This is a genomic window from Corallococcus sp. bb12-1, from assembly GCF_026626765.1.
Taxonomy (GTDB): domain Bacteria; phylum Myxococcota; class Myxococcia; order Myxococcales; family Myxococcaceae; genus Corallococcus; species Corallococcus terminator.
In genome coordinates this window covers 56,958-114,628 of record NZ_JAPNJZ010000022.1, presented here as the reverse complement: position 1 = coordinate 114,628, position 57,671 = coordinate 56,958, and the positions used below count along the sequence as shown (strand labels likewise).

General features: G+C 70.0%; 35 protein-coding genes (2 of these 35 cut by a window edge). 9 read left to right on the top strand and 26 right to left on the bottom strand.

Annotation, left to right across the window (positions count from 1 at the left end; genetic code table 11):
* The 5 genes from OV208_RS27570 to OV208_RS27550 form a co-directional block, all read right to left on the bottom strand.
* Nucleotides 1–4,923, bottom strand: the 5' portion of a protein-coding gene (locus OV208_RS27570) for an SDR family NAD(P)-dependent oxidoreductase (protein ID WP_267576901.1). The gene continues 771 nt to the left of window position 1, outside the view; 4,923 of the gene's 5,694 nt are visible here — the first part of the coding sequence; the start codon lies at nucleotides 4,921–4,923; its stop codon lies beyond the left edge, outside the window.
* Nucleotides 4,920–8,948, bottom strand: coding sequence for an amino acid adenylation domain-containing protein (locus tag OV208_RS27565; RefSeq protein ID WP_267576900.1), 4,029 nt, complete (start codon nucleotides 8,946–8,948; stop codon nucleotides 4,920–4,922). Before OV208_RS27565 ends, OV208_RS27570 begins: the two co-directional genes overlap by 4 nt.
* Nucleotides 8,949–9,009: 61 nt before the next feature.
* Nucleotides 9,010–10,056, bottom strand: a complete 1,047-nt coding sequence (locus OV208_RS27560; RefSeq protein WP_267576899.1) for a TauD/TfdA family dioxygenase — start codon at nucleotides 10,054–10,056, stop codon at nucleotides 9,010–9,012.
* Between the two features lie 24 nt (nucleotides 10,057–10,080).
* Complete coding sequence (locus OV208_RS27555; protein WP_267576898.1) at nucleotides 10,081–11,133, bottom strand: TauD/TfdA family dioxygenase; 1,053 nt, start codon at nucleotides 11,131–11,133, stop codon at nucleotides 10,081–10,083.
* Nucleotides 11,130–14,594, bottom strand: a complete 3,465-nt coding sequence (locus OV208_RS27550) for a condensation domain-containing protein (protein ID WP_267576897.1) — start codon at nucleotides 14,592–14,594, stop codon at nucleotides 11,130–11,132. Before OV208_RS27550 ends, OV208_RS27555 begins: the two co-directional genes overlap by 4 nt.
* A gap of 177 nt (nucleotides 14,595–14,771) precedes the next feature.
* On the opposite strand from OV208_RS27550, the gene OV208_RS27545 reads away from it, so the two are divergent.
* The 3 genes from OV208_RS27545 to OV208_RS27535 all read left to right on the top strand — a co-directional run bounded on the left by OV208_RS27545 (nucleotide 14,772) and on the right by OV208_RS27535 (nucleotide 20,085).
* Nucleotides 14,772–15,131, top strand: coding sequence for a YciI family protein (locus OV208_RS27545; protein ID WP_267576896.1), 360 nt, complete (start codon nucleotides 14,772–14,774; stop codon nucleotides 15,129–15,131).
* A gap of 171 nt (nucleotides 15,132–15,302) precedes the next feature.
* Nucleotides 15,303–17,339 carry a membrane dipeptidase gene (locus OV208_RS27540; protein ID WP_267576895.1) on the top strand — a complete coding sequence of 679 codons (2,037 nt, stop codon included), beginning with the start codon at nucleotides 15,303–15,305 and terminating at the stop codon, nucleotides 17,337–17,339.
* 298 nt (nucleotides 17,340–17,637) lie between these two features.
* Nucleotides 17,638–20,085, top strand: a complete 2,448-nt coding sequence (locus tag OV208_RS27535; RefSeq protein WP_267576894.1) for a PAS domain-containing sensor histidine kinase — start codon at nucleotides 17,638–17,640, stop codon at nucleotides 20,083–20,085.
* 75 nt (nucleotides 20,086–20,160) lie between these two features.
* Here OV208_RS27535 and OV208_RS27530 read toward each other — a convergent pair whose 3' ends face one another.
* From OV208_RS27530 to mxcK, 10 genes are all read right to left on the bottom strand, one after another.
* Nucleotides 20,161–21,432 carry a hypothetical protein gene (locus OV208_RS27530; protein WP_267576893.1) on the bottom strand — a complete coding sequence of 424 codons (1,272 nt, stop codon included), beginning with the start codon at nucleotides 21,430–21,432 and terminating at the stop codon, nucleotides 20,161–20,163.
* A 54-nt stretch (nucleotides 21,433–21,486) separates the two neighbouring features.
* Nucleotides 21,487–23,964: a TonB-dependent siderophore myxochelin receptor MxcH gene (mxcH, locus tag OV208_RS27525; RefSeq protein ID WP_267576892.1), complete on the bottom strand. Its 2,478-nt coding sequence runs from the start codon at nucleotides 23,962–23,964 to the stop codon at nucleotides 21,487–21,489.
* A 160-nt stretch (nucleotides 23,965–24,124) separates the two neighbouring features.
* A complete protein-coding gene (locus OV208_RS27520; RefSeq protein ID WP_267576891.1) occupies nucleotides 24,125–25,402 on the bottom strand; it encodes a 3-deoxy-7-phosphoheptulonate synthase class II in 1,278 nt (425 codons plus the stop codon).
* Nucleotides 25,399–29,748, bottom strand: a complete 4,350-nt coding sequence (gene mxcG / locus OV208_RS27515) for a myxochelin non-ribosomal peptide synthetase MxcG (RefSeq protein WP_267576890.1) — start codon at nucleotides 29,746–29,748, stop codon at nucleotides 25,399–25,401. The genes OV208_RS27520 and mxcG overlap by 4 nt, the downstream gene beginning before the upstream one ends.
* 37 nt (nucleotides 29,749–29,785) lie before the next feature.
* Nucleotides 29,786–30,691 (bottom strand): isochorismatase family protein, encoded by a 906-nt coding sequence (locus tag OV208_RS27510; RefSeq protein WP_267576889.1) that lies wholly within the window; start codon nucleotides 30,689–30,691, stop codon nucleotides 29,786–29,788.
* 14 nt (nucleotides 30,692–30,705) lie between these two features.
* Nucleotides 30,706–32,340, bottom strand: a complete 1,635-nt coding sequence (locus tag OV208_RS27505) for a (2,3-dihydroxybenzoyl)adenylate synthase (protein ID WP_267576888.1) — start codon at nucleotides 32,338–32,340, stop codon at nucleotides 30,706–30,708.
* Nucleotides 32,337–33,587 carry an isochorismate synthase DhbC gene (gene dhbC, locus OV208_RS27500; RefSeq protein WP_267576907.1) on the bottom strand — a complete coding sequence of 417 codons (1,251 nt, stop codon included), beginning with the start codon at nucleotides 33,585–33,587 and terminating at the stop codon, nucleotides 32,337–32,339. Before dhbC ends, OV208_RS27505 begins: the two co-directional genes overlap by 4 nt.
* Nucleotides 33,588–33,731: 144 nt before the next feature.
* Nucleotides 33,732–34,505 carry a 2,3-dihydro-2,3-dihydroxybenzoate dehydrogenase gene (locus tag OV208_RS27495; protein ID WP_267576906.1) on the bottom strand — a complete coding sequence of 258 codons (774 nt, stop codon included), beginning with the start codon at nucleotides 34,503–34,505 and terminating at the stop codon, nucleotides 33,732–33,734.
* A gap of 159 nt (nucleotides 34,506–34,664) precedes the next feature.
* Entirely contained in the window at nucleotides 34,665–35,948 is a 1,284-nt protein-coding gene (gene mxcL, locus OV208_RS27490) for a myxochelin B biosynthesis transaminase MxcL (RefSeq protein ID WP_267576887.1), read from the bottom strand.
* 37 nt (nucleotides 35,949–35,985) lie between these two features.
* Entirely contained in the window at nucleotides 35,986–37,215 is a 1,230-nt protein-coding gene (gene mxcK / locus OV208_RS27485) for a myxochelin export MFS transporter MxcK (RefSeq protein ID WP_267576886.1), read from the bottom strand.
* Nucleotides 37,216–37,503: 288 nt separating this feature from the next.
* On the opposite strand from mxcK, the gene dhaL reads away from it, so the two are divergent.
* Complete coding sequence (gene dhaL, locus OV208_RS27480; protein ID WP_267576885.1) at nucleotides 37,504–39,189, top strand: dihydroxyacetone kinase subunit DhaL; 1,686 nt, start codon at nucleotides 37,504–37,506, stop codon at nucleotides 39,187–39,189.
* A gap of 177 nt (nucleotides 39,190–39,366) precedes the next feature.
* Entirely contained in the window at nucleotides 39,367–40,539 is a 1,173-nt protein-coding gene (locus tag OV208_RS27475) for a serine/threonine-protein kinase (RefSeq protein ID WP_267576884.1), read from the top strand.
* Between the two features lie 4 nt (nucleotides 40,540–40,543).
* On the opposite strand, the gene OV208_RS27470 is transcribed toward OV208_RS27475, so the two are convergent.
* Nucleotides 40,544–40,903 (bottom strand): helix-turn-helix transcriptional regulator, encoded by a 360-nt coding sequence (locus OV208_RS27470; protein WP_267576883.1) that lies wholly within the window; start codon nucleotides 40,901–40,903, stop codon nucleotides 40,544–40,546.
* A 176-nt stretch (nucleotides 40,904–41,079) separates the two neighbouring features.
* Between OV208_RS27470 and OV208_RS27465 the strand changes: the two genes are divergently transcribed.
* Both OV208_RS27465 and OV208_RS27460 read left to right on the top strand, forming a co-directional pair.
* Entirely contained in the window at nucleotides 41,080–42,912 is a 1,833-nt protein-coding gene (locus tag OV208_RS27465; RefSeq protein ID WP_267576882.1) for a serine/threonine protein kinase, read from the top strand.
* A gap of 67 nt (nucleotides 42,913–42,979) precedes the next feature.
* Nucleotides 42,980–43,891: a DUF2381 family protein gene (locus tag OV208_RS27460; RefSeq protein ID WP_267576881.1), complete on the top strand. Its 912-nt coding sequence runs from the start codon at nucleotides 42,980–42,982 to the stop codon at nucleotides 43,889–43,891.
* 45 nt (nucleotides 43,892–43,936) lie between these two features.
* On the opposite strand, the gene OV208_RS27455 is transcribed toward OV208_RS27460, so the two are convergent.
* The 10 genes from OV208_RS27455 to OV208_RS27410 all read right to left on the bottom strand — a co-directional run bounded on the left by OV208_RS27455 (nucleotide 43,937) and on the right by OV208_RS27410 (nucleotide 55,404).
* Complete coding sequence (locus tag OV208_RS27455) at nucleotides 43,937–45,586, bottom strand: mechanosensitive ion channel family protein (RefSeq protein ID WP_267576880.1); 1,650 nt, start codon at nucleotides 45,584–45,586, stop codon at nucleotides 43,937–43,939.
* A gap of 236 nt (nucleotides 45,587–45,822) precedes the next feature.
* Complete coding sequence (locus OV208_RS27450) at nucleotides 45,823–47,388, bottom strand: PH domain-containing protein (protein WP_267576879.1); 1,566 nt, start codon at nucleotides 47,386–47,388, stop codon at nucleotides 45,823–45,825.
* A complete protein-coding gene (locus OV208_RS27445) occupies nucleotides 47,378–47,863 on the bottom strand; it encodes a PH domain-containing protein (protein ID WP_267576878.1) in 486 nt (161 codons plus the stop codon). Before OV208_RS27445 ends, OV208_RS27450 begins: the two co-directional genes overlap by 11 nt.
* A 158-nt stretch (nucleotides 47,864–48,021) precedes the next feature.
* On the bottom strand, nucleotides 48,022–48,324 hold the full coding sequence (locus tag OV208_RS27440) for a PRC-barrel domain-containing protein (protein WP_267576877.1): 303 nt from the start codon (nucleotides 48,322–48,324) through the stop codon (nucleotides 48,022–48,024).
* A 19-nt stretch (nucleotides 48,325–48,343) separates the two neighbouring features.
* Nucleotides 48,344–49,150, bottom strand: coding sequence for an acyl-CoA desaturase (locus OV208_RS27435; protein ID WP_267576876.1), 807 nt, complete (start codon nucleotides 49,148–49,150; stop codon nucleotides 48,344–48,346).
* 95 nt (nucleotides 49,151–49,245) lie between these two features.
* On the bottom strand, nucleotides 49,246–50,901 hold the full coding sequence (locus OV208_RS27430; RefSeq protein ID WP_267576875.1) for an ATP-binding protein: 1,656 nt from the start codon (nucleotides 50,899–50,901) through the stop codon (nucleotides 49,246–49,248).
* Between the two features lie 197 nt (nucleotides 50,902–51,098).
* A complete protein-coding gene (locus OV208_RS27425; protein ID WP_267576874.1) occupies nucleotides 51,099–52,559 on the bottom strand; it encodes a multicopper oxidase family protein in 1,461 nt (486 codons plus the stop codon).
* A complete protein-coding gene (locus OV208_RS27420; protein ID WP_267576873.1) occupies nucleotides 52,540–53,967 on the bottom strand; it encodes a TolC family protein in 1,428 nt (475 codons plus the stop codon). Before OV208_RS27420 ends, OV208_RS27425 begins: the two co-directional genes overlap by 20 nt.
* A 160-nt stretch (nucleotides 53,968–54,127) precedes the next feature.
* A complete protein-coding gene (locus tag OV208_RS27415; protein WP_267576872.1) occupies nucleotides 54,128–54,772 on the bottom strand; it encodes a methyltransferase family protein in 645 nt (214 codons plus the stop codon).
* An 86-nt stretch (nucleotides 54,773–54,858) separates the two neighbouring features.
* On the bottom strand, nucleotides 54,859–55,404 hold the full coding sequence (locus OV208_RS27410) for an RNA polymerase sigma factor (protein WP_267576871.1): 546 nt from the start codon (nucleotides 55,402–55,404) through the stop codon (nucleotides 54,859–54,861).
* Between the two features lie 133 nt (nucleotides 55,405–55,537).
* On the opposite strand from OV208_RS27410, the gene OV208_RS41275 reads away from it, so the two are divergent.
* Together OV208_RS41275 and OV208_RS27395 are read left to right on the top strand one after the other, a co-directional pair.
* Complete coding sequence (locus OV208_RS41275) at nucleotides 55,538–57,166, top strand: Tox-REase-5 domain-containing protein (protein WP_324291418.1); 1,629 nt, start codon at nucleotides 55,538–55,540, stop codon at nucleotides 57,164–57,166.
* Between the two features lie 13 nt (nucleotides 57,167–57,179).
* A protein-coding gene (locus tag OV208_RS27395; protein WP_267576870.1) for an immunity 52 family protein crosses the window boundary here: on the top strand, nucleotides 57,180–57,671 show its 5' portion. The gene runs 225 nt beyond the window's last position; the window shows 492 of its 717 coding nt (coding positions 1–492); the start codon lies at nucleotides 57,180–57,182; its stop codon lies beyond the right edge, outside the window.

Sequence of the window (57,671 nt, the reverse complement as noted above, 5' to 3'; positions counted from 1 at the left end):
GATCCGCAGATCGAAGGCCGGGGTCTCGCTGCGGTTGGAGCCCTCGCCGTGCGAGCGCGTGTGCACGTGGATGCGGCGCGTGAAGGGGTGCCGGAAGACGAGGCGCTGGTACGAGTACGGCATGTACGGCACCGCGCCCAGGATGAAGTCGCGCCCGGTGCCAATGGACTTGTCCAGCAGCGACGGGTGCAGCTTCATCACGTCCAGGTCGGAGGCGAACTCGGCCGGAAGCTCCAGGGTGGCCAGCACCTGCTGTTCGCCCCAGCGCACCTGCCGCACGCACTGCCACCGGGGGCCGTGGTCCTCGTCGTGCGAGTCGTCGTCGGTGAAGACCTTCACCGTGGGGCAGCCCGCCGTGAGCGCCGCCAGGTCGTGCTGGGGCGCCGGGGTGGAGGCCATCACCCGCGCCCGTCCCATGACGTGACGGATGAGGTCCGCGCCCTCCGCGCTCCGGCTGCTGACGTGGAAGCTGAAGCCCTCCGCGCCCTCGTCGGTCAGCTCCAGTCGCGCCACGCGCTGGTCGCCTACGCGCACCGACAGCGGGGTGAGGAAGTAGACGTCGGAGATCTCCAGGTCCTGGCGCTCCGAGCGCTGCGCGAACGCGGCGCGCACCATCTCCAGGTACGTCGTACCCGCGATGACCGGGTTGCCCAGGATGCGGTGATCGTCGAGCACCCAGTGCGTGTCCACGCGGAGCACCGTCTCGTACACCTCCGTGCCGGGGGCGGAGGGCATCCGCCGCGAAAGCAGGGGGTGTCCCAGCTCCACGGGCGCGCCGCTGACGGCCGGTGCGGGGGCTCGGATCGGCAATGCGGCCTTCGCTCCGGCGGCGTTGGCGAGCATCCCGACGTCGCGCCACGAACACCAGTCCACGGCGACGGTGAAGGTGGAGGACGTGAGGGACTTGTGGTGCGCCCAGGCGTCCAGGAAGGCATTGGCCGCGACGTAGTCCGCCTGTCCGAAGCCGCCCAGCACGGAGGTGCGGGACGCGCAGTGGATGACGAAGTCGAGCGGCTGGCCCTCCAGCAGCGCGTCCAGCACGAGCGTGCCCCGCACCTTGGGGGCGAACACGCGCTGTGCAATCTCATCCGTCTTGAGCTGGAGCGCGCCGCCCGCCGGCACGCCCGCCGCGTGGATGAGGCCGTGCACGGCGCCGAAGCGCGCGCGCACGTCGGCCAGGACCTCGGCCATGCGCGCCCGGTCCGTCACGTCCGCGGCGACGGTCATCACCTCGGAGCCGCCGCGCTCCAGGTCGCGGATGGCGCGGATGATGCTCGCGTGGGGTGACTGCGGTTGCGACTCCAGCAGGGCGCTCCAGGTCGCGCGGTCCGGCAGTGGCTGACGGCCCAGCAGCACCAGCCGGCCGCCCCCCGCCATCCTCGCCACGTCCTGTGCGAGCACCAGGCCGATGCCGCCCAGGCCGCCGGTGATCAGGTACACGCCCCCCGGACGCAGCCGGGGCACGCGGCCCTCCGGTGCCTCCAGGCGCACGGACTCGTGCGTGCGCACCCAGCGGTGTCGCCCACGCCACGCGGTGACGGCGTCCACCGCGTGCGACTCCACCTCCGCGAGCAGGTGCCCGACGAGCCCCGCCTCCCCGGTGCTGCCGGGGGTGGGCAGGGGCACGTCGATGAGCCGGCACCGCACGTTCGGGTACTCCTGTCCGATGACGAGACAGGGCCCCAGCAGGGTGGCCTTCTCAGGACAGATCGTCTCCTCACCCGACACGGAGAAGAGCTGGCTTGCGAGCACCTGCAGCTCAACGGGCGTGGTGGCGTACACGGCGCCCACCGCCTGGGCCAGGTACATCAAGCTGCGGAAGCCCGCCTCCTCCACGCGGGGCAGCACGTCCAGGCGCGAGCCCGAGGATCGCTGCGGATCCACGCTCCACAGGTGCACGATGCGCGCGGGCGAACGGCCCTGATCCTTGAGCTCCTGCAACAACCGCCGGTAGTCACCGGGCGAGCGGGGATCCAGCGTGTAGCGGCCAGCGGCCGGCGCGGAGGCCCCGGAGGCTCCGGAGATGCCCCGCTCCACGCGCAGCACGGTGTGGCCGCGCTGCTCCAGGCGGGAGGCCAGCAGCTCCCCCAGGCCGAAGGCGTCCACGAAGAGCAGAACGCGCTCTGGCTCGCGCGAGGCCGGCACCGGCGGCGCGGTCCGCTTCCACGAGGGGACGAAGAACCAGTCGGCGGGATCCACCCGGCGCGGGGGCAGCGGCTCCTCCGTCACGGTGCGCGCGGGGGTGCGCGGCGTCGGGTCCAGCCACAGCCGCTGCCGCTCGAAGGGGTACTGCGGCAGCGGGACGCGACGTCGCGACGCCCCGGCATGCACGCCCTCCCAGTCCAAAGGCGCGCCGGACACCCACAGACGCGCGAGCGCGGCCAGCATCGCCTTGGGCTCCGAGGCCTCCTTCACGTCCTGCGCGAGCGAGCCCAGCACCGTCTGCCGGGGGGACTTCGCGGGGTGCAGCCGGGCGATGTTGAGCCAGGTCCGCCCCGGGCCGACCTCCAGGAGCAACCGGTCCGGCTCCTGGAACAGCGCTTCGATTCCCGGCGACAGTCGCAGCGTGCGCCGCAACTGCGACGCCCACCACGACGCGTCCGCCACCTCCGTCCCCGTGACCCAGCCGGCGTGGACGCCGGAGAAGAAGGGGACGGTGGGGGGCTGGAAGGAGACGCGTCGCACGGCGGTGCCCAGCTCCGCGCTGATGCCATCCACGTCCGGTGACTGGAGCGCCCGGTCTCCCAGCAGACGCCGGAAGGCGACGCCCCGCTGCCGCAGCCCCGCCTCCAGCGCCTCGATGCCGGCCTTCGGGCCGGACACCGTGCCCACCGAGGGCCGCCCCACCCAGGCCAGGGACAGGCCGTGCAGGGGCAGCAGCGCCGCAAGCTCCTGCTCGGGAAGCATGACCAGCGTCATGGCGCCCTCGGGCAGGCGCTTCACCAACCGACTGCGCAGCGCCACCAGGGTGACGGCGTCCGCGAAGGACACCACTCCCGCGACACACGCGGCGGTGTACTCGCCAATGCCCTCGCCCAGCACCGCGCGCGGCTGGACGCCCCAGGCCTTCCACGTCGCCGCCAGCGCGTACTCCACCGCGAAGAGCGCGGGCTCGGCCACGTGCGTATGGGACAGGGCCTCCGCGGCCGCGGCTTCGGCGCCAGGACGGGGGAAGAGCAGGGGACGCAGGTCCATGCCCAGCGCCGCGTCCAGCGCGGAGAGGCACGTGTCCAGGTGCTCGCGGAAGACGGGCAGCGCTTCGGCCAGCTCGCGCGCCATGCCCGGGTGCTGACTGCCCACGCCGGGAAAGAGGAACGCGACGGAGCGGGCATGGCCCTCCACCTTGCCCGTCCACGTGCGCTCCGGGGGCAGGCGCTCCAGGGTCTCCACCGCGTCCGTCAGCGAGCGGCAGGTGAGGGCGCGCCGCACGTCGAATGGCCTGCGCCCCTGCTGGAGCGTGAAGGCCACGTCCGCCAGGTCCAGCTCCGGGTGCGCTTGCAGGTGCCGCCGCAGCTCCTCCGTCCGGGCCTCCAGCGCGCTCGCGGTGCGCGCCGACAGCACCAGCGTGTGCCAGCCGTCGGACGCACGCGCGGCCTGCACGGGCGGCGCTTCCTCCAGCACCAGGTGCACGTTGGTGCCGCCAATGCCGAACGAGCTCACGCCCGCGCGCCGGGGATGCGTGGCCGTCCGGGCCCAGTCGCTCAGGCGCGCGTTGACATAGAAGGGGCTCTTCTGGAGGTCGATGGCCGGGTTGGGCGACTCGAAGTGCAGGGTGGCCGGAAGCTGCTGGTGCTTCAGGCAGAGCACCGTCTTGATGAGCCCCGCGATGCCCGCCGCCGTGTCCAGGTGGCCGATGTTGCTCTTCACCGACCCGAGCGCGCAGAACTGCCGCCGCTGCGTCTTCGCACCGAAGGCCTGGGTGAGGGCCTCCACCTCTATCGGGTCCCCCAGCACGGTGCCGGTGCCGTGACACTCCACGTACCCCACGGTCTCCGGGGACACGCCCGCCACCGCCAGGGCCATGCTGATGGCGCGGCGCTGGCCTTCGGGGGAGGGCGCCGTGTAGCCGATCTTCGACGCGCCGTCGTTGTTGGCCGCCGAGCCCCGGATGACGGCGTGGATGGTGTCGCCCGCGGCGATGGCGTCCTCCAGACGCTTGAGGACGACGGCGCCGGCGCCGCTGCCGAAGACGGTGCCCTTCGCCTGGGCATCGAAGGGGCGGCAGTGTCCGTCCGGAGAGGCCACGCCCCCTTCCTGGAACAGGTAGCCCATGGTCTGCGGCACGCGCACCGCGACGCCGCCCGCCAGGGCCATGTCCGTCTGGTACGAGAGCAGCGCCTGACACGCCAGGTGCACCGCGGACAGGGCGGTGGAACAGGTGCTCTGCACGGTGAAGGCGGGACCGCGCAGGTTGAGCTTGTAGGCCGTCAGCGTGGCCAGGTGATCGCCCCGGTTGGCGATGGCCGCCTGGAGCAGGCCGTGGGATTCGATGAGCTGCCGGTTGCCGGCCAGGTTCTCCAGCAGGTACGTGTTGATGCTGAGTCCGCCGAAGACGCCGATGTCACCAGAGAACCGCTCCGAGTCGTAGCCCGCGTGCTCCAGGGCGTGCCACGCCACCTCCAGGAACACGCGCTGCTGCGGGTCGGTGATCTGCGCCACGCCGGGGTTCATCCCGAAGAACCCGGCGTCGAACAGCTCCACGCCCTCCAGGGCCGCGTTGGCCCGCACGTAGGCGGGGTCCGCCAGCAGCTCCGGGGACACGCCCGCGTCCAGCAGCTCCGCCTCGGAATAGAAGCGGATGGACTCCACGCCCTCGCGGAGGTTCTTCCAGAACGCGTCCACGTCCGCGGCGCCGGGAAAACGGCCCGCCATGCCGACGACGGCGATGCCCTCCAGCCCTTCCTGTCCACCGGTGCCGCTCATGTGTCACCCCTGCCCTTGCTGCGGTCCTTCTGACGCTTCATGGCTTCCACCCGGCGCCGGGCGGCTTCGTCCACGTCCTCGGTCGTCTCGCGCGCGGGCGTCTGGCCCACCTCCAGGAACGCGACGAGCGAGGCCACCGTGGGATGGCGGAAGAGATCCAGCATGGACAGGGGCGTCTGCAGCACCTTGCCCAGCCGGTTGTGCGCCTGCACGAGCAGCAGCGAGTGCCCACCCAGGTCGAAGAAGGCGTCGTGGATGCCCACCTTCTCCAGCTTCAACACGTCCGCGAACACGGCCGCGATGCGGCGCTCCAGTTCGTTGCGCGGCTCCACGTACGCAGCGCGCGCGCTGGACGCCACCGCCTCCGGCGCGGGCAGGGCCTTGCGGTCCACCTTGCCGGTGAGGGTGAGCGGCAGCGCATCCAGGAACACCACATGGCGCGGCAGCATGAACTCCGGCAGCACCTGCCGCAGGTGCGTGCGCACCGCGTCGTCGGTGAGTGGGGTCGCCACCGTCCTCGCGTCCAGCGCGGCGGAGGCCGGGGCCGCCACCACCGGCCCGCCCTCGCGCCAGGCATAGAGGTTGTGACGGTCCGTGCCTTCCAGGAGCGGATCCTGATCCACCCGCACGCGGAAGCCCTTCGACTCCAGCAGCCCGGTGATGTGCTGGGCCCGGCCCTCGCTCGCGTGGCCCCGGGCGTCGTGCACCTCCATCACCACCTGCTGGATGCCCGGCCAGTGCTCCGCGTCGATGCCCTCCAGCACGTCCAGCTCCGCGCGCTGCACGTCCACCTTCAACAGGTCGACGTGGTGGATGCCCTCCTCGCGCATCACATCGGACAGGCGGCGCAGCCGTGCCGTGTGGCGCTCCTCGGCGAAGCGGCCCTCCAGCAGCTCGTCCGCGTTGGTCAGCAGCGTGTCCGCGGCCGAGTCCCCCGCGGTGCGCTGGTTGCGAAGGAACGTCTTGATGACGCTCACCTCGTCCCCGGCGTTCGCGTACTCGCTCTGTCCGGACATCATCGTGTAGCGGCTGTAGTAGGTGAACGTCGCGGAGTGCTCGTGGTTGGACAGCCCCACCGGGAACACCTTCACCCGGGGGCCGTACAGCTCGCAGTTCGCGGCGGCCGTCTCGTACAGGGGCGCGAGCGGCTCGAAGGCATACACCTGGCACTCCGGCGCGTTCAGGCTGGCGAACAGCGAGAACATGCCGATGTTCGCCCCGACATCCAGGATGACGCCCCGTGCCGGGAGCTGGACGCCGTGGCGGATGTACAGCCGCTCGTGGAACAGCTCGCGGTAGAGGTAGTCCGTCTCGTTCTTGTTCTGGTGGAGGACCGCCATGCCGTTGGGCAGCGCGTACCGGGCGCGCGAGTCCAGCCGGGTGCCATGGCGGCGCTTGGGGACCACATAGGCCACGAGCTGCTGCTCACCCTGCGCATCGGTTCGGGCGACGACGGCGGCGTGCTTCACCGACGCGTGGCTTCCCAGGGCCTGTTCAATCTCCTCCAGCTCGATGCGGAAGCCGCGCACCTTCACCTGGAAGTCGGCGCGGCCCATGAAGACAAGTTGCCCCTGCGCGTTGAAGCGCATCACGTCCCCGCTGCGGTACATCCGCGCGCCGGGGACGCCGCTGAACGGGTCGGGCACGAAGCGCTCCGCGGTCAGGTCCGGCCGGCCGTGGTAGCCCCGCGCCACGCCGTCCCCGCCGATGAACAACTCACCGGGGACGCCCACGGGTACGGGCCGCCCGTCCGCGTCCAGCAGATACACGCGCACGTTGGCCAGCGCTCCACCGATGGTGGGCTCGGGCGCCTGGGCCGTGACGGCCACCGCCGTGGTGTCCACCGTGCACTCGGTGGGGCCGTAGAGGTTGAAGGCACCGCGCCCCTCCAGGGCGAGGCGCTTCCAGAGGTCCGGAGTGATGGCCTCGCCCCCCAGCAGCAGCACCGGCAGCGTGGCCAGGCTCACGCCGTCCTCGTTCTCCAGCAGCAGCCGCAACTGCGTGGGCGTGAGATCCAACACGTCCAGTGGGTGTTCGCGCAGCGAGGCCGCCAGCGCCTTGCCGTCCAGCCGGATGCGGTCGGTGAGCACGTGGAGCGTGTGGCCCTGGCACACCTGGATGAGCTGCTTCACGGAGGCGTCGAAGGCCAGGGACGCGTTGAGGCCCACCGCGAGCCGGGGGCCGCGTCCGCGATAGATGGCCTGTTCGAGCGCCGCGCCCAGGTTGGTGAGCCCCCGGTGGCGCACCATCACGCCCTTGGGCTGGCCGCTGGAGCCGGACGTGTAGAGCACGTAGGCCACGTGCTCCGGATCCAGGGGCAGCGAAGGATCCGCGTCGCTTCGCGAGGTGAGGTCCGCGGCGTCCGCGTCCAGGCGCACCCGGGTGCCGGTGAAGCCCTCCAGGCGCCCCTCCAGCTCCGCGGTGGTGACGGCGACGGACGCGCGCGTGTTCTCCAAGATGAAGACGAGCCGCTTCGCCGGCAGCTCCGGATCGAGCGGCACGTAGGCCGCGCCCGCCTTGAGGATGCCCAGCAGGGCGACGATGGCGTCCACCGACCGGGGCATGCACAGGCCCACGGCGTCCCCCGTCGCGACACCGATGGCGCGCAGGTGCGCGGCAATCTGGTTGGCGCGCCGGTTGGCCTCGCGGAACGTCAACCGCACGCCCTCGCAGACCAGGGCGATGGCGTCCGGCTGGGAGGCCGCCACGGTGGCGAAGTGTTCGTGGACGCAGCCGCCTTCCACGCTCAGCGCGGTGGCGTTCCAGGTGTGCACCACGCGGCGCTCTTCCTCCGCGTCCAGCAGGCGCAGCGTCCCCAGGCGGGCTTCGGGGTGCGCGACCAGCTCGTCCAGCAAGACGCGGTAGGTCTGGAGCAGGCGCCGCATGTCCGCTTCCTCGAAGCGGCCCGCGTCGTACTCCAGGCGCAGCGCGAGGCGATGGCCGTCGTCGGTGACGGCGAGCATCAGGCCCGCCACGTCCTCGTGTGCCTCCAATCGCTCCAGATGGAAGCGCGTGCCCGCGTGCTCCTCGTCGGGCCAGGAGACGAAGCGGAACGCGCACGGGGCCTGCGCGGCGGACGGCACCAGCGAGGGGTAGGCGTCCGCGTCGAAGGCGATGGCGTGCTTGCGGTGGGCCGCGTGCGTCTGGCGCAGCCGCTCCAGCAGATCCACCAGCCGGTAGTCGGTAGGGATCGTCGTCACCACCGGCAGCGAACGGGCGAAGGTGCCCAGCGCGCCTTCAAGCTGTTCGTACGCACGGCCATCCACCCGGAGCGTGGACACCACGGGCCCGCGCCCCGTCAGCCGCCACAGGAGTGCCTGGAACGCGGCGTGCGTGAGCGTGTCCAGCTCCACGCTGAAGCGGCCCGCCAGCGCGCGCAGCGGCCCGGTGTCCGCCACCTCCGCCTCCAGCACCTGGAAGGACGTTGGCGCCCGGGCGCCTTCCTTGCGCTCGTAGGGCAGGGTCGTGGGCGCGGGGAGGGACTCCGCCAGTTGGCGCCAGTACGCGGCGGCCTCGGCCTTGTCCTCGCCCGCGAGGAATTCGCGCTGCCAGTCCGCGTAGTCGATGTACTGGAGCGGTTCGTCCGGACCCTGCTCGCCCGCGTAGGCGCGGCCCAGCGCGGTCGTCAGGTCGCGCAGCGCGAACGGATCCATGCACAGCGCCGGCAGCTCCAGCCAGAGCCGGTGATGCTGGGCGTCCTCCGAGTGCACCGTGCAGCGCAGCGGGCCCTCCTCCGGAGTCTGGGTGACGGGCTCCGGCGGAGGAACACCCCGGTGGAGTCCGACGGACAGCTCCGCCACGGCCTGCAGCGGCGTGCTCATGCCGGCCAGCCGCGACAGGTGCGTGCGGAGGACCTCATAGCGCTGGCCCGTTTCGGCCAGGGCCCGCTCGAGTGCGTCCAAGCGCAGGGGGCCCGTGAGGCGGAGCTCCGCGCGCACCCGCTGCGTGCCGGACGGGCCGCCGGTGGCCCAGAGGCGCCGCTGCTCGGCGGAGAGGGGATAGCCCTCGATCTCGTCGATGCTCATCGTCGTGTTGCTCCTGCGTGCGGAAGGAAGAAGGGGAGGGGAGGACGGGGCGGCATGCTGCTCAGGCCGGGCCCGGGCTCACGTACAGCTCGGCCATGGCGACCAGGATGGAGCGCTCGCCCTCGAAGGGGTCGCGTCCGTGGACCGCGAGGAAGTTGTCCACCATGAGGACGTCGCCCTTCTGCCAGGGGAAGCGCACGGTGGCGTCGGCGTAGACGCCGCGGATGCGCTCCAGGAGCTCGGGCTCCAGCGGGCTGCCGTCGCCATAGAAGGCGTTGCGCGGCATCTCGTCCGGACGGAACTGGGCCCGCAGCGCTTCGCGCACGGAAGGGGACAGGTTCGTCTCATGGAAGATGGGCGCGTGGTTGAACCACAGCGCTTCGCCGGTGCGCGGGTGGGTGGCCATCACCTGTCGCACCGCGCGCGTGCGCAGCCGGTCGCCGTCGCGCCACTCGCAGGTCATGCCGCAGCTCTGACAGTAGCGCTCCACCTCCGCGCGATCCTGCGTCTGGAACGCCTCCTGCCAGGACAGGTCCACGCCCTCGCCGTAGTTGCGGACGTACATGACCTTCTTCTCAAGGAAGCGCCGCCGGATGTCCTCCGGGATGCGCGCCGTGACGAGTCGCTCCGGCGCGAGCGGTGTGGCACCTCCTACCGGCGAGGGCACGTCGCAGAAGAACCACAGCCGGGAGGGCCAGTTGTGGGAGTAGGACATCTCGTGGTGCAGCGGAATGGATTGATCCGCGGCGAACTCGGTGGAGGTGTAGACGTTGGGCGCCACCTGCGTGCGAGGCGCCGCGCGCTCCACGTAGTCCAGCAGCTCGCTGCTGAGCGCTCCCACGAAGGCGCGGAAGGCGAAGGCATCCGGCACGCGGAAGCCGCGGAACAGCAGGGCGCCGGACTCCTGCAGCTTCGCGTCGATCCACTCGCGATGGGTCGCGGCCCAGTCCACCGGGTCCAGGTCCTCCAGCGTGGGCTCCACGACGAGCGGGAAGCCCTCGGCGCCAGGGAGGCTGCCCACCTTCACCAGCGACGTGGTGGACAGCTTCATGGGCGCGCGGCGGCGCGAAGGGATGCCGGGGCCTGTGATGTCGGGTTTGCGCGTCATGTGTTCTCTCGTGTGCGCGGGGCGTCAGGCGGGCAGCGGCCCGTCGAAGACCACGTCCGCCCAGCGTCGGGGGTCCGCCATGGCGACCACGACCTTGCGCTCGCCCTTGAAGGGTTGGCGGCCGTGTCCCATGAGCATGTTGTCCAGCAGCAGCACGTCACCCACCCGCCACGGCACCGCCACGCGGGCGCGCAGGTAGGCGTCGCGCAAGAGCTCCAGCACCTCCGGCTCGATGGGGGCCCCGTCGCCGTAGAAGGTGTTGTTGGGCATCTCCTCCTCGGCGTAGAGCGAGCGCAGCTGGGCGACGAGGGGCGCGGGCAGGGTGCTCACGTGGAAGAACGTGGCGTGGTTGAACCACGCCAGCTCCCCGGTGGTCGGATGGCGGGCCACGCACGGACGCCGCTGGCTGGTGCGCAGCCGGCCCTGGCCCAGCCACTGGAAGTCGATCTGGCTGTCGCGGCAGTACTGCTCCACCTCCGCGCGCTCCGTCGTCTGGAAGGCCTCCTGCCACGACAGGCCCAGGCCGTCACCGAAGTTGCGCACGTAGCGGTAGCCGCGCGCCACGAAGCGCTCCACCACGTCGCGCGGCAGCTCGCGCAGGATGCGGCGGGTGCTGGTGATGGGCGTGGCGCCGGCTTCGGTGGGCGCCGTCACGCAGTGGAAGTAGATCTTCTGCGGGAACGTCAGGTTGTAGGACTGCTCCGTGTGCGGAAAGATCTCCTGGTCCGACGGGTGCGACGTGGACGTGTAGATCTGATCCTTGACGACCTCGCGCGGAGAGGAGCGCTCCGTATAGGGCAGGGGCGCGCCGGACGTCGCCCGCACGAAGTCCGCGAAGCCGTCCACGCCGCCCAGGCGGAAGCCGCGCAGCATCAGGCCGCCCACCCGGGCCAGCTCCTCCTCCAGATACGCGCGGTGGTCCCCCGCCCACTGCACCAGTTCCAGCCCCTCCACGCGGGGCTCGATGATGAGCGGACAGTCCTCGCCTTCGGGAAGGCGCGTCGTCACCAGCTCCGTTCGCGACAGCTTCACGGGGCGGCGTGAGCGCGCCCCCAGTCCTGACAGGGCATCCTTCATGAGGTGGGGTTTCCTGACGTGCCGGGTGGAGGGGTGCCGCCGTCCGGGCCAGCGCCGCGGCGCCGCCGGGTCCCCAGCCGGCCCAGGGCGCCCTGGAGCTGGGGTGTCGCGTCGTCGTCGGAGTCCAGGGCGAGCGCCGTAAGCCGCGTGTCCGGGCGCGCCAGCGAGTCCTCCAGCAGGCGCACGAAGCGACGGTGCAGCCGCTCCACGCTGGACGCGTCGAACAGGCGGGTGGCGTAGGTCCAGTGACAGCGCAGCCCTTCGGGTGTCTCCGACGCCCACAGCGTGAGGTCCAGCCGGGACACACCGGAGTCGAACAGCAGCGGCTCCACCTCCAGGCCGGGCAGCGACACGCGCTCGCGCGGCTGGTTCTGGGTGCCGAACGCGGCGCGGAACAGCGGAGGCCGGCCGCGGCCGAGCTGCTCGTAGGGAAGCTCGGCGTGGGCGGCGGCGCCCAGCGAGCGCTCCTTCACGTGGCGCAGCACTTCGCTGAACGGGGGATCGCCGCCCAGCGGCGTGCGCAGCACCAGCATGTTGACGAAGTTGCCGATGACGCGCTCGGAGCCCGGGGCGGCGCGGCCCAGGTCGGCGACGCCCACCGGGACGTCCTCCTGCCCGGTGGTGCGCGCGAGCAGCGTCTGGAAGACCGCGAGCATCCACATGAACGGCGTCACGCCCTGCCGGGCGCAGCCCTCCCGCAGGCGCGCCGCCAGCTCTGGCGACAACCGCGTGCTCAGCATGCCGCCGCGGGCATCCGGCGGGCCTCCGGGCTCACGGTCCGTGGGCAGCTTCAGGCCGGTGGGAAGTCCCGCCACCTCCGCGCGCCACCAGTCGAGCAACGACTCCAGATGCGCGCCGGTCAGCCGCTGGCGCTGCCACACCGCGAAGTCCGCGTACTGGTAGGGCAGCACGGGCAGGGTGGGCTTCACGTCCGCCTGGAAGGCGGAATACAGGGCCGTGAGCTCCTGGATGAGCAGGCGCATGGACCAGCCGTCCGCGACGATGTGGTGCACGGTGAAGAGCAGCACGTGTCGCGCATCCTCCAGCCAGAGCAGCCGGGCCCGCAGCAGGGGGCCGTGCTGGAGCGCGAACGGGGCTCTCGCCTCCGAAAGCGCCACCTCCTGGAGGCGGGCCTCGCGGGCCTCTGGGTCAAGCGCGCGCAGGTCCTCCACGGGAATCTCCAGGGGCCCGGCGGGCAGGATGCGCTGCACCGGACGCCCATCCACTTCAGGGAAGCAGGTCCGCAGGGCTTCGTGGCGGCGGATGATCTCCAGCAGGGCCGCCTCCAGCCACGCCGTCCGCAGCGTCCCCCGCAGGCTCAGGGCCGAGGAGATGTTGTACCCGCCGCCGCTGGGGTCCAGCCGCGAGGCGAGCCACAGCTCCTCCTGCGGAAACGACAGCGGCAGCGCCCCTTCGCGAGGCACCGGGGTGGGCCGCAGCGCCAGGCCCGGCCCGGAGTCGAGCGCGCCCTGACAGCGCCGCGTCAGCTCCGTGAGCGTGATGCTCCCCAACAGCTCGGGCAGCGGAATGGACAGGCCCAGCGCCGACTCGATGTCGGCCCGCAGCTCCACCGACGCCAGCGAGTCCAGGCCCGACTGCACCAGCGGAGCCTCGCGGTCCACGCTGCCCGGGGCCACGCGCAGCGCCAGCGAGGCGCGCGCCAGGAGCCAGTCCGCGATCCGCGCGTCGCGCACGTCCGACGTCAGGGCGCGCAATGCGTCGAGCGGCGGCAGCTCCGGGACGGCGGAGGGCGCTTCGTCGTGCGCACCGGAGGTGTCGTGGGCCACCACCTGGAGCTGGCCCTCGAGCCAGGCCGCCCGGGTGGCGCGGCGCTGCACCTTGCCGCTGGACGTCTTGGGCAGGCTGCCGGGCTCGATGAACACCACCTCGTCCAACTGGACGCCATGCTCCCGCACGACGGCCTCGCGCAGGCCGCGCGCGCACTCCGTGGCGTCGAACGCCTTGCGCGTGTCCACCTCCTGCACCAGCACCAGCCGCTCCGCGCCGTGGGTCTGCACGCCGAACGCCGCGGAGCATCCCGGCCGCAGCGCGGGATGGCTGGCGACGGCGGTCCGCTCCAGGTCGTGGGGATGGTGGTTGCGGCCCCGGACGATGATCAGGTCCTTGAGGCGCCCGCTGACGAACAGCTCGCCTTCGCGCAGGAAGCCCAGGTCGCCAGTTCGCAGGTAGGGGCCTTCGGTGGGCGCATCCGCGCGCCGTGCCTGGAAGCTCTCCGCCGTCTCCTCGGGACGGTTCCAGTAGCCCTGGGCGATGGAGGGCCCGTGCAGCCACACCTCCCCGACCTTGCCTTCGGGCAGGGGCAGCCGTCGCATGGGATCCACGATGAGCAGCTCCTGATCCGGCAGGCGCACGCCACAGCCCACCAGTTGGAGCGCGCCCGGCTCCGTGGCGGCGACGGGCACGGCCTCGTTGTCCGCCAGCGCGTCCTTGCGGAAGGCGCGCAGCAGGGGCAGGGCGGCTGCCTTGCCGGAGGCGATGAGCGTGCCTTCCGCCAGGCCGTAGCAGGGATACATCGCCTCGGGGCGGAAGCCCGCGGGCGCGAAGGTGTCGCGGAAGCGCTCCAGCGTGGCGGGGTGCAGGGGCTCCGCGCCGTTGAACGCGAGGCGCCAGGAGCCCAGGTCCAGCGCCGCCACCTGTTCGGGGCTCGCCTTCCGGACGCACAGCTCGTAGGCGAAGTTGGGGCCGCCGCTGGTGGTCGCGCGATAGCGGGACACCGCCTGCAACCAGCGCAGCGGGCGCGCCAGGAAGTCCATGGGCGACATCAGCACGACGGGGAAGCCCACGAAGAGCGGCTGCAGGATGCCGCCGATGAGGCCCATGTCGTGGTACGGCGGCAGCCAGATGACGCCCACGCTGTCCGCGTCGTGCTGGAAGCACCGCTGGATGGCCCGGGAGTTGTGGAGCAGGTTGCCGTGGGTGAGCACCACGCCGCGCGGCGAGCCGGTGGAGCCGGACGTGTATTGGAGGAACGCCACCGTGTCCGGCGTCGTGTCCGGGGCCTTCCAAGCGTCCGCGTGTCCGGGGGCCGCGTCCTCGATGGCGAGCCACGAGGCCCGCGCGAGCGCCCCGGACTGTTCGAACAACCCCTGGGCCATGTCGCGGATGAAGGAGGGGGCCAGGACGAAGCGGACCTGCGCATCCGCGGTCAACGCCTCCAGTCGGGGCAGGGTGCGCGCCAGCCGGGCGGGATCCGGCGGGTAGGCGGGGACGGCGACCGCCCCCGCCTGGAGACATCCCAGGAACGCCACGAGGTAGTCCAAACCTGGCGGAAACAGCAGGAGCACGCGCTCGCCCCGCGCGCCGGCCTCCTGGAGCATGCCGCCGACCTCCAACGTGCGCCGCTGCAGCTCCGCGTACGTGAGGCTCCCGCCTTCGCTCTCTCCGTCATCCAGGAAGACGAAGGCCCGCGCGTCGGGTTTTGATGCAGCGCGCAAAGCCATGATCTGAAGAAAGTTCATAGAGCTGGGTTTTGAACGGGCGTCCTGTGAACCACTATTAAAATGCTCTGGGCCTGGATGGAAACGGAAGTCAGAAAAAACCCAGGTTTCTCCCTGGCCGATTGGGTATCAGGCGAGCGTCAGTGGACCGGTCCGTTTCCGGCCGGAAGGGAGCACGCGATGTCGTTCATGGTTTTGATCCAGCAGTCAGGAGCCCGGCCGAGCACGGAGGGGGAGCGCCGTGTCGCCGCCGAGCGGATGGAGCGCATGCGGCGCTATGGCGCGGACCTCCAGACGCGAGGACTGCTGCTGGCCAGCGACTCGCTCCGCTCCGACGAGGAGGGCGTCCGCATCCAGGTGCGCGAGGGCAAGCGCTCCTTCAGCGACGGCCCCTTCACCGAATCGAAGGAGATCGTCGGGGGCTTCTTCCTCATCGACGTCCACACCCGGGACGAAGCGCTCGCCATCGCCAACGAGTGTCCCGCCGTGGAGTGGTCCATCGTCGAGGTGCGTCAGAGCGGCCCCTGTTTCGACGAATAAGCCCCTGCCGAAAGGCTCCCTCCGCGAGCGTTGTCGAGGTGAGCAGGTATTGCGCCGCCTCGGGGAACACCACCGCGTGATGTATTAACGCGCATATGCTGCGAGATTTGATTAGCTGGAACGACTGCTGATACGCCCGGTGTGCCTTCCCCCCCAAGAAAGGTGCACCGCATGCGCAGTCGTTCCCGATTCAGTCCCCGCGGTCTGTTCTCCCCGTTCCTTGCGGCCTCGGCGCTCGCGCTGGGCTGTGGCCCGGTCTCCGAAGAGGCTCCCGCCGCGCTCCCCGAAGCGCCCGCGGAGGTCGCCCAGCCGCTGGCCGTGGCCGGCTTCGCGGAGATGCACCACCACATGTTCGCCGAGGAGGCCTTCAGCGGCGGCTGGTTCCATGGCGGCCACACCGGCACGCTCGCGAGCTGTGACGGTGGTGAGCCGGAGAGCGACCATGCTCGGGTGCGCATGGACCTGCGGGACATGCTCAACCTCTGTCCCAACGCGGGCAGCGTGAACCTGGGCGGCGTGCCCATCCTTTCGGACGTCTTCGGCATCGGCGGCGCGCTGGCCTCGGAGGTCATCGGTCAGGTGGAGGGCACCGAGGGCGACACCGGCCTGCACCTGGGCCGCAAGAACGTGAACACCCAGTGGCCCCGCTGGGACACCATCGCGCACCAGCAGGCGTGGGAAGGGTGGCTCAACAAGGCCCGCCAGGGCGGCATGTCCCTGGTCATGGTGTCGCTCGTCAGCAACGAGTTCCTCTGCAAGGCGCTGCCGTACCAGAACCTCAAGCGGCCCTGTGACGAGATGATGGACGTGGACATCCAGCTCCAGATGGCCCGCGACTTCGATGCCCGCACGGACTGGGCGGAGATCGCCCTGTCGCCCGCGCATGCTCGGCAGATCATCGCCTCCGGCAAGCTGGCGATGGTGCTCTCCATCGAATCCAGCAAGCTGTTCGGCACCAAGGACTGGCGCTCGGAGTTGAACCGCGTCTATTCGCTGGGCGTGCGCTCGCTGCAGCCCGTGCACCAGTTGGACAACCGCTTTGGCGGCGCCGCGCCCCACAACGCCATCTTCCAGGTCGCCCAGTTCCTGGAGAACTGCCACATCGACACGGACTGCGGCCTCACCGGCTCCGGCTTCACGCTGGGCTTCGACGTGGACGCGAACTGCCGCAACACCAAGGGCCTCACCGCGGACGGCAAGGCGCTGGTCCAGGAGATGATCGCCAAGGGGATGATCATCGACATCGCCCACATGTCCGAGAAGAGCGTGCAGGACACGTATGCCGTGTCCCAGGCGAACACGTACTACCCGCTGATGATCTCCCACGGCCACTTCCGCGAGATCATGAACCCGGCGCTCGCCGCCAACGAGAAGACCACCCCGTCCTGGGTGGTGCGCTACGTGCGCCAGACGGGCGGCATGTTCGGCCTGCGCACCGCGCATGACGAGACGCGCGCCTACACCCGCACGGCCGTGGCGAACTCCTGCCAGGGCTCCACGCGCTCGCTCGCGCAGGCGTACGAGTTCGGCCGCCAGGGCCTCAAGGTCAACATGGGCTTCGGCGCGGACCTGAACGGCTTCATCCAGCAGACGCGACCGCGCTTCGGTGACTTCGGCGCGTGCTCGGCGGGCTTCCGCGCGGAGGCGGATGCGCAGCGTGAGCAGCAGCGCGTCTCCGGCCCGGCCCGCCTGGGCACCGACTTCGACATCTACGGCCTGGCCCACGTGGGCCTGCTGCCGGACGTGGTGAAGGACCTGAAGCAGCTCGGCGTGAACACCAGCGGTCTGGAAGGCTCGTCTGAGAACTACATCCGGATGTGGGAGCGCGCGAACGGCGCCCGCTCCGGCATGGCGGACGCGGCGAACGACATCGACACCGGCGGTGTCGCGGCCTACGTCCCCAAGGCCACCCGCGAGGCGACGTACCCGCAGATCTGCGGCAAGGCCTACTCGCCCGCCACCAAGGCCGTCGCGGAGACGTGCCGCTTCAACCAGGAGTGCAAGAGCGGCTCCTGCAACGCCATTGACGGCTGCAGCGGCCTGAACGGCACCTGCTCGTGCACCACCGATTCGCACTGCGGCGCCACCCAGTTCTGCGGCTGGGGCACCAACTCCGGCAAGTGCGTGGAGAAGCGGGCGAAGGGCTCCATCTGCTCCAGCGGGCGCGAGTGCCAGTCGAACAAGTGCTCGTGGCTGATGTGCACCTGATCCTTCGCTGAAGGGCTGTACCGGGGCGGCGTCCTTGCGGGCGCCGCCCTTGCCAGACCCCCGAAGGGACTCCAGGTTCCCCTCTGGGCCCCGCCATGCGAATCCCCGTCCGCGTCAGCCGCCTGCCTGGTCCCACCGACACAGTGGGGAGAACGGGCTTCCGCGCGCTGCGCGTACGCCGCTCGCGCTTCGGACGCGATGAAACCTTGGACCCGCATGACCAGGCGGACACCGAGCCCTCGCGTTCCTGTCCGGTGTCGCGTCCGCCTTCGCGGTCCCTCGTGGGGGCCGCGCCGCCATGAGGGAACAGCGGTCGGCTGCCCAGGCGCAGGGACGCTCGCGGAGGGATTCGCTCCAGCGACTTCAGTGGGTGATGGGCAGGCTGGTGCCCGCCGCGAGCGCGCTCCTGGTGGGGGTGGGCCTGCTCGTGCTGCTGGGCTGGGGGTTGGGCGTTCCCAATCTCATCCTGGCCCTCTCCGCGGGCACGGGCGTGATGCTGCCGGGCACGGCGCTGGGCTACGTGTCGGCGGGCATCGCCCTGGGTTGGCTTCACCCGGAGACGGTCCAGGGCTGGCGACGCAAGGCGGGGCGGGGGCTGGCGACGGTCACCGTGTTGCTGGGGGTCGGAGCCCTGGGCTGGTCCGCGCTCGGGGGCTTTCCGGGCGTCCACCGGCTGCTGCTGGGGGACGGAGGCAGCGCGGTGTCCTCCGGGCTGTCCAGGCCGGGCAGCGCGCTGGGCCTCTGTCTCACGGGACTGGCGCTCCTGCTCCTGCACGTGCGGACGCGCCAGGGGTGGTACCCCGCCCGGTGGCTGGCCCTGGTGACCCTGGTGATGGCCTCGTGGGTCATCCTGGGCTTCCTGTTGCGGGAGGTGGGCCCCGAGCCCGCCTCCGTCACCTTCGAGTCGTCCACCACTCCCATGGGGCTTCACTCGGCGCTGCTGCTGATGCTGTTGTCGCTCGCCATCCTCTCCGTCCACCCTGAGCAGGGGCTGATGGGCATGCTCCTGAAGAAGGATCTGGGCGGCTTGTTGGCGCGCCGGCTGCTCCCGGCGGCCCTCCTCGCGCCGCTGGTCGTGGGCGTGGCGCGGTTGCTGGGGGAACGGCTGACGCTCTTCGGGCCCATCTCCGGGGTCATGCTCTTCGCGAGCCTGATGATGGCCGCCTTCGTCGCGGTGACCTTCTGGAACGCGAAGGCACTCTCCCGGTTGGATGCCAGGAACCAGTTGGCGGAGCAGTCCCTGCGGCTGTCGGAGGCGAGATTCGCTGGCATCGTCTCCAACGCGGCGGACGCCATCATCTCCATCGACGGAGCGCAGCGCATCGTCCTGTTCAACGCGAGCGCCGAGCGCATCTTCGGCTACGCCGCGAGCGAGATCGTGGGGCGCCCGCTGGAGATGCTGCTGCCGGAGAGCCTCCAGGCGATCCACGCGCGACATGTCCGGCACTTCGCCCGGGGCTCCATGACCTCCAGGCACATGGGGGAGCGGCTGCCCATCTCCGGCAGGCGCAAGCAGGGAGAGACGTTCCCGGCGGAGGCCAGCATCTCCAAACTGGAGGTGGAAGGCACCCGGATCCTCACCGTCATCCTGCGCGACATCACCGCGCGAAAGCAGGCGGAGGAGGTGCTGCGCAACAGCGAGGAGCGCTTCCGGACCTCGTTCGAGGACGCTCCCATCGGCCTGGCGCTGGTCGGCCTGGATGGCCGGTTTCTCCACGTGAACGCGTCGCTGCGCCACATCGTCGGCTATTCGCAGGCGGAGCTGCTGGCGAGGACGTTCCAGGACATCACCGTCCCGGAGGACCTGGAGTTGGATCTGCTGAACGTGCGCCGGTTGCTCCAGGGCGACATCGACTCGTACCAGATTGAAAAGCGCTACTTCCACCGGGACGGGCGCATCGTGACCACCCAGATGCGGGCTTCGATGGTCCGCGATGCCCATGGGGCGCCGCTGCACTTCATCTCGCAGATCCAGGACATCACGGAGCGCAAGCAGATGGAGCAGGCGTGGCGCTTCATGCTGGAGAAGTCCCAACAGGCGACCCGCGTCCGCGACGAGGTGCTGCGCATCGTCGCCCACGACCTGCGCGCGCCCCTCAATGTCATCGCGCTGAGCGCTGGAGTGCTCAGGAAGGAGCTGCCCGAAAGCCGCGCCCTCCAGCGGCCCCTGGACTCCCTGGAGAAGTCGCTCCAGCGGGCGAACCGGCTCATCCAGGACCTGTTGGACGTGGCCCGCCTGGAGGGAGGGGGCCTGTCGGTGGAGCGCGAACTGCTGGACGTGGCGCCGCTGGTCCGCGAGGCCGTGGAGCTGCACCGGGCGCTCGCGGAGGCGAAGTCACTCCAACTGGTGGCGGTCGTCCCGGAGGGCCTGCCCACCGTGTTCGCGGATCGCGAGCGGGCGCTCCAGATCTTCTCCAACCTCGTGGGCAACGCGCTCAAGTTCACGCCCGAAGGCGGAAGCATCACCCTGCGCGTCCGGGCCGAAGGCGGTCAGGTGCGCTTCTCGGTGCGCGACACGGGGCCCGGGATTCCGCCGGAGGATCTCCCGCACCTCTTCGAACCCTTCTGGCAGGCCCACGCGAAACGCAAGGAAGGCGCGGGGCTGGGGCTCGCCATCGTGAAGGGGCTCGTCGAGGCCCACGGCGGACAGTTGGGGGTGGAGAGCCATCCGGGGGCGGGGAGCACGTTCTTCTTCACGCTCCCGGCGCAGCCACCCGAGGAGCGGCAGGACGCGTTTCACGCCTGAGCCTGTCCCGGTGGGGACATGAAGAAGGGCCCCTCCCGGTGCTGGAAGGGGCCCTGGTTTCCAACGGGGCTGTGACTAGCGCAGCTGCAGGAACGAGAACGACAGACCGCTGTGCGTCGCGACCAGCTTGCCGCTCTGGTCGGTCAGCTCGCGGAAGTTCGTCGTGCTGCTGCTGTTGGTGAACTCCGTGAAGAGCGTGCGGTCACCGGCATGGAAGAGGAAGGAGCTGCCCGTGCTGGCCGGCAGGGTGTCCACCAGCGCGGCCGCGGTCATGTCCGCCTTCAGGTCCAGCTTCCACCACTTCCACGCCACGGCGCTCGCGATGACGCGCGGGTGCGTGCCTTCCACCACCGTGTAGGTCGTCTCGTCCAGCACGCGCAGGTAGCCCGTGCCCGTGGGGCCCTGGAGCAGCGAACCCGTGGCGCTGCCGTTGGTCAGCGCGCCCAGCGACTTGTAGAAGGCCGCATCGAAGGTGGCCGTCTGCGGATCGAACTTCAGCAGGCAGGGCTCCGGCACGTCCGGGTTCGCCTGCGCGGTGCGCTTCACCGCGGCGCCGTACGCCTCCGTCGCCAGGTACACCTGGCCATCCGAGCCGACCACGCCGTCACGCACGTAGCCGCAGCGGTCGTCGGTGGCGATCTGCGCGGTGTCCGTCGCCGTGTCCAGGACGACGATGCCGGCCTTCTTGGTGATGCCGATGCCCGCGGCCGGACGCCAGGCCAGCGGCATCAGCACCTTGGTGCCCACGCGGATGGGGTTGGACGCGAACGACAGGACCGTCCCGTCGATGGTCATGCCCGGCAGGGGGATGGTGTTCGTCACCGACATGTCCTTCGGGTTCCAGACGACGACCTGCGCGGTGCGGCCATCGAAGTAGTAGGCCTTCGTGTCCGACGCGAACTGGAACTGGTTCTGGTACTCGCCAATCGTCGTCAGGCCCTTGCCCGCGAAGCTCACCTCGCCGGCCTTCTCCAGCTTGTTGTCGGCCGTCACGTTGTAGCGGGTGACGACGGCGGAGCCGCTGCTGGAGACGAAGAGGGCGCCCGCCTTCTCGATGCCGGAGCCCAGCGCGCGGCCGTTGATCTCCGTGGCGTTCGCGAGCGACAGGGGCTCGGTGTGGTCCACCTTGTCCGTGAGGATGACGTAGCTGGTGGACGCGGAGTCGGCGCTCACCTGCGCCACGAACGCGTACAGCGGCGTCGTGGGGGTGCCGCTGTCCGGCGTGCCGGTGCCCGCGTCCGGGTTGCCATCGTCCGGATTCGTGTTGTCACTGCAGGCCGCGACGAAGCTGAAGGCGAGCGCCGCGAGGACGCGGCCCGAGGTACGGAAGAAGGGTGAGGGCTTCAAGGACTTCCCTTTCGATGGGGTGTGGGTGCTGCGTGCGGATGCGGGAGGCGCGTCTCAGCGCTCCAGCGTGAACTTGGCGGCGAGGCTGCGTCCGGGTCGCTGGACGCCGTAGAAGTCGAAGGTCCGGGCGTTGGTGAGGTTCTGCAGGTCCAGCGTCCAGCTCAGCTTCGTGGGGGTGTCGCGCATCACGTAGGTCAGCGCCACCGAGTGCGTGAGCTGCGTGTCGATGGTCAGCTTGGTATCCACGGCGCCCGCGCCCTCCCAGGCGAGGAAGAACTGGTGCACGTAGCGCGAGCGCAGGGTGAGCAGCAGCTCGTCCTGGGAGCGCAGCAGGTCCGTCAGCTTCACCTGCGCGCTGCCGTTGGCCATCAGGGAGGGGCGGTTGGGAATGCGCTGCCCCTTGAAGGCGCCGTAGTTGCCTTCGCCGGACACGTTGCGCACGTCCTGCCAGGTGGCGTTGCCGTCCAGCGACAGGAGCTGTCCAGGGGAGGTCCAGCCGGCGGCGCCGACCACGCCCAGCGAGCGCGCGGCGAAGACGTTCTGGTAGAGGGAGAAGCCCAACTGCGGGATGAGCGTGATGAGCTGATCCGAAAGGCGCGCGAAGCCGCCGACGTTGGCGCGGAAGGAGCCGTGGCGGCCGGGCAGCAGGGAGACGCCCAGTCCCAGGTTGAAGTTGTGGCTGGTTTCGGGGACCAGCTCCAGGTTGTCCTCGATGAGCAGGCCGTCGCCGAAGAGCTCGTCCGGCCGGGGCAGGCGCGTGGCCCATTCGTAGGACGCCTTCGCGGTGACGGTGGGCGACAAGCGCAGGCGGAAGCTGTCCCCCACGCCCACTTCGTGCGCGGTCCGGGTCAGGTCCAGGAACTCGTTGCTCGCGAGCAGCTTCTGCGCGCCCGTGGACTGGAGGTAGTCCTTGGCGAAGGCGACGTTCTGCAGCCGGCCCTCCAGCGCCTCGTATTGGTACTCCAGGCCCGTCACCAGCGAGCCCACGTCGCGATCCGCGGAGAGCGGATCCGCCTGCTGGAGGATCTGGAGCTGGCGGTCCTCGCCCGTGCGCACGACGAACGTGGGCGCCACCGCGAGCCGCAGGGTGTGCGGTCCGCCCTGCTGCCAGCTCGCGTTGAAGCGCGCGAAGACGGCGTGCTGGTTGACGTAGCGCTCCACCGCCCCGGAGTCCATCTCGCCCCCGGTCTCCAGGGTCACGAAGCAGCGGCCGTACCAGTCGTAGCGGCACTTGCTCACGTCCAGGAAGCGGCTGCGCCGGAACGTGTAGCCGCCCACGGTGTCCACGGTGAGGCCCTGGCCGAAGCTCCGCGCGTAGCGCAACGTGGTGCCCGCGGAGCCCGCCGTGCCCGTCACGTCGCCGAACACCTGCGTCATGGACGGGTTGTGCTGGATGTCCTGGTCGGTCGCGTTGATGAAGGCGCGCACCAGCAGGCGCTGGGCCCACGGGCGGTCCACGAAGCCCACCTCCAGGCTCGCGCCGCCCGCCTGATATCCGTCGTGGAAGCGCGGCAGTCGCGCGGGCGCCAGCTTGCCCGCGTCGTTCGTGACCTGCACGTCCACCAGGTAGTCGTTGCGGGCGTTGTCGTAGAAGCCGTGCGCGCGCACCAGCAGGCCGGTGGACTCCTCCAGGTGGTGGCCGCTCGCGGTGAGGCGGTGCGTGTCGAAGGAGCCCAGCTCGTAGGAGGCCGCCACGCCCGAGCCGTGGACGTCCTGGTCGGTGATGAGCTGCACGGCGCCGCCCAGCACGTCCGCGCTGAAGCGGATGGGCACGACGCCCTGGTAGACCTCCATCTGCTGCACCAGGTTCACCGGCACATTGGCGAGCCCCGGCCCGTAGCCCGCGAACTCCAGCGGGATGCCGTCGACGAAGAAGCGCACCTGATCGTCCGACAGGCCCGCCAGCGAGACGCGCGTGTTGCTTCCCAGGCCCCCGGCCCGGCGCACGTCCACGCCTTCGGTGCGCGCCAGGGCCCTGCCCAGGTCCGCGGTCTCGTAGCCGATCTGCTCCATCTCGATGACCTGCACCGCTTCGGCGGACTGCCGGTGGCGCTCGGCGGCGGACTCGCCGACGACGGTCACGTCGATGGTGTTCTCATCGGTGCTGGAGGCCACCTCGGGCGGCTGCGCCGCGTCCGGGGGCGGGCCGGCTTCGGCCACGGGGCCCGGGGGGACAGCGTCCTGCGGGAGCCGGAAGGCGTAGGTGTAGAGGATGCGGAAGCGCTTCACGACGCCGTCGCGCTTGCCGGGCTCGAAGCGGAACTGGAGCGCCGCGGCGCGCGCGGCCTCGTCGAACCCGTGACCCACGGGCTCCATCACCTCGGCCTCGGTGACCTGTCCCTGGACGTCCACCTTCAGTTGCAGGCGCACGTTCGCTTCCAGGCGCGCCGCCAGGGCCTCGGCGGGGTAGGTCGCCTCGGTCTTTTGAATGAGCTTCGGCGCTTCGATGACCGGTGCCGCCGGAGCGGAGACCGGTGCCGCCGGAGCGGAGGGCGTGGCCTCCGGCTCCTGCGCGGCTCCGCCTGTCTGCATCGCGCCCGCGTGCGCCGGACCGCCCAGACACAGGCCCGTCAATAGCGCCGCGCCCGCCCCGAACCGCCGCCACCCATTCGCAATTATGAAAATGGTTCTCATTATCAACGGCGCGACGTTTAGCCGCTTCGGTTCGGGACTGTCAAGGCCGCGCGCCGCGTCAGGCCGCGTGGGCCTGGGGGGCGCGCACGGTGTGGAGGCCGTCCGCGACGCGGAAGGCGAGCTGGAGGGCCTGATCCGCGTTGAGGCGGGGATCGCAGTGCGTGTGGTAGCGGCTGGAGAGGTCGTCCTCGGAGACATCCAGCGGGCCGCCCAGGCACTCGGTGACGTCCTGGCCGGTCATCTCCAGGTGCAGGCCTCCGGGGTGGACGCCCTCGGCGGCGGCGACCTGGAGGAAGGCCATGACCTCCGCGAGGATGCGCTCCAGCGAGCGCGTCTTGTAGCCGTTGCTCGCCTTGTGCGTGTTGCCGTGCATCGGGTCGATGGACCACACCACGGGGCCGCCATGGCGGCTTGTGGCGGCCATCAAGCGGGGCAGGGCGGTGGCGACCTGATCCGAACCGAAGCGCCCGATGAGCGTGAGCTTGCCCGGGATGCCCTGGGGGTTGAGCGTGTCGATGATGCGCAGCAGGTCGTCCGGCTCCATCGAAGGGCCGCACTTGAGGCCGATGGGGTTCTGGATGCCGCGCATGAACTCCACGTGGCCGCCGTCCAACTGGCGGGTGCGCTCGCCAATCCAGAGCATGTGCGCGGACGTGTCGTACCAGCCGCCCGTCGCCTCATCGAAGTGGGTCATCGCCTGTTCGACGTTGAGGAGCAGGGCTTCGTGGCTGGTGAAGAAGTCCACCGGGCGCACGGCGCCCTCGGCTTCCGGGCGGTGTCCCAAGAGGCGGGTCAGGTCGGTGTAGCCCTCGCGAGCGAAGGCGCGCACCAGTTGCAGCGTCTCCGCGGACTGGTGGTACGCGCGCAAGAGGCGCTGCGGATCCGGCGTGCGCTCGCGCGAGTTGAAGTCCATGCCGTTGATGATGTCGCCGCGGTAGCTGGGCAGGGTGACGCCGTTGATCGTCTCCGTGGCGCTGGAGCGCGGCTTGGCGAACTGGCCCGCGATGCGGCCCACCTTCACCACCGGGCAGCCGCCCGCGAACGTGAGCACGCCGGCCATCTGCAACAGGAGCTGGAAGGTGTCCCGGACGTTCTGGACGCCGAACTCCTTGAAGCTCTCCGCGCAGTCGCCGCCCTGGAGGAGGAACGCCTTGCCTTCGGCGACCTGTCCCAGCGCGTCGCGCAGCCGGCGCGTCTCCTCCGCGGGGACCAGGGGCGGCAGCTTCGCCAGTTCGGCTTCCACGCGCGCGAGGGCGGGAAGGTCGGGGTAGTCGTCGGGGATGTAGCGGACTGGCTTCGCGCGCCAGGAGGAGGGAGACCAGGAAGAGTTCGTCACGGGAGCGCCGTTTCTTTCGGAGGCAGGATTCCCTGCGCGACGCAGGAGTCGAGGTAGCGGTAGAGGAGATTCCGGTCGGTGGGAGGGCACACGACGTCCGTGCCCTCCAGGGCGGCCAGCAGTTGCTCGCAGCGGATGGGACCCAGGCCGAAGGCGGGCGTGGAGTCACCGCTGCGCAAATCGAAGAACGCCAGGGTGGCGTCGTGGCCCCCGGAGCCGCGCGCGACACGCTCGCGCCACTCGGGGACATGACAGAGGTCCAGCGGATAGCCGTAGTCGCGCACCCAGCCGAACAGCTCGGACAGGCGCACCTCCGCGGTCGGCGTCAGGTTGAACACGGCGCCCGGATGCGAGCGGCGCGCGAGCTGGACGATGGCGCGGGCGACGAAGTCCACCGGCGTCCACACCTCGCCCACGTCCAACAGGGGCAGGGCGCGCACGGGGAGCCCCGCGAGCACGATGCGCCACACCAGGTCCTGCGTGTTGACGAGCGCGGTGTCCGGAGCGCCCACCACGCGGCCCAGGCGGTACACCGTCGCGGGCAGGCCGCGCTCGGAGGCCTGCTGCACCAGTCGCTCCGCGATCCACTTGCTCTGCTGGTAGCCGTCGCGCAGCCCGGGGTGCGCGGGGACGAAGGCCTCCGGCACGTCCGGCGCCAGGTTCGTCTGGGGCGCCACCGCCAGCGTGGACACGTAGTGGAAGGGCTTGGGGCGCACGGCGGCGGCCAGCTTGAGCAGCTCTCGCGTGCCGCGCACGTTGACGCCCTGGAGGCTGCCGTACTCGCGCACCACGCTGACCACGGCGGCGTTGTGGATGACGGCGTCGCACTCCGCGGCCAGCCCGTGGAAGCGCGCGGCGTCCAGGCCCAGCAGCGGCAGGGAGAGGTCCGCCGGCAGCGCGAGCACCCGCGCCTCCAGCCCCGCCGTGGGGAGCTTCTGGCCGACGAGCGCGGCGCGCAGCCGCTCCAGGGCCTGCGCCTCATCCTTCGCGCGCACCGGGCAGATGACGCGGACATCCGGCTGCGCCAGCAACTGGTGGAGCAGGTGCGCTCCGACGAAGCCCGTGGCGCCCGTGAGGAGGACCTGGCGGAAGCCGGTGCCCAGGCGGGTGGACTCGCGCGCCCAGGCCTCGCCGGTGGTGGCGGGGACGATGTCCAGGCCCAGCTCGGCGTCCGCGAGCATCGCGGCGGTGAGGCCACCGGGCTCGGAGCCCTCCGCGCTGCCGCGCTCCAGGGCTTGGGCGAGGCCCGACACGGTGGGGTGACGGAAGACGGTGGCGACCGGCACCTCGCGGCCCACGGCGATGCCCAGACGGTTGGCGACCTGGATGCTCTGGAGGGACTGGCCGCCCAGCTCGAAGAAGTCGTCCTGGAGCGACGACGCGGCGCGGCCCAGCACCTGCTCCCACACCTCCAGCACCGTGCGCTCCAGCGGCGTGGCGGTGGAGAGCAGCGCGGCGCTCTCATCCGGAGGCAGCGCGTTCTTCAGCGCGTTGCGGTCGATCTTCCCGTTGCGGGTGCGCGGCAGGCGCTCGGCGAACGCGAAGGCGCCGGGCACCATGGGCGCGGGCAGCGCCGTCAGCAGGTGCTTGCGCAGCTCCGCGGGCGTGGGCTCAGGCGAGGCGACCAGGTGCGCGCACAGCCGGCGCGACCCTCCCGGCAACACCTGACCCACGACGGCGGCCTCGCGGACACCCGGATACTTGAGCAACACGGTTTCGACTTCGCCCGGGTCGATGCGGTGACCGCTGATCTTGAACTCGTCGTCCACGCGTCCCACGAAGACGAGCTGTCCGTCGTCGCGCACGCGCACCTTGTCGCCAGTGCGGTAGGCGCGCGGCTGGCCTTCGAGCAGCGCCAGGGTGGTAAAGCGCGCGGCGTTCAACTCCGGGCGACCCAGGTAGCCCCGGGCGAGCGCGCCACCCATCAGGCACAGCTCGCCCTCCTTGCCCGGAGCGGCCAGCCGGCCCTGCTGCGTGACGACGGCCGCGACGACGCCCGGAAGCGGACGGCCGATGGGCACTTCATCACCGGAGGCGAGCGCGTCGGGACCGGCGAGGGTGGCGACGGTGGCCACCACGGTGGCCTCGGTGGGGCCGTAGGTGTTGAGCAGGCGCACGCGGTCGCCTGCGACGTCGCGCCAGCGGGCGATGCGCTCCGGGAGGGCCGCCTCGCCGCCGATGATGACCGTGCGCAGGGAGTCGGGCAGGACGGCGGCGCCGGTGGACAGGCTGTAGGCCAGCTCGTGCCAGAAGGCCGTGGGCAGGTCGAGCAGCGTGATGCCGGCCTCTGCGCAGGCGTCCATCAGCCGGGGCACCGACTGGAGCATCTCATCGGTGCGCAGCACCAGCCGCCCGCCCGCGCACAGCGTGACGAAGATCTCTTCGACGCTCGCATCGAAGTGGAGCGGGGCGAACTGGAGCACCCGGTCCTCGGGCCCCACCGCGTAGCGCTGCGTCGCGCCCGCGACGAAGTGGGCCAGGGCGTCCCGGGCCACCTGGACACCGTTGGGCTGGCCGGTGGAGCCGGAGGTGTAGATGACGTAGGCGAGGCGGGCTTCCGGAGCGGCGACAGGCGCGGCCGGTGTGTATTCCGCGCGCCGCTCCAGCCGCTGCACCACCAGGATGCCGGGCGCGGTGGGATCCGTGTCGGGATTGGGGCGCTCGGACACCAGCATCACGGACGGCTGGGCATCCTCCAGGATGGCCGCGTTGCGCGTGGCCGGACCGGTGGGATCGATGGGCAGGTAGCCCGCGCCCGCGAACAGGATGCCCAGGCTGGCGACGATGGCGTCGGTCCCCCGGGGCACCTTCACCGCCACCGCCGTGTCCGGCGTCACGCCTGATTCCCACAGTCGCAGGGCCAGGGCCTGGGACGCCACCACCAGCTCGCGGTACGTCATCCGCCAGCGGCCATGCTCCAGCGCGATCGCGTCCGGCCGGACCTCGGCCTGGACCTTCAGCAGCTCCAGCACGGGGCGCACGACAGGCACCGGCCCGCCGTCGAGCACCGACGCGTCCGGACCGGCGACCCCGCTCTCGCCCCAGCTCGCGAGGCCCCGACGCACGGGCTGCTCCGGCGCGGCGAGCAGGGACTCCAGCAGTTGGAGGAAGCCGCGCTGGTGCACGGCCAGGGACTCCTCCGTGTAGCAGGACGGGTTCGCATCCAGATCGACGCGCAGCTCCTTGCCGCCCGAACGCGCATGGAAGCCGAAGGACAGGTCCTCCACGGGGCCGGCGGAGATGTTGTGTGCCGTGGCCTGCACGCCCGCGAAGTCCAGGGCGTAGTCGAAAGGCATGATGTTGACGACGGGACCGAACAGCTTGCGCTGCCCGCCGACGAGGCGCAGGTCGCGCCGCAGCTGCTCGTACCGGTAGCGCAGGTGAGGACGCGCGGCCTTCATCTCCGCCGCCACGTCACGGGCCAGCACGTACAGCCCGGCGTCGGGGCGCACGGCGATGCGCAGCGGCACGATGTTCATGGCCATGCACGGCACCTTGAGCGCCGCCGAACCCAGCCGTCCCATCACCGGCAGGCCCAACACCGCTTCCGGTGCGCCCGTCCGCTGATGCAGGTAGATGGCCGTCACCGCCAACACCAGGTCGGACCAGCTCACGCCCGCCTGCTTCGCGCCGGCCTGCAACGCCGCCATCAGCTCCGGGGACAGGTGCTCCGAGCGCCGCAGGAAGCGCGATGACATGGGCGCGGCCTCCGCCAGCAGCGCGGGTACGGGTGCGTCCTCGAAGCGGTTCACCCAGAAGTCACGGTCCTTCTGGAGCTGGGGACCGGCTCGGTACGCCACGTCCTCGTCCAGCACGGGGCCCAGCCGGTTGAAGCCCACGGGGGCCAGCTTGCCGTTCGCCTCCGCCGAGTAGAGCTCCGCCACCCGCCGCGCGAGCAGCGAGAAGCCGTAGCCGTCCATCGCGATGTGGTGGATGCGCTGGAACCAGAAAGAGCGCTCCGGCCCCACGGTGAGCAGGGCCTGGGAGAACAGCGGCCCCGTCGCCAGGTCCACCGTGCGGCCCAGGTCCTTCCACATCCACTCTTGCGCGGCGGCCCAGGGGTCCGTCTCCGCGCTCAGGTCCACGCGGTGCAGCGTCCACTCCGTGCCCGCGTCCATGCGCTGCACGGGCCCGCCGTCACCCGTCACGAAGCGTGAGTGCAGCGCGTCCGACTCCGCCACCGCGCGGCGCAGGGCGGATTCGAAGCGCACCGGATCCACCGCGCCCCGGAACTCGATGCACTCCCCGGCGTTGTACACCGGGCTCTGGAGGTCGAGCTGTTGCCCCACCCAGATGCCGTGCTGGGCCGCTGAGAGCGGGCGGTTCTCGTCCTGGAATGGGTGCATGACGGGGGGAACTCCGAGGGGGAAGGGGTGCGACGGATTACGAGGCGCGAGCGCCGGGCGCGACGGAGACGGGCTGCTTCGAGGAGAGCAGCGCGTACCAGTCGGTGAGCGTCGGCTTCTCGGCCAGCTCCACGAAGGACACCTCCGTGCCGTGCTGCCGCCAGCGCTCCACCAGGCTCATGAGGCGGATGGAATCCATGCCGCGCTCCAGCAGGTTTTCATCCTCGCCAATCGCCGCCACGGGCTCCATCAACAGCTCCGCCACGTCCGAGCGCAGCTGCTCGCGGTCCACCGACGGCGCGGCCAGCGGCATCGCGTCCATGAGCTGCTGCGTGGAGGTGACGAACGCGACCAGCTGCGAGGCGTAGTCGAGCGCCAGCCGGTGCTTCTCCAGCGAGAAGTCCGCCACCGCGTCCGCGACGAGGAAGGGACGCACCTCGCTCATGGAGCCGTCGCTGGCCGTCTGGAGGCAGCCGATGTGCGCGTAGATGCCGCAGATGATGAGCTGGTCGCGGCCCTGATCGCGCATGACCTCCATCAGCCGGGTGTTGCGAAACGCGCTGTAGCGCCACTTGGTGAGGAGGATGTCGCCCTCCGCGGGGGCCAGCGCGTCGATGATCTTCTGCTTCTGCTCCGGTCCACCCCGGAGCCCCTTGCCCCAGAAGTCCAACTGGAGGCCGCGCTGTTCGGGCGTCTGATCCGGCGGCTGCGCGGAGTACACGACGGGGATGCCCAGCGCCGTGCAGTGCGCGCGAATGCGCTGGATGTTGGCGACCAGCTCCGTCACCGGGGACTGCCCTTGCGTGAAGGCGTCCACGAAGTAGCGCTGCATGTCGTGGATGAGCAGGACGGCGCGCTTGGGATCCGGTGTCCAGGAAATCTTGTTCCGGGGCAGATCCGCCGCTCCGGGCATGGCGTAGGGGGCAATGGCAGGCAGGGCCATGGAGGGCTCCAGGTTCAAACAGAAGAAGGGTTGAGGGACTGTCGGAGGCTGTCGCGTAGCGCCTTCTTGCTGACCTTGCCGACCCCCGTCTGGGGGAAGGCCGCGACGAACTCGATGCGGTCCGGGATCTTGAAGGCGGCCAGCCCGCGCTGGCGCAGGAAGGCGTTGAGCACCGACGCGGTCGGCGCTTCGCCGCGCGGGATGACGACGGCGCAGGTGCGCTCGCCCAGGAACTTGTCGGGGATGGCCACCACCGCCGCGTCGCTCACGGACGGGTGCGCGAGCAGGTGGTTCTCCACCTCTTCGGCCGCGACCTTGTCGCCGCCCCGGTTGATCTGATCCTTCGCGCGTCCCTCCACCACGAGGTAGCCCTCGGGCGTCAGGCGGACCAGGTCGCCCGTGCGGTAGAAGCCGTCCGTCGTGAAGGCGCGCGCGTTGTGCGTCTCCGCGTTGTAGTAGCCGCGGATGGTGTACGGACCGCGCGTGAGCAGGTGTCCCGTCTCGCCGGGAGCCACCGCCACGTCGTCGTCATCCACCACGCGCAGCTCGTCCGCGTCCGACATGGGGCGGCCCTGCGTGGTGACGATGAGCTGCTCGGGGTCATCCAGGCGCGTGTAGTTCACCAGACCCTCGGCCATGCCGAAGACCTGCTGGAGCGCGCAGCCCAGCGTGGGGCGCACGCGAGAAGCGGCCTCGTCGCTCAGCCGGGCCCCGCCCACCTGGATCACCTGGAGGCTGGACAGGTCGTGCTTCTTCGCCTGCGAGGAGTCCAGCCACACCATCGCCAGCGGGGGCACCAGCGCGGTGACGGTGACGCGCTCACGCTCAATGAGCGGGAAGGCCACGTCGGGGCTCGGGTGCAGCGCCATCACCGCCGTGCCACCGGCGTAGAAGGCGCCCAGAACGCCGGGGGAGCTCATGGGGAAATTGTGCGCCGCCGGCAGCGCGCACAGGTAGACCGTGTCGCGGTCGAACCGGCACACGTCCACGCTGGCCCGCAGGCTGTAGAGGTAGTCGTCGTGCGTGCGCGGAATCAGCTTGGGCACGCCCGTGCTGCCGCCCGACAACTGGAAGAACGCCACGTCCGAAGGGGACGGCCCTTCCAGCGTCACGGGGTCGGCGGGAACGGAGGACAGCGCGGTGAACGGACCCGCGTCCCCCAGCACCAGCACGTGCTTCAGCGTGGGCGTCGCGGCGCGCACCTGCTCCGCCAGCGTGCGGTAGTCGAAGCCGCCGAAGCGGTCCGGGATGACATAGGCCACGGCTTCGGTGAAGGCGCAGAAGTAGCCGATCTCCGACGCGCGGTGCGCGGGCAGCGCGAACACCGGCAGCGCGCCCATGCGGAAGAGGGCGAAGATGACCTCGTAGAACTCCGCGACGTTGGGGAGCTGCACCACCACGCGGTCGCGAGCGCGGATCCCCAGCGCGTGGAAGCCCGCGGCCATGCGGTCCACGCGCGCGTCCAGCTCCGTGTACGTCCAGCGGTGCGTGCCCGCCACCAGCGCCACGTGCGTCCCGAAGTCCCGGGCGCGGTCGCGCAGCAGCTGACCGAAGGTCTCCCCGCGCCAGTACCCCGCCTCGCGGTAGCGCTGGGCGAAGTCCTCCGGCCACGTGGGGCAGCCCGCCAGGTGTTCGCGGACGACGCTCACGGCTGCACCCCGGCGCCCAGGCCCATGGCCTGGAGCATGGTGCGGAACTTCGCCTCGGTCTCCGCCAGCTCCGCCTCCGGCGTGGAGCCCACGACGACGCCCGCGCCCGCGAACAGCCGCAGCGAGTTCGCGTCCGCCTCCGCGCAGCGGATGGTGACGGCCCACTGACCGTCGCCGTTCGCGTCGCACCAGCCCACCGTGCCGGTGTAATAGCCGCGCTGGAACGGTTCGATGTGGCCAATGGCCTCGTGCGCCAGCTCCGTCGGGTGACCGCACACCGCGGGCGTGGGGTGCATCGCGAGCGCCAGCGTCAGCGACGTGATGGACGGGTCCTTCAGCTCACCCTGGATGCGGCTGGACAGGTGCCACATCGTCTGCGTGCTCACGAGCGACGGGCCCCTGGGCACATCCAGCGTCTTGCAATAGGGACGCAGCGCTTCGGCCACCGCGTCGATGACGACCGCGTGCTCGTGCAAGTCCTTGGGGGATGTCATCAGCCGCGCCGCACGCGCCTGGTCCTCCACCGGATCCGTGCTGCGCGCCGCGGAGCCCGCGAGCGGATTGGCGATGACCTGCAACCCGGAGCGCGACACCAGGAGCTCCGGGCTCGCGCCGATGAGCGTCCGCCGGCCCGCGCCGGGCGCCGCGTCCTCGCGAGGAGGCAGGTCCACCGCGAACGTGTAGCCGTGCGGGTTGCGCCGGGCCAGGTTGTGCAGGAGCTGGCGCAGGTCGATGGGCGTCGCCGTGTCCAGGTGCAGCGAGCGCGACAGCACCACCTTTCGCAGCGGCCCCTCCTGCATGAGCTTCAGCGCCGCCGCCACGCCGCTCAAGTACGCGGCCGGCTCCGGCACGGGGCGCATCGTGTAGCGAGACGCCAGGGGGAGCTGCGCGGGGGAGGCCGCGTCGAACACCAGCGGGCCCGCGCGCTGCAACGTCATGGGCACCACGAGCTGCGCCTCCACCCGGCCGTCGAAGGGCACCGCGCCCACCGCCACCGGGATGTCGTGCGCCGCCTCACGCGAAGCGTCCAGCACCGCCGCCACCCGCGCGGGCAGGCCCTCCAGGGAGTTCGTCCCGCCCGAGTGCGGCACCGTCGCGAACACGCCGCGCGCCAGCATCGTGCGCTTGGGCGTCGCGAAGAAGAACGACGAGCCGGCGTCGTAGTCGCGCAGCAGCCGCGTCGCCAGCGACTCCTTCTCCGACTCCACCGCCTGCGCCGGGGCCACCCCCAGGCCGTCCACGGGCAGCGTCACACCGCGCGGGTCCTTTGACCCCGTTACGATCTTGGTATCAGTAATCATTCTCAACTCGGAGGCAGGCGAGGGGACACGAAGGTCCACCCTGGAGAGGAAGGGGGTGCTTCAGGGAGACGGAAGCGTCGCGGGCGGGTTTCAGACGCCCAGCGTGGCGCCGCCGTCGATACACAAATCGTGCATCGTGATGTGGCGGGCCTGGTCGGACGCCAGGAACACCACGGAGTCAGCGATGTCGTCCGGCGTGGCGATGCGGCGCAGGGGGATGCCGGTGCGGAAGGACTGCAACGAGCCGGCGATGACGGCCTCCGGCCCGCGGTCATCCGACCAGAGCGCCCGCTGCATGGCGGTGTCGGTGGAGCCGGGGGACACGACGTTGCAGCGGATGCCGTGCTCGGCCAGCTCCAACCCCAGACATTTGGTGAACATGGTGGAGGCGGCCTTGGACGCCGCGTAGGCCGCCATCTGCATGCGCGGCACGCCCGCCGCGTTGGAGCCCACCGTGACAATGGCACCCGAGCGCCGGGGCACCATGTGCCTGGCCACCGCGCGCGAGACATGGAACACGCCGTGGGTGTTGACCGCGAAGGTGCTCATCCAGTCCGCGTCGCTCAACTCCAGCGCCGCGCCCATGCGCAGGATGCCCGCCACGTTGGCCAGCACCTGGATGGGGCCCAGCTTCGCTTCGATGACGGCGACCGCGCCCTCGACGCCGTCCTTGTCCCGCACGTCCACCTTGAACGCGGTGGCCTTCAAGTCCTGCTGGCGAAGCTCCGCCACCAGCAACTCCAGCCCGGCGCTGTTCTGGTCGAACACGGCCACGTGCATGGTGCGCGCGAGCTTCCGTGCGACGGCCGCGCCAATGCCCTGGGCCGCGCCCGTCACCACCGCGATTCCTGTCGGCGTACCCATCATCCGCTTGCCCGGTCCGTCCACTGGAGAATGAGAACGGTTCTCATAATCAGAATCCGGAAGTGCCATGGTCGTGAATTCCTGTCAAGAAGGCTCAAGCCCGAAATGACCCACCGCGTGAAACGCCGCGGTGGGGCGGGCCCATTGTTTGCGAATGTTTCAGGCAGCGCTGGCGGTGGAGCTGGCGGCCGTCTCGCGCAGCACCTCGCCGGCGGCGGCGATGGTGTGGTCGATCTGCTGCTCGGTGTGCACTGCGCTGATGAAGTTCAGGTCGCGGCGCAGGATGACGCCCCGGCGGGCCATGCCGGCCTGGAAGGGGATCATCTTCTGGATGTGCTGGGGGATGTCCTTGCTGAAGCGGAAGAAGGGCACGGCGTCGTAGCCGATGACCTCCAGCGAGGAGCCCGTGGCCTGCGCGTGGGCGTTGACGCCCTCCCGCAGGCGGCGGCCCATGTTGGCGATGTGTTCGATGTAGTTGGTGCTCTTGTATTCCTTGAGCACGGCTTCGCACACGGCCAGCGACAGCATCTCACCGCCGAAGGTGGTGGACACCTGGAGGTCGCTCAGCTTGGAGAGGTACTTCTCCGGGCCGGCGATGGCGGACAGGGGCATTCCCGCGGCGATGCCCTTGGACAGCGTGACGAAGTCGGCCTGGACGCCGAAGAACTGCTGCGCGCCGCCCAGGGCCAGGCGGAAGCCGGTGACGACCTCATCCAGGATGAAGAGCACGCCGTGCTTCGCGCAGGTGTCCTTCACGGCCTGGAGGAACTCGCGCGTGATGGTGCGGTTGTAGGGGATGGCCAGGAGGACACAGGCCAGCTGCGCGCCGTGCGCTTCGATGTGCGCGAGCAGGGCGGGCTCGTCCGGGGGCGTGAAGAGCGGCAGGCGGGTGGTGAGCTTCGCGACGGCCGCGGGGATGCCCGGCGTGTCGTACATGAAGTGGTCGTGCCAGCCGTTGTAGCCCACGGTGACGATGGACTCGCGGCCGGTGATGTGGCGCGAAAGGCGCACGGCGGCGGAGGTGGCGTCCGCGCCCGTCTTGAAGAAGCGGGCCATCTCCGCGCCCGGGATGACGTCCACCAGCGCGCGCACGGAGGAGACCTCCACCGGCGTGGGCAGCGAGTGGATGATGCCCTCGGCCAGGTGCTTGCGGATGGTCTCCGCGACGGCCGGGTGGTTGTGGCCCAGCATGTTGGCGCCCAGCGCCTGGATGTAGTCGATGTACTCCTGGCCGTCCGCGTCCTCCACCAGCGCGCCCTGGCCCTTGGCGAGGAACACCGGGAAGGCGCCAGGGGCGAAGTGGTCCGGCTTCTTCATCATCGTCTGGGTGACGCCGGGCACCAGCTTGCGCGCCTCCGCGAGCAGCTGGTTGGAGCGCTCCAGCTTGAGCTCGCCCACGATGGGGCGCGGCAGTGACGGGTGTCGGGGAGTGGCCTGGGACATGGAAGGGTCCTTGTGTTCAGGGGGTGGAGAGGGATTGTCAGGAAGCGGGGGTGGCGCTCACGGGCACCGCGCGGCCGGCGAAGACCCACAGCAGTCCCAGCGCGAGCGCGGAGATGCCCACGGCGAAGAAGCCCAGCGGCCCGAAGCCGATGAGCGCGCCGTCGGACGCGGTGGCCAGGAGCAGTCCGCCCATCCACGCGGCAAGGCCAGAGGCGCCGTCGCTGGCGGCCATGTTGACCGCGAGGTAGCGCCCGCGAAGGGCGGGCGGCACCCGCGATGCGACCAGCGCCATGGTGGGGATGGCCCGGCCGGAGGTGAGCGTCATGAAGACCACGAACACCAGCGCCACCACCGGCAGGGGGGACGGCGGCAGGTGCGTGAAGAGCAGGTGCGGCGCCATGGTGAACACCAGCAGACCGGCCAGCACCCGCGCGGGTCCCAGGCGATCCGCGAGCCCGCCAATCCACCGCGAGCTCAGGAGCGTCGCCGCGCCGCCGGCCAGATACACCCACGGCAATTCCGACAGGGACAGGCCCAGGTTGCCCACCATGAAGGCGCCCAGGTAGGGGATGAGCAGGAAGCTGGCGAACACCACCGTGAACGTCAGCACCCAGCCCAGCGCCAGCCGGGGCGTGAAGACGGAGGCGGGCGACGAGGCGTCGCCAGGCGCACGCGCAAGGTGACCGTCCACGCGGGGAAGGAAGCGAAGCAGCAGCAGCCACACGAGGCCGGCCACGGCCGCGAGGACGACGAAGGGCGAGCGCCAGCCCCAGAGGTTCGCGAGGCCCAGGCCCAGCGGCACGCCCGCCACCGCGGACAGCGCGTACGCCGTCATCACGGTGCCAATGGCCTGCCCCCGGCGCTCCGCCGGAACGACGTCGCTGACGATGGCGATGACCACCGCGCCCATCAGCCCCGCGCACGCCCCGGCCACGGTGCGCGCCACGAGCAGCCCCACGGCCCCGGTGGCCGCGCCGCACAGGAGCGTGGCGGTGATGAAGCCCGCGTAGAGCATCAGGAGCGTGCGCTTGCGCTCCAGCCGGTCCAACCAGAACACGCCCAGCACGCCCATGGCCGCGGACGCGAGCGTGTACGCGGACACCAGCGCACCGAACCGCGTCGCCGACAGGTCCAGCCGCTGCATCAGCAGGGGCCCCAGCGGCATCAGCATCATGAAGTCGACGACGTGCGTGAACTGCACCGCCGCCAGGAGCCACAGCAGCGTGCGCTCTCGCGCGACCGGGGATGGAACACTCAAGACAGTCACCTGGAATCCAGACACACGTCGGCCCTGCCCCTGTCCGGCAATGCCAGACAGGGTCCGGCCTGGAGCCGACGCACCTCGCGCCGGACCCGCCGCGCTTGTTGCGAGTCAGCGAATGATAATGAGAATCATCTTCATAAACGGGACGAAGTCAATGGAAAACGGGATTCGTGACGCAATCGTCCAACGGAGGGCTTGCCATTCCCCTGCTTGCTTGACGGGCAGGTGGGTGGGCGGAAGGGTGGGGACTGACGCTGTTGGTTCCGTCCCTTTTCCGCCGAGGTCACGAAGGTGAAGAAGCTCGTCAATGCGCCGCTCGAAGTGGTCCGGGAGATGCTGGAGGGGTTCGTGGCGCTCGCGCCCGGACAGGCGCTGCTGGAGGGGGAGACGGTGGTGGTGCGCGCGGACGTGCCGGCGGTGCTGGGCGCGCGGCGGGTGGCCATCCTCTCCGGCGGTGGCAGCGGGCACGAACCCGCGCATGCGGGCTACGTGGGCGCGGGCATGCTGCACGCGGCGGTGGCGGGGGATGTGTTCACGTCGCCCAGCGCGGACGCGGTGCTGGCGGCGATCCGCGCGGTGGCGGGAACGGCGGGCGCGCTGCTCATCGTGAAGAACTACACCGGCGACCGGCTCAACTTCGGGCTCGCGGCGGAGCTGGCGCGGGCGGAGGGCATCCCGACGGAGGTCGTCGTGGTGGCGGACGACGTGGCGTTGCGCGACACGGTGGAGCCCGCGCGGCGCCGGGGCATCGCGGGCGTGGTGTTGGTGCACAAGGTCGCGGGCGCGGCGGCGGCGGCGGGTGCGTCGCTGGCGGAGGTGGCGCGCGAGGCGACGGAGGCGGCCAGTGCGCTGGGCAGCATGGGCGTGGCGCTGGGGCCGTGCACGGTGCCGGCGGCGGGCCGGCCGGGCTTCACGCTGGGCGAGGGCGAGGTGGAGCTGGGATTGGGCATCCACGGTGAGCAGGGAGTTCGCCGCGTCGCGCTCCAGCCCGCGGACGCGCTGGTGGACACGTTGCTGTCGACCATCGTGGAGGACCGCGACATCGGCAGGGGTGAGCGCGTGGCGCTGATGGTCAACGGCCTGGGGGGCACGCCGCCCATGGAGTTGGCCATCATGACGCGCCGTGCGCTGGCGTTCCTGGCGGAGCGGGGCGTGAAGGTGGAGCGCGCGTGGCAGGGCACGTTCCTGTCCGCGCTGGAGATGCCGGGGTGTTCACTCACGTTGCTGAAGGTGGACGACGCGCGGCTGGCGCGGCTGGACGCGGCCACGGAGGCGCCGGCGTGGCCGGGCAGGGGGACGCTGGTCGCGCAGCGCCGGGTGGTGTCCACGCGAGGGGCGCTGCCCACCATCCAGGGACATCCGAAGCCCCAGCCGCAGATGGCGAAGGTCAAGGCGGGAGCGCTGGCGGTGGCGGACGCGTGGGATGCGGCCGAGGCGAAGCTGACGGAGCTGGACAGCGCGGCGGGGGACGGGGACCTGGGCTTGAGCCTGGCGCGAGGCGCGGCGGCCATCCGTGCGTTGCCGGAGGGTGCGTGGGGCACGCCGTCCGGGGCGTTGATGGAGCTGGGGCAGGCGTTGCGGAGGAACATCGGCGGAAGCTCCGGACCGTTCTACGCGACCGCGCTCCTGAGAGCGTCACGCTACCTGACGAACAAGGTCCCGGACGCGGCGGACTGGGCCAAGGCGTTCCAGGTGGCCGTGGAGGCGGTGTCGGAGCTGGGCGGTGCGCGGCCCGGGGACCGGACGATGGTGGACGCGCTGCACCCGGCGGCGGAGGCGCTGGTGCGCGCCGTGCGGGAGGGGAAGTCGCTGGGCGAGGCGTGGGCAGAGGCGACGCTCGCGGCGGAGCAGGGCGCGGAGGCGACCGCGGGCATGACGGCGCGGCTGGGGCGCGCGAGCTACCTGGGCGAGCGCGCGAAGGGGATTCCCGACGCGGGCGCGGCGGCGGTGGTCATCTGGATGAAGGCGCTGGGGTGATGCGCTGGCTGTACTGCTTTGCGCGCAGCAAGCATTGCTGTGGTGGGGAGAGGCTACCTGGTCCCTTAATCCTGGTTGGAGACCTTTAAGGGTCAGTTGGGTGGACTTTTAGGGTCTATTCGGTGGATGCTCGTCGCTGGGCGCCAATGCCCCGTAGCCCCTGCCCGCCGAGGTGTCATGTCCACGTCCACCACCTCCAGCGGAGGAAGTCCCCGGAGCGCGCCCGGAAGACCGCCTCCGCCTGTTCCCGGGAGCCCGCGTTTTCTCTTCTCCATCGAAGGCGTTCGCTATGAAGCCATTCGCGAGCTGATGGTGACGCCGTCCGGGGAGTCGGTGCTGCTGGCCCATCGCCATGGATTGGAGGGTGGGCTTCCCGGCCTGTGCGTCGTGCGCCGCTTGCCCAGTCCCTCCACCTCCTTGCGCCGCAAGCGGCTCGTCGAGGAGATCAAGCTGGCCTTCCGCCTCAACCACCCCGGCATCGCCCAGGTGTTCCAGCTGAAGAGCCACCAGGGCGATCCGCATGTGATCATGGAGTACGTGCCGGGGCCGTCGCTGGAGACGTTGGTGAGCGCGGGCGTCGCACGGTGTCAGCCTGTCTCCGAGTCCTTCGCGCTCTACGTGGGCACGGAGCTGGCGGAGGCGCTGCACCATGCGCACACGCTGACGGATGAGGAAGGCAAGGGGCTGGGCATCATCCACCGCGATGTGAGTCCCCGGCATGTCTTCGTGGGCACGCACGGTGGGGTGAAGCTGACGAACTTTGGCGTGGCCTTCTCGCTGATGGCGTTCCGGATGGTTTCTCCCGAGAGTCTGGTCCGAGGGGATGTCGCCTATGCCTCGCCCGAATACATGGAACGGATGCCGCTGACGCCGCGCTCCGACATCTTCAGCCTGGGCGTGCTGCTGGTGGAGCTCCTGACGGGCACGCACCTGTTCGATGTTCAGGACGCGCCCCGGGAGCCCGCCGGAATGCGTCCACTGCACTCCGAGACGTTTCCTTCCCTTCCGCTGCCCCAGATGCAGGTGCTGCTCTCCCGCTTCGGCCCGGCGGACGTCGAGCGGGCGGTGGCGACGCTGGCGCCGGACGTGAAGTCGCTGTTGCACATGGCCCTGCGAGTCAATCCGGAGGAACGCTTCGCCACGGCGGCGGACCTTCGTGATGCGCTTCGCGCGGTGCTCGCTCAGCGCTCCCCGGGGTACGGGCGCCAGGAGGCCTCCGGAGAGGTCGCGCGGGTCCTGGCCGAGGGCAGTGGCATGCGTGACGTGGTGGAGTTCGGAGAGGCTGGCCTCTTCCCGGAAGGGTTGGATGCGCACGAACTCGAAGCCCTGGTGAAGAAGAACAAGAAGTAGGGCGTCAGCGGGTCAGGACGGTGGCGACGTGGAGAAGCGCTTCGAGCTTCTCCGCGTCCAGCTTGCGCGCCAGGTACAGCAGCCGACGCAGCGCGGGCAGTTCGTCCTCCCGTGCTCGCGGACGCTGCCCTTTGCGTCCACGCACCAGCGCGGTGAGCCCCAGGAGATCCTCCGGGGACACCTTCAGCTCGATGCACAGACGGTAGAGCGTCGGGACGCTGGGCAGCATCTTCCCTCGCTCCAGGCGGCTGTAGACGGTGGAGATGAGCCCCACGCGCTCGCCCACTTCGGCCTGGGTCAGTCCCAATTGTTCGCGGGCGGCACGGGCCGCCATGCCGATGATGATGCCCAGTTCTTCGTTCATGCGGGCTATGTACCTGAAAGGAACCTGGGATTGAATCTGCCGGGCCGTCTCCATGACTGTACGCTGAACAGGTCCAGTGCATGGGGCTGGGATGTGGGGGTAGGGTGGACCGCCTGTCGACGGGTGGGCCGTCGCATGCGAGAGGATGACGCCGTGGAGTTCTGGAGCAGGACGCCATGAGGCGGAGTCCACCCCCGGCGGTCCTGATCCCGGGGGCCCAGGTGATGGGCTACACGGTGGAGCGGCAACTGGGGCAGGGTGGCTTCGGGACGGTGTATCTGGCGCGGTGTGAGGGCCAGCCCTGCGCGCTGAAGCTGCTTCACGTGCCGCGCGTCGGTGGGCGCGTGGAGCGGGAGGTCTCCATCCTCTTGCGGTTGGATCATCCCAACGTGGTGGGGATTCTCGGCCACGGAGTCTGGCCGGTGGTGGAGCCCGCGTTCGCCGTCATCCTCATGGAGTACGTGGACGGACGCCGGCTGGACGTGTGGGCCGAGGAAGAGAACCCATCCGCGCGGCAGGTGGCGCAAGTGGTGCTGGACGTAGCGCGAGCGCTCGCCGCAAGCCACGAGGCCGGGGTGCTGCACCGGGACGTGAAGGAGTCCAACGTCATGGTGCGCTCCGCGGATGGCCTGGCCAAACTGGTGGACTTCGGCATCGGGAACTATGAAGGCGCGCCGGGGCTGACGCCGGACATCCTGCCTCCAGGAACTCCGGAGTACCGCTCACCGGAAGCGTGGGCGTTCTTCCTGCGGAATCGGGGCGTGCCCGGGGCCCGCTACGTGCCGGGGCCTCCGGATGACCTGTGGGCGCTGGGCATCGTCCTCTATGTGTTGCTCACGGCGCGCTTTCCCTTCGAGGGGATGACGGAGCCTGACCTCTGGGACGCCGTCGTGGCCGAAGCGCCGACGCCGCCTCACGAGGTGAACGCGCGAGTGCCCCGGGCCCTGAGCGAGCTGTGCATGTGGCTGCTGGAGAAGACGCCCACGCGGCGCGCTCCGAGTGCGCGGGAGTTTGGCAAGGCATTGGAGGATGTGCTTCGCGACGCTGATGCGGCGTGGGATGTGCCGCTGTGCGACTTCCACGGTGTGGACACCGCGACGACGGAGGGCGACCGGCCCAGCCTCGACAAGTGGGTGATCCAGCCGCAGCACGGGCCTCGTCGTGGCAAGCGCCCCCTTCCAGAGGCTCCGCCCTTGTCGTCCAGGGACAGCCCTTCGGAGGGGGCGACGGAGCCGGTATCGAAGCCGTGGGGAGCCTCGCGTGTTGGGTCGGTGCTGGCCCTGGCGGTGATGGTCGTCGCGCTGGCGGCACTGCTGCTCCGGTGGAGCGCGCGTGTACCGGGGAGTGGGCCTCCCCGTCAGGAAGTAGCGACTTCTGGCAAGTCACCTCAAGCTGACCGGGCCGTGGCTCCCACCGGGCCTGAGGTCCGCTCCGCGGCCGTCGCATTCCCCGCGACGCTCCAGGAGGTTCCCGCCACCGTGACGACGCAGACGAAGAACATTCCCCTTCAGCCCACCCCGAAGCCCATCAAGAAGAGCCTGGGTGCCATGGCTCGGACGGTGGGGACCGTGGCGGCCTGCGCGTCGTTCGCATGCCCCAGTGCACAGGTTCGGCCGGGGCCACCTCCTCCCGAGCGGTGTCCCACGGGAGCGGTCCAGGTCATGGAGAAGCTGGGCATTGAACTGCGCGAGAAACAGCCTGTGGTCTTCATCAAGGGTAGGCCGCGGTACATCAGCGTGCGAAGCGGTCTCGTCGAAGTCCACCTGATTGGAAACATGGATGGCCTGCCAGATAACACCGTGTTGTCAGGACAGCTCTTTGTAAGCGACCGCGTCTACGGGCGCATCACCTGGGCGAAGACGCCGGCCGGAGACAGCTTTCCTGTCTGTTTCGAGATCTATAACGGGAGTGGTGACCCGGGGATGGATCGGGAGGAAGGTGACGACTCCGCTTCCAGCGCCCGCATCTTCACGACAGGTCAGGTAAGGGCCGTGCCCGAATTCAAGTGATCTGCTTCTGACGGGCGAGTTGCTTCTCCTTGGCTCGGAATCCGTTCCACCTGGAAGTGAGCTTCAAGTGCGTGTTTCATGGGCCATTTTTCTGGGGTTCCTCTTGGTTTCCAGAAGGGCAGACGCGGAGCCGGAGACTTCAGTCCAGGGCCCCGGCGTTCGGCGCATCGAATTGATGCCGGACGATGCTGGGGGCCCTCATGAAGTGAGGGTCAGTCCAGGTCTCTCCACGATGTTGCTCTTCGATTCGGAGCTGATTCAGGAGGGATTTGAACTGGAGGGCCGGGACCGCTTCTCCCTCGTGGATGCGGGACGGACCACGGTCCGGCTGATTCCATCCCAGAAGGTCTCTGCTCAGGATCAGTTCCGGCTGATCGTACGGTTCAGGGATGGTCTTGCCCCGGGGAGCGTATCCTTGCTGCTTCGGGTTCATCCCGCGAAGGCGGAGACCCTCGTCGAGGTGTTTCGACAAAAACGTACCCTTGAAACGTATCAGCAGGAAGCCCGGGAGGCTCGTGCGGAAACACTGCGCTGCCAGGAAGACCATGCGCGCCTCCTGGGTGAGCTGACCATGCCAGGGGGCCTTGTGGGACTCATCTCCACAAAGGGCATGGATGAAAAGGGGGTCGCTGGACAAGACCTGACCAAAGCAGGGTTTCAGGCGGAGGGGAGGGGGCTTGAAGTGGTGAGCCTTCGTCTCTACCGCTCCACGGAGCGCGTGGCCGTAGAGGGGTGGATCGCCGTACCGACGGGATCGCGGACGTGGACGGCGAAGGGGGCTGTGATTCGAGGTCGCAACGGAGAGGAGTTGAAGGTGCTCCGCGTGTGGCAGCAGGGCCCCATCCTGCCCGGAAGCAATGACCGCATCATCGTGGAAGCCAAAGCTCCTTCTGGCTCCAATCCAGGCCCCTTCGCGCTCAAGTTGTGGGAGGAAGACGGGCCGCGCAGCCTCACGATCAGCAAGCTGATGTTCCCCTGAGCCTGTGTCTTCCTTTCGGCGGTGATGGGCCCCGGCCGGGCTGAGCTACCGGTTCGAGGCTGCGAGGGCCGGGGGCTCCTCCTCCTCCGGCGCGGCGGAGGTAGCGGGAAGCGACGGGGGCCCCTCGTATTGCACCGACTTGGGGTAGGGAATTTCCAGGCCGTTGGCGTTGAAGGCGTCGAACAACATCCGGTTGAGCAGCCGCTTCACGTCGAAGTGCGTCCCTGGCTGGACCTTGGCTTCAATGCGAATGGTCATCCAGCTCTCGTCCATGCTCTCGATACCCAGCAGCTTGGGCATTTCGGACACCTTGCCCGCCGACAGCATGGGCACCTGCTCGCAGACCTGGCCAATCACATCCAGCACCTTCTTCAAGTCGCACTCATAGGCCACGGCCATGTCCACGACCGCCAGCGTCCAGCCACGACTGTAATTGATGACATTCTTGACTTCACCATTGCGGAGGATGTGAAGGCGCCCGAAGCGATCGCGGATGCGGGTGATGCGAGGCGTTATCTCCTCCACCACGCCCTCGGTATCGTTGATGCGGATGTAGTCGCCGTTCAGGATCTGGTCCTCGAAGAGCAGGAAGATGCCATTGACCATGTCCGTGACGATGGCCTGCGAGCCCAGACCCACGGTGAGGCCGACGATGCCGGCGCCAGCGAGGATGGGGGTGGGATCCACGCCCAGGTCGCTGAGCACCATCATCCCCACCAGGAAGTAGACCAGGTACGTGGAGGCTCTCTGGATGAGGGCGACGAAGGTGTTGCGCCGTCGGGCCTTGTCATCCAGGTCGAGGCCGTCCACCTTGAAGGCCCGGGCGATGAGCAGCCGGACGAACTCCACGGCGACGCTGGCGGCGAAGAACAGGGCGATGACGCGGATGAGCACCGGCCCGTATGGAGCAAAGGACTCCAGGCCCTGGAACCGACGGATGATGAGGGTCGCCACCGAGATGTAGACGATGGCCTCCAGGCTCCTCTGCCCCACGGGGAGCAGCCGGGTGAGGACCAGGAAGTACTCCTCGTACTTCGTGGACGTGCTCTTCGCCCGCCAGGACTCGACCATCCGGCCCGACAGCAGGTGCAGCAAGGACACCGCCAGGCGCCCGCCGCTGATGGACAGCAGCACGAAGACGGTGGTGCCAACGAGCCAGTCGAACGCGGCCGGGGGTTGCAGCGAGGTGATCGCCACGCCCACCGCGACGTATGCCAGCACCAGCTTGATGAAGCCCGGCCCCTGCTCCATCGCCTTCTGGGCATGAGCCCTGTGCTCCGGGCGCAGTTGCCACCCGTTCACCCTGCGCTCAAGCCTCACCAGGAGCCGGTGCGCCGCCCGCTCCAGCACCAGGAAGGCCGTCAGCAACAGCACCAGCAGCCCCGCTCCGCGCCCCAGGGCCGCCAGCCCCTCCACCGTCACCCCCGCCAGCAAGGCCTTGAAGTAGGGCTCCAGATCCTTCTTCGCCCACAGGGAGAAGCCCAGCACGGCGATGCCGGCGATGACCACCACGAAGGACAGGAGGGCGGCGCTCAGCCGGGCGCGCTTGCGAAGGGCATCCGCCATCTGCTCCAGCGCCTTCACACCCATCAGCCGGATGCCCTGGTACAGCAGCGCACTGGAGGCCACGAGCACGGCCCAGAGGATGAGCAGCAGCAACGCCACGCTCAGGCCGACGAGCCATGCGTTGTTCAACTCGACCGTATCCGCAAGTCGGAAGATTTCCATGCGGCGGGGCATAGCACACCAGCGAACACTTCAAGCCCCTGCGCCCGAGGAGGAGCAGCGGCTCCAGTTTCTCACCAGGCAGGAAGGCCGCGAGCTGTTCGCCGTGGTTCCCATTCAGTGCGGACAAGGCGCGCGTGGAGCCTGAGGCAGCGGCTGGGAAGGAGCCGATGAAAGGGAAGACACCGCGAGTGGGAGGTGTGGAGTCAGACAAGAGCCTGGGGCTGATTTGCCCCACGGCACCCGATGGGGTGCGCGCCATCCACGCGCCGCCGGGCCGGGAGTTGGTCGATGAGGCACTGGGCTTCCTCCCAGCCCACGCTCGGCAGGACGACATGAGATCCCGCCACGTCGATCCTCACGTGCCCGATGCCGTAGCCGCGCTCCAGGGGACCCTGTCGCGCGCGAACGGACTGGATGCGCGCGCGCTGCACCACCGTCGTGCGCCGCCTCCAGAAGCCCTGGCGCACCACCACCAGCGCGTCCGTGATGAGCCATCCCTGGAAGCGCCAGTCGAACCACGCGGCCATGAGCTGCGCGGGCAGCAGGCCCCACGCGAGCGCGCCCCAGGCGCCCCAGAACCACGTCGCGGGCGCGGCCACGAGCACGCTCAGCCCCACCGCGCGGATCCGTGCCCGCAGCAGTGCCTTGGGATGCGCGGGCTTGAGGGGCAGGGCGTCGATGGCGTCGGGCAGCTCCGGCACGAACTCGCGCAGCAGGCCGGGCATGATCGCGGTGGGCACGACCGGCACCAGCAGCTCCGCGCGCTCGGTGGCCTCGTTGCCCGCCCGGACGCCCGCGGTCTCCACCTCCACCGAACCGAAGCCCAGCGCGCGACGCAACAGCGGCTCATCCAGCACCACCTGCTGGATGCGCGCCCGGCGCACCGTCACCTGTCGTCGCGTGATGAGCCCTCCCACCGCGCGCAGGTGCGTGCCGGTGTCCACCAGCCGGAAGCCATGGAAGCGCAGCACCGCCCGGGCACCGCTCACCAGCCACAGGGTGAACAGCCCCGCGAGCGCCGCCACCGTCGCGGCCATCCACCGCATCCCGGGGGCCGCCACCGCTTCCCAGTGCGCCTCCATCCACGGCAGCAGCAGCTTGTGGAAGGTCTCGGTGATTTCGTGCAGCGCGCCCATCACCACCGCGAGCACACCCACGCCCAGCGCGGTCGCGCCGTAGAGCAGCAGCGCTCCCAGCCGGGCTTCGGAGAGCACGCGCTCGCCCTGCACGGCTTCTCCCGGCAGGACCGCCGCCGCTGGACCTTCTCCGCGCACCGCCTGGAGCGCATGGATCAACGCCTGCGCATCCTCTGGCGTCAGGCCTCGCAAGTGGCCGTCCGCCTTGCCTCCGGAGGCCGTCTCCACCTTCACCTCCACCAACCCGAGCAGCTTGGACACGAAGGGCTGGAGCACCTCCGTGTTCTGCACCCGCGCCGCCTCGATGAAGCGCGAGGTGCGCGTGAAGATGCCGGAGCGGATCTCCAACTGGCGGCCGTCCACGCGGTAGCTCAGCGTGGCCACCTCGTAGAGGCCGGCGGCCAGCATCACCAGCGCCAACGTCCCCACGATGACCCAGAGGACGACGGGCAGGCCGCGCTCGCCCGCGAAGTACGTGGGCAGCAGCGCGCCCAGGAACACGCGTCCCACCGTCGACGTGAGGGGCACCAGCGCCGCGAGCGGGGCCTTCGCGCTCAGGCGTTTCCAGGGAACTTCGTTCGTTCTGGGCACGGCCTCCGAGGAGACGGAGACCGGCACGGGCTCAGACGACATCGTCCGCCTCGCGCCGCACCAGCTTCTCGCGCAGGGCATCCGCCGTCTCCCGCTTGAGCCCGGGAATCTCTCCGTCCGCGCCACTGCCCGCGGCGGTGAAGATCTGCAGGCGCGCCAGTCCCAACGAACGCTCGATGGGGCCCTGGTGGACGTCCACGTGCTGGATGCGGCCCGCCGGAATGGACACCACCTGGTGCAGCAGCACGCCGTGGGAGATGACCAGATCGTGCTCGCGCAGCGCCCAGCCCCAGCGCTCGTGCGCGCGCTGCGGATACCACGCCGTCAACACGCTCAGGCCCAGCACCACCGCGCACGGCAGCAGGAAGGGCCAGTGCTCCACGCCGGAGAACGACAGCGCGAGCGCCACCCCGAAGGCCACGGCCCCGTACATCCCGAGGCGCAGCAGCGCCCGGATGCGGAACAACGTGAGCGCTCCGCGAGGGAGGCGTTCCAGCGTCGGCAGGGGAGCGGTCATCGGCGGTTCCTCCGGGAACGTCCCGAATGTACCCCCATCCAGAGCCTACTGCTGGAACTTGCTTGTGAAGCTGGGCCTGTCTTCAGGTTTTTGCTGGTTGATGTCTCAGCGGGGTCCCCGCTGTTTCACGGACGTCTTTCTTTCGCGGGCGTGATGACTCAGGGGGCCTGCGCGGAAGCGGCTTCAGCGGAAAGCGTCCGGTGCAGTTCCTCCACCGTGACGGCGAGGAGCACGGTGTCGCTCACGGAATGGACCAGGCGCGTGGGCACGTCGACCCGGCCCGCGTGGAAGTAGTTCCAGTAGACGCCCAGCTCGTCGGCGCTCTCCGAAGCCAGCTTCACCTGGAGCACTTCCACCCTCCAGGTCTCGTCGTCGATGGTCAGGGTCTCCACCGTCCCCAGCGTTTGCCCTCCCGCCGCGACGACGGTGCGCCCCTGGGCGACGCTCTCTGAAAATCGCATGTGTTGTCTCCTCCCTCACTCACAAGGATGGGGACGCCGCGAGCGCTCCGCCGCTGTTCTCGCGGAGGGGGACCCTGCCTCGTGCCGCCTGCTCGCCCTGCGGGGCCTGTGCGATCCGGATGAGCTTCAGGCGGGCGAGCAGGCGCATCACCTGCCACGTGGGATCCAATTCGAAGCGCTTCGCCGCGAAGTCGGGGCTCGCCGGCCGGGCGTGGTGGTTGTTCTGGAACAGCTCCCCCATGCACAGCAGGTCCATGGGCAGCGTGTTGCGGGACGCATCCCGGCTCGCGAAGTTGCGGTAGCCGTAGCGGTGTCCGCACCAGTTGACGATGGCGCCGTGCACCGGCCCCATCACGAAGTGCATGGGCAGGAGCGCCCAGTGCCACTTGCGCGTGGCGAAGCGCTTGTAGAACAGCGTGTAGAGCGCGCCGAAAGCGACGCGCGTGGTCCATTGGTTGAAGAGGCGATCCACGGCGGGCCATTCGGGATACCCCCCGAGGAAGCGCGGCTCGGAGGCGGTGCGGCCGGTGAGCAGGCCCGCGTAGCGGCGCGCCGTCTGGAGCATCATGCGCAGCGGATTCTTGTGGTGCGCGGGCGAGTGCGGATCGCGTTCGGTGTCCGCGAAGGCGTGGTGTTCGCGGTGCATGATGGCGTAGGCGCGCGGGTCCAGGAAGCTGGAGCCCTGCACCAGCGCGGTCGACAGGTGCAGCGCCCGCTCGGTGCGCGGCCCCATCGTGTACATGCGGTGCGCGGCGTAGCGGTGCTGGAAGAGGCTCTGGAAGAGCACGCTCAGCGACCAGTGTGAGGCGAAGGCGAATGGAATCATGAGGGGACAACGCCCCCTCATGTCAGCGCCCTGTCAGGCCGGTCCCGAAACAGACGCATCCGTATCGCCGGGCCTGCGTTGCGTCGGACCCCTGCCTACCGCGCGCTGGATTGGAGCGGTCGGGCGTCCCACGGCAACTCCAGGGTGAAGGTCGTCCCGGTGGTGGCCTCGCTCGTGACGACGACCCTGCCGCCATGCGCCTGGGCGCATCCCCACACCAGCGTCAATCCCAGTCCCCAGCCCCTGGCGGGCCCCTCCTGCGCGGACCGGGTCCGGGTGAAGGGCCGGAAGATGTTCTCTTGTTCGACCCGCGGAATCACGGGGCCGGTGTTGTGCACGGAGACCCGTGCCCCGGCGTCGGCGCGGGAGACCGTGAAGGTGATGGGCTGGTCGGCCGCTCCGTACTTGAAGGCATTGCCCCCCAGGTTCCACAGGGCGCGGCGCAACTCCTCGGCGCTCCAGAAGCCGCGTACACGGTCAGCTGTCTTCAGGACGAAGCGGTCTGCATGGAGGGTGTTCAGCTCCTCGACAACCTCCCCGGCGATCCCTCCAAGGTCGCACTCGTCGATCCGCAGGGGAAGCCGCTCGCCCGCCCGGATGCGGTTCGCGTCGAGCAGATCCCGGACCATCTGGTCCGTGCGCTCGATGTTCCGGTCGATCCTCAACGCCAGGTCGCGCCGCTCGTCCAGCTTCTCTGGGAAGCGCATCAGCATCTGGGCGCTCATCTTCGCCGCCGCGAGGGGGCCGCGCAGGTCGTGCGCCAGGACGGAGACGAACCGCTCACGCAGGTGCCGCTCGGCCTTGAGATCCTCGATCTTCTCTTTCAGGTCCGCATACAGCTTGGCGTTGTCCAGGTGGATGCTCAGGTGCTGTCCCAGGGACTGGAGCCGCGTCTTCTCCCGGGAGGTGAACTCCCGGATATCGGAGATGCCCACGTACAGGACCCCCATCAGCGCGTGGTGGGGAGGAAGCCGGACACCGAGCACGGAGTGGATGCCGCTGTTGCGGAGCGCGCTGCTCACGGTCAGCGTCGTGGTCCTGGCATCCGGGAGCGTGCTGGTTTCCTCTCCGCCTGCCGCGACCGTTCCGGGGAAGGACACCGGGTCCAGGGTGGCGGCGTAGTGTTCGAATTCCTCATCCGCGGCTCCCGCGGAGGCCGCGGTCACGAGCGTCTGGCTCGCCGGCTCGTACAGGAGCAGGGCCACGCTCTGGGCCCCCATCGCTTCGAGGATCAGTTCGAGGACCTCCTTCAGACGGTCTCGCAGGGTCGCCCCGTCCGAGACCAGCGCCTCGCTGGCCACCTGCTGGAGCAGGCGCAGGTAGCGTTTCTCCGTCTGCTCATCTTCCAGCAGGTGTCTGCTGAAGAGATCCGTCACGGCCGTCGAGGCCGCATGCAGTTCGGTGAAGAGCCGTTCGACATCCTGGACATCGGGTTGTTGGTCGAGCGGAGCGCTGCTCCACATCCGGGTGATGCACCGTCCCAGGAGGGCGAATTCCTCGACGACCTCCGCCACGTGGAATCCCTGGCGAAGCCGCGCGGACACGTGGCTTTCGACGTACTTCTGCTGGTCGCTGATGCCAGTCCCCGGCGTCTCATGCATGTCGGCAAGAGAGGTCAGGTACGTCGGCATGATGTTCCTGAACTCGGGGCCCCCCAGGCCTCGGGCCGACGCGGTCCGGTTCGCCTCCTCCGTCCACCGCCGGATGATCTCCGTGTGATGACTCCGGATGATGTCCGCCACGCTCCCCATTGCGCATCCCCTGGCACCCACCGGGCCAGGAAGCGCGCTAGCACTGCGGGAAGGGATGCGCGAGCGGGGCGGCGGAGTAGTGCGTCGAACTGTGCACTTAAGACAAAAGTGACGGTCGAGCCCAGTCAGCGCAAGGGCTTGATTGCTGACGACGGTCTGGTCGTCTGGCAGGCGTTCGTGGCCTTGCGGTGGGGTGCTCAGCCTCTTCGGGTCCCTCCTGGCTCCGCGCTCGGCGGGGCCTCCACGTCGATGCCGTCGCGGCGCAGCTCGTCTTCCTGCGCGAGCTGCGCCTGCGTTCCCGGAGGCAGCGTGTACCAGCCAGGGTCCCCTTCGCCGTCCAGCCGGGCGCGCACCTTGAGCAGGGTGAACATGCCGCCCATGGTGATCTCGTCGTAGGGCCCCTTGCCGCCCACCATGGCGATCGAGTTCGAGGGCACCGGCATGTGGTGCATGCCGCCCATGTCCCCCATGCCCGTCTGGCCCATGGTCATGTAGCCGGGCAGCAGCGGGCGCACCTTCGCGTCCAGGCCGCCGGGCTTCACGCCGATGAGGTTGGGCAGGTCGTGGCCCATCTGGTTCATCACGTGGTGGGTCATGTGGCAGTGCATGGCCCAGTCGCCGGGCTCGTCCGCGACGAACTCGATGGTGCGCGTGCTGCCCGTGGGCACCAGCACCGTCGTCTCCGGCCACTGCGCGCTGTCGGGGATGCGGCCTCCGTCCGTTTCGGTGATGCGGAACTGGTAGCCGTGCAGGTGGATGGGGTGGTGGTCCATCGCGCTCAGGTTGCCGAAGCGGATGCGCACGCGCTCACCCTGGCGCACGACGAGCGGCTCCGTGCCGGGGAACGCCTTCGCGTTCATCGTCAGGATGTTGAAGTCCGTCATCTCGTTGGGATCCGGGCGGTTCGTGCCCGGGTCGATGCGCCACTCGTGCAACATGATGGCGAAGTCGCGGTCCACGCGCGGGCCCACCGGCTTGCGTGGGTGGATGACGAACATCCCCACCATGCCCAGGGCCATCTGCGTCATCTCGTCGTGGTGCGAGTGATACATGCCCGTGCCCGTCTGCCGCACGGTGAACTCGTAGCGGTAGGTCTCTCCCGGAGCGATGGCCTTCTGGTTCAGCCCACCCACGCCGTCCATGCCGTTGGGCAGGAGGATGCCGTGCCAGTGCACGGTGGTGTGCGCGGGCAGCCGGTTGGTGACGTAGAAGCGGACGCGGTCGCCCTCCACCACTTCAATGGTGGGCCCGTGCACCTGGCCGTTGTAGCCCCAGCAGGTGGCCTTGAGGCCGGGCGCGAATTCGTGCTCCACCTCCTGCGCCACCAGGTGGAAGACCTTCACGCCGCCCACGTCCTTCCATGGCAGCTTCGTGCCGTTGGGCACCACGATGGGTCGGTAGTCACGGCCCGCCCTCCCGGGAGGCAGGTGCGTCTGACGGGCGACCGCGCCTCCCGTGGCTGCAGCGGAGTCCGCACGCGGGGCCTTCGCGCCGGGCACGGCCGATTGGGCCTGGGCCTCGCGGCCGTGCATCAGCAGGGCGCCGGTCGCCAGTGTGGCGCCGGTGCGTGCCAGGAGGCTCCGGCGCGTGAGGGCAGGGGCCTGGGACTCCGTGTCCTCGGGCGCCCGTGGGGATTCGTCAGTGGGCAGGGTGCTCATGGGTGGGTTCCGGAGAAGGGGGAAGGGGTGACGGAGGAGGGGCGGCGGGCGCGGTGCTCTTCGGGAGGCGGCCTCCCACGAGGCGCTCCAGGTCGGCGCGGGTCGTCCAGTAGTCGCGGACGGTCTCCAGGTAGGCGCGCCAGGCCTCCACCTGTTCACGCCGGGCGATGAGGAGCGCGGGCAGGCCGATCTGCATCGCGTTGTACTGGCGTTGCGACTCCTCGACGATGGTGGTGCGCAGCGGGAGCACGACCTTCTGGTAGCGCTCCGCCATGTTCCGGAGCGTCATCAGCCGGGCCCTGGCGGCGCGCACCTCCGAGCGGGCGTTCACGGACAGCTCCGTCAGCCGGTCCTCTCCCTGGCGGTACTGCGCTTCCAGTCTGGCGATGAGGGCCTGTCGCTGATCAAAGATGGGCAGCTCCAGCGACAGCGTGGGGCCGAAGAGGCGTGGACCGTTGGCGTCGCGGTGCGTGTGCACGCCCACCTCCACGCGGCCGAAGAAGCGCGTGCTGCGGGCAAGTTCCAGCGCGTTCCACAACAGCGACGCCTGCTTGCGAGCCGCGTCGATGTCCAACCGCTGCCGGATGGCGAGGGTCTCCAGGTGTTCCAGCGAAGTCTCCGACGCGGGCACCTCCGGCAGTTGTTCCGACAGCGTCCACTGGACCCGCGCGCCGAACAGGCCCATCAGCCGGTTGAGGTGTTCGCGGGCGTCGAACAGCGCCAGCTCCTCCTGGGCGAGATCCAGGCGGGCCTGCTCCAGCGAGGCCTGCTCGGTGGCGAGCGCGAGCGCGGTGACGTTGCCCGCGGTGCGCTGCCGGTTCGCGAGCTCCGCCGCGGCGTCGGCGGCCTGGAACACCTCGCGGCGCAGGGCGACGAGCTGCTGGCGGGCCTGGACCTCGGTGAAGGTCTGGCGGACCTCCGCGGTGGTGGCCAGGGCTTCGTGCGCGACGCGCAGCGTGTCCGCCATGAACTGCTCCTTCGCCACCCGCTTGCGCAGGGGCAGCGTGAAGAGGTCCACGAAGCTCTGGACGATGGAGAACTCCGATTCGGTGACGCCGTCGGAGGACAGCGGGAAGCCGATGCTCCCGTCGAAGGACGGGTTGGTGAGCAGCCCGGCCTGCACCATGTCCGCCTGGGACACGCCCAGCTCCTCGTACGTGCCCTGGAGGGCAGGGTTGTTGAGCAGGGCCACCTCCACCGCGCGGTCCGACGTGAGGGCTTCCGCGAGCAGGGCATCCAGGTGCTGTTGCACCTGTGCGTCCTCCGGCGTGCCCTGGTTCCAGCGCGTCTTCAGTCCCGTGCGCTCCTCCACGAGCGTCGCCACCTCCGAGTGTCCGCGCTCCTTCTGCACGGAGGCGCAGCCACCCAGGAGGAAGACCGCGAGGAGGCAGGGGTATTTCCAGTGCACATGAGACCTCGGAAGCGGCGTGCCCGTACGGCAAGCCAGGATGCCGGCCACGGATGAGCAAGGGACGGGCCAGGACGTTGCTTATCGCAAACCCACGGAACGACGGCGTTCGGAGCCACACGCTCGCGCCGCACCGGGGGACGAAGTGTGACCGTCAACGTCACACTGTGACGCCCGGGGCCGTGGGGGGCCCGAGTCGTCCCACGCCCGGCACGAAGCGGCCCACGCGCTCCGCATAGCGCGCGTAGGCGTCACCGTGCAGGCGGAGCAGGTGGGCTTCCTCCAACCGCACCTGGAGCGAGACGAGCAGCACGTAGTCGAGCCAGCCCATCACCGTCCAGGCGCTCGGCGTGGCGAGCGTCACGCCTGTCACCACGGTGAGCATGCCGCTGAAGATGGGATTGCGCACGAGGGTGAAGAGGCCGCCTGTGACCAGCTCCGTGCGCTCGGAGTCGATGCCGATGCGCCACGAGGCGCCCATCTCCAGTTGGGCGCGCACCGTGACGAAGAAGCCCACGACCACCAGTGCCCAACCGCTCCACCGGAGGGCGTCGGGGACACGCCAGAGCCCCAGGGCCTGCTCGCCGAGCGCGAGGTGGGCTCCACTCCAGAGCACGATGGCGAGCATGAACAGCGCCATGCCCACCCCGATGATGCGTTGGAGTGGCGGCCCCGAACGGTGCAGCACCAGAGCGGGCCGACCCGTGCGCCGGCGCAGGCGCACGGAGGGAAGGACCATGGCGAAGAGCAGGAAGGCGAGGGTGGTGAGGGGGAGGGCCGGTCGGGTGAAGGCTGCGCTGTCCATGAAGGCCTCGTGAGGAGGGAAGCGGCGTCGCCGCCCCTGTTTCCCCAGGCTGACGTCCGGACCCGCGCGGCCTTACAGCTGCTCTTTCAGGAGGGCGAACAGGCGCAGTCCACGCACCCCTCCGCGCAGCAGTGACCGCAGAGGTCCACCAGTTGTCTACCCAGGGCCTGTCGGGCACGGTGCAAGCGCACGGCGGCGTTGTTGGCGGAGATGCCGGCCTCCTGGGCGAACGCGGCGACGGTCACACCCTCCAGGTCGACGCGGCGCACGGCCTGGGCGTATTCGGGCTTGAGGGTTCCGGCGAGTCCGGCCACGCAGCCGCACACGGTCGCCTCCAGGCCCGGGTCGTCCTCCGTGGACAACGGCTGCTCGCGGCCGAGGGATTCCAACGCCGAGGATTCGCGCCGCGCGCGGCGATGCGCGTCGACCAGGGCATTGCGCAGCAGCCGGTAGAACCAGGCCACCGCGCTCTGTTCTTCGCGCAGCGCTCCGCCCTGTTCCATGCCCTTCACGAAAGCGGCCTGTAACACTTCGCGGGCCGCTTCCTGGCTTCCCACGCGCGGCGTGAGGAACGCGAGGAAGGCATGGTGGTGGCGCAGCAGGGTTTCAAGCACTTCGGGTGACAGGCTCATGCGGAGGCCTTGCTCGCCGTGGTGCGCGGGTCGATTTCGTGCCCGTCCATGCTCACGAGATAGTCCGTGGGTCGCGGAAGGTGCAACGCTCCATCGTGAGGCGTCACCTTGTCAGGGCAGGGTGGATGCCGCCATGTCGCCTGCCTTCGAGAGAACTGGCTGGGAGTGGACGATGCGCGCGGATGGCGTGGTGGTGCTGTGCCTGGCACTCGTGGTCACGGGTTGCGCCGGGGTGGAGGCGTCCTCTGGGAGCAGAGGTTCACGGGGGCTCCGGCAGCGGGCGGCCTACGCATTGGACGGCTCCAGTGAAAGGCGATGGGGCCCCGAGGCGGAAGACGAAGACCCGGAGGAAGAGCGCCGCCGTGAGCCGGTGCGCATGCCGAGGGGGACGGTCATTCTTGGCGGTCGTCCTGGTGAGTTGTCGCGACAGGCCCTGGAGATGGGGCTGTTGGACGTGGACGCCTTCGAGAAGTTGCTGGTGCGCGCGGGACTGGAGAACGTGGACGAGCTGCCCGTCCGTCGCAATCCCTTCACGCCCGAGGACGCGGTCGAGGTGCTGGGGCGGCTGATGGAGAAGCCGGTGACACTGCGCGCCTTCCCGCCGCGCATGGCGGCGGCCTTCCTCCTTCGCGAGGTGCTGGAGCGAGGAGAAGTCTCCCGGGAGGAAATGGTGCGCCGGGTGGCCCGCTTCTCCCGGGAGCAGGTGGCGGTGCTGCGGCCGGATGGCTACCTGGCGTGGGCGCTCAACGGGAGGACGCAGCAGAAGGTGGCGCCTGTCGCGTGGAAGGACGGAGCGTTCCGCGCGGGTTACTTCGAGCTGGGGCGTTTCTACAGCGGACGGGGCGGCGTCTTCCGTCACGTGGATGCACAGCTGCGCGCCTCGGACTGGAGGCCCCTGGCCGAGGTGTACGACGACGCGGACGTCATCAACCGCTCGTTGGATGGCGCGGAGGATGCGTTCTTGGGCCTGTACCACGCCGTGGGACAGGTGCTCTCCCGTCCGACGGACAGCATCGCGGGATTGAGGCACCTTCCTGCGGGTGTGGTAGCGCTCATCGCGTCGTCGCCCGAGTACTGGGAGCGATTCCAGCTCATGACGGCGGGGGAGCAGATTCGCGAGGTGGCGCGGCTGGCGACGAATGTCCTCGTCACCTGGGGAGCGGCCTCCGCCACGACGCGCACGCTGACCGGAGTGATGGCGGGAGCCGAGGCCACGGTGCCGGTGCTCTCCTTGTCGGCGGAGGGTGTGTTGCTGCTGGAGCGCATCGCGGTGCCGGTGGGGCGCGCGGCGACGGTGTTGAGCAGTGGGTCCGGGGCCGTCATCGTCCTCCAGCGCGCGAACGCCTCCACGAATGGAGCCGCACCTTCGGCGGGGCCCGGCAAGTGGGGTCCTTCCAAGGAGTCGATGTCCGAACGGGCCCGGCGCTACCAGGAACAGATTTCAGGGCACTCGGCGGACGAGGCCTACTGGGTGGAGGGCGTGAAGTTCGATGGCTTCACGGACGGCGTGCTGCTGGACGCCAAAGGCCCAGGGTACGCGAACAAGTTCCTCGACAATCTCACGCCCAAGGTCTGGTTCGAGAAGTCAGGAGCGAACGCACTTGTCGAGCAAGCTCAGCGACAGCTCCGTGCCTCCAGCGGTACAGGAACCCAGATCCGGTGGCATGTCGCGGAGCAGAAGACGGCTGAAGCGATCCGGGACCTTCTGCGGGGGAAGGGCTTCACGGAAATTGAAGTCGTCTTCACTCCTCCACTACCTTGAGGTGAGGCCCCACATGACCGAAACCATCTACGCGGGTTCTTACTGGGGAGCGCGAAAGGAGTCTGCGGAGGCGTGTGCCCTCCGCATGGAACGTCTCTTCGCGAATCTCGCCAGCGTCGATTCCAGTTTCGCCCAATGGTTCCAGCAGGGCAGATCGCGCAAGGCCGCGCTCCTGCGTCCCATCGAGCCAGGCGGGTCTGCCCTTGAGGCATTGATTCGCCGGGGCAGGGATCGCGTTTTCGAGGACCTCGGGTTCCGAGTTCGCGGCTGGAATGGCGTGACCGATGATCATGACGCCAGCGGTTTGGATGTCACCTGTGGTGGTTACACCCAAGCCGTGAACAACTTCTGCGTCTTCAGCCTCCCCACACAGGGGCCTCATGCCGAGAGGGTGTTGACCGCGCCCATCCTGTGTGGGCTTGTTCGGAGCATGGCCACTGCCTGGGAGCCGGAGTGGGCGATCGCGACCTCCACGGCTCACCGAAATAGGGTGACCGACAATCCC

Bases quoted from the DNA above. Each gene is read 5' to 3' on its own strand.
- OV208_RS27495 (WP_267576906.1), bottom strand. From the start codon at position 34,505: ATGGGTACGCCGACAGGAATCGCGGTGGTGACGGGCGCGGCCCAGGGC.
- OV208_RS27565 (WP_267576900.1), bottom strand. From the start codon at position 8,948: ATGAGCATCGACGAGATCGAGGGCTATCCCCTCTCCGCCGAGCAGCGG.
- OV208_RS27510 (WP_267576889.1), bottom strand. From the start codon at position 30,691: ATGGCCCTGCCTGCCATTGCCCCCTACGCCATGCCCGGAGCGGCGGAT.
- OV208_RS27425 (WP_267576874.1), bottom strand. From the start codon at position 52,559: ATGAGCACCCTGCCCACTGACGAATCCCCACGGGCGCCCGAGGACACG.
- OV208_RS27465 (WP_267576882.1), top strand. From the start codon at position 41,080: ATGAGGCGGAGTCCACCCCCGGCGGTCCTGATCCCGGGGGCCCAGGTG.
- OV208_RS27445 (WP_267576878.1), bottom strand. From the start codon at position 47,863: ATGACCGCTCCCCTGCCGACGCTGGAACGCCTCCCTCGCGGAGCGCTC.
- OV208_RS27470 (WP_267576883.1), bottom strand. From the start codon at position 40,903: ATGAACGAAGAACTGGGCATCATCATCGGCATGGCGGCCCGTGCCGCC.
- OV208_RS27545 (WP_267576896.1), top strand. From the start codon at position 14,772: ATGTCGTTCATGGTTTTGATCCAGCAGTCAGGAGCCCGGCCGAGCACG.
- OV208_RS41275 (WP_324291418.1), top strand. From the start codon at position 55,538: ATGTCGCCTGCCTTCGAGAGAACTGGCTGGGAGTGGACGATGCGCGCG.
- mxcG (WP_267576890.1), bottom strand. From the start codon at position 29,748: ATGCACCCATTCCAGGACGAGAACCGCCCGCTCTCAGCGGCCCAGCAC.
- OV208_RS27555 (WP_267576898.1), bottom strand. From the start codon at position 11,133: ATGAAGGATGCCCTGTCAGGACTGGGGGCGCGCTCACGCCGCCCCGTG.
- OV208_RS27535 (WP_267576894.1), top strand. From the start codon at position 17,638: ATGAGGGAACAGCGGTCGGCTGCCCAGGCGCAGGGACGCTCGCGGAGG.
- OV208_RS27475 (WP_267576884.1), top strand. From the start codon at position 39,367: ATGTCCACGTCCACCACCTCCAGCGGAGGAAGTCCCCGGAGCGCGCCC.
- OV208_RS27550 (WP_267576897.1), bottom strand. From the start codon at position 14,594: ATGGCTTTGCGCGCTGCATCAAAACCCGACGCGCGGGCCTTCGTCTTC.
- OV208_RS27410 (WP_267576871.1), bottom strand. From the start codon at position 55,404: ATGAGCCTGTCACCCGAAGTGCTTGAAACCCTGCTGCGCCACCACCAT.
- mxcH (WP_267576892.1), bottom strand. From the start codon at position 23,964: ATGCAGACAGGCGGAGCCGCGCAGGAGCCGGAGGCCACGCCCTCCGCT.
- OV208_RS27435 (WP_267576876.1), bottom strand. From the start codon at position 49,150: ATGATTCCATTCGCCTTCGCCTCACACTGGTCGCTGAGCGTGCTCTTC.
- OV208_RS27440 (WP_267576877.1), bottom strand. From the start codon at position 48,324: ATGCGATTTTCAGAGAGCGTCGCCCAGGGGCGCACCGTCGTCGCGGCG.
- mxcL (WP_267576887.1), bottom strand. From the start codon at position 35,948: ATGTCCCAGGCCACTCCCCGACACCCGTCACTGCCGCGCCCCATCGTG.
- OV208_RS27560 (WP_267576899.1), bottom strand. From the start codon at position 10,056: ATGACGCGCAAACCCGACATCACAGGCCCCGGCATCCCTTCGCGCCGC.
- OV208_RS27540 (WP_267576895.1), top strand. From the start codon at position 15,303: ATGCGCAGTCGTTCCCGATTCAGTCCCCGCGGTCTGTTCTCCCCGTTC.
- OV208_RS27430 (WP_267576875.1), bottom strand. From the start codon at position 50,901: ATGGGGAGCGTGGCGGACATCATCCGGAGTCATCACACGGAGATCATC.
- OV208_RS27450 (WP_267576879.1), bottom strand. From the start codon at position 47,388: ATGTCGTCTGAGCCCGTGCCGGTCTCCGTCTCCTCGGAGGCCGTGCCC.
- OV208_RS27415 (WP_267576872.1), bottom strand. From the start codon at position 54,772: ATGGACAGCGCAGCCTTCACCCGACCGGCCCTCCCCCTCACCACCCTC.